Below are 53,792 nucleotides of genomic sequence, written 5' to 3'. Positions count from 1 at the left end.
CACTTGCCGGTTTGCGCCATATCGATCTGCTCGGGCTTGCCGCCCGCCGTGGTGGTCTTGACCTTGAAGTTGCCCGCGTAGGCCGTGGGGCCGCTGAAGGTCATGGTGCCCTCGCCCGAAGTGGGCGGCTGGCCCGACCCGCCCTTGCAGGTGAACGTCATCGCCAGCGTGTTAGGGCCTGTGCGCTTGACTGTCTGGGTGCAGCCCTCCTGCGGGGGGATGTTGTCCAGGTCGGCCTGCTGGGGGCTGATGCACATCTTCACCGTGTTGCCCTGCGGGCCCATGCTCACGCCCTGCTGCGCCATCGCCTGCTCGATCTGCTTGCGCTGCTCGGGCGACATGCTGGCCATGGACTTCTGCATCTGCGCCATGGCGGCTTCCATCTGGCCGCTCTGGCTCTTCATGGCCACGGTGTGCTCCCACAGTCCAGGGCGCATCTTCTGCGGCTGCTGCGCATGGGCCAAGCCCAGTACAACGGGCAAACACAACATGGCAGTGGTGACGGCAAGGGCGGGCAGGGGCATGGTGCGACCTTCCAAAAATTGATGGTGCAGACGGTGTGGGGGAGCGAGAGGACAGCGGACAGTATCCCCAAGCTGCGCCAGCCTGCCAAGCGCCCGGTGGCAAAGCGATGCCTACAAACGGCGGCGCCCGTGCTGCCGAAGCGCCGCGTGGCGCGGTGCGGTGCGGTGCGGTGCGCCCAGGTTGCACTCCGTTTTTTATAGCTGCTCGCGCTTGTTCAACAAGCGCTGGGGGGCATTTTGACTCCACATCTTCCCGGAACCCACTACGATCGCGCCATGGCCACCCACTACGAAACCCTGCACCCTGCCGACACCTACCTGGAGGCCTTCGGCGTCGAGCCGCCCGCCGCGCCGCTGGACCGCCACCTGCGCCCGCGCACGTCGGGTGCCTGCATCGTTGCGGCAACCGAGCCAACCAGCGCCGCCGCCCCGGTCGACGCAGCGCCGCAGCCGCCCGGCCGCGTTCTGCTGCCCGCGCAGTGGGGCCTGGTGCCGCACTGGGTCAAATCGGCATCCGACGCGCAGCTGCGCGCCCCCAAGCTGGCCCACGCCAAGGCCGACCTCGCGTCCACCGGCACCGCGTTTCGCGACGCATGGTTCAACGGCCAGCGCTGCATCGTGCCCATGCAGGCGTTTTTTGAAGACGACTGGCGCAACGGCAAGAACAAGCCCGTACCCACCCGCATCGCCCGCGTGGACGGCAAGCCCATGGGCGTGGCCGGCCTGTGGGCGCGCTGGCAGGGCGCGGACGGCGAGGTGATCGTGAGCTACTGCCTGCTCACGGTGAACGCCAACAACCACGCCTTGCTGCACCGCTACGGCCCACCAGGCGCCGAAAAGAACATGCCCGTTATCCTGAACGAAGGCGCCTATGGCGCGTGGCTGTCCGCCAGGCCCGAAAAGGCCAAGGAATTCATGCGCCAGTACGCGCCGCAAAAGCTCACGGCGAACCCCGTGGAGAACAAGGCAGACAAGGTACCCAAGGGGTGGCTCGACTGAGCCGACGCGCTGCAGTCCGCACACTGCAGCCCCGCAGCGCACCCGCGCAACCTGTTCAAGCGGGCGCACAATCGCAAAGTCTCTCTGGCCGAGTCAACTGCCGACCCGCGCCCCCATCGCTGTAATGCCCCTTGCCCCATGAACCGCAACCTTTGGCTGCTGGCCCTGTGCCAAGGCCTGTTCCTGACGAACAACGTCGTCTTCATTGCCATCAATGGCCTGGTGGGCCTGCAGCTGGCCCCGTTTGGTTGGATGGCCACGCTGCCCGTGATGGGCTATGTGGTGGGAGGTGCGCTGGCCACGCCGCTGGTGGCTCGCACACAGATGCTGTGGGGGCGCAAAGTGTCGTTCCAGATCGGGCTGGTGGTGGCCGTGGCCTCGGCCGCGCTGTGCGCCTGGGCCGCGTTCAGCCGCAACTTCTGGCTGCTGTGCACGGCCACCATGGTGGCGGGCTACTACAGCGCCAACGGCGGGCTGTACCGTTTTGCGGCCGCCGAGCTGACCACGGCCGAGCACCGCGAGAAGGCGGTGTCGCTGGTGCTGGCCGGCGGCCTGATCGGGGCCGTGGCCGGGCCCAACCTTGCCAATGCCACGCGCAACCTGTTTGCCATGCCGTTTGCAGGCGCCTATGTGGCGCTGATGGGCGTGGCCGTGTTGTCCATGCTGTGCATGGCCGCCGTGCGGTTTGAACCCACACCTATGGCGCGCAATGCCGCCGGCCAGCCCCTGCAGGGCCGCCCGCTGGCCGAGCTGCTGCGCCAGCCGCCCATGGTGGTGGCCATCCTGGGTGCGGCGCTGGGCTACGGCGTGATGAACCTCTTGATGGCCGCCACGCCGCTGGCGATGCAGGTGTGCGGGTTTGACTTCAGCGCCTCGGCGCTGGTGCTGGAGTGGCATGTGATCGGCATGTTCGCGCCGGGTTTTGTCACTGGCCACCTCATCAAGCGCTTTGGCGTGCTGCCCGTCATGGGCGTCGGCGTGCTGTTGAACTTTGCCTGCGTGGCTGTTGCGTTGATGGGGGTGGAGCTGCACCACTTCGGGATTGCGCTGTTCCTGCTGGGCGTGGGCTGGAATTTTCTGTTCACCGGCGGCACCACGCTGGCGATGACGGCCTACCGCCCCGAAGAGAAAGACCGCGCCCAGGCAGCCATCAACTTCTGCGTGTACGCCACGCTGGCGCTCAGCGCGTTTTCATCGGGCGTGCTGGTCACCACGCAGGGCTGGACGCTGCTGAACGCCGGCTCGCTGCTGCCCATCACCCTCACCGGTCTGGCGCTGGTGTGGCTTGCACTGCAGCGCCGCCGCGCTGCGGTGGCTTGAGTAGCGGTGGCGCATTCACTTTTGTTGACACTGAAGCGGTCGCGGCTCGATACCATCCCTGACCGATCGCCTGCGCCCTGTGCCGCAACGCTCAGAGGCGCTGCGGCGCTGGGGGTTTCTTCAATTTTCTTCAGGAGAACACACCATGGGTTTGCTCGATTCCGTTTTGGGTGCCGTCATCAACGGCGCGAACAACACCACGCCGAGCGGCGAACAGGCCGCGCCGGGCGGTGGACTGGGCGGGCTGCTGGGCCTGGCGGCGCAGAACCCGCAGCTTGTTCAGGCCGTGATGTCCCTCCTCAGCAATGACGGCCCTGTGGGGGGATTGCCGGGCCTGGTGACCAAATTCCAGCAGGCCGGGCTAGGCCCCGTGATCGCCTCATGGCTGGGCAACGGGCCCAACCAGGCCATCTCTGGCGAGCAGCTGTCGGGCGTTCTGGGCAGCGGCCCGCTGGCGCAGATCGCATCGCAGCTGGGTGTGAAACCCGGCACGGCGGCAGGCCAACTCGCGCAGGTGCTGCCAGGCCTCCTCGACCAGCTCAGCCCCCGCGGCGAGGCACCCCAGGGCGGGTTCGGCAGTGCCAGCGACCTGGCGGGGATGCTCGGCGGATTGCTACGAAAATAAGAGCTTTTAGCGCTTTCCAGACAAGCGTTGCAGGCCATTTTGGTTCAAAACGACTGCCGCAAAGTCGACAGCGGTTACCGTTGCACACAACTCAGAGAACTGCTCACACACGCTCCCTACGTGCCTCGCCTAGCATCGCGGGCCGTCGCCGCCCACGCGCGCTCGCGCCAAGCGCGGCGGCAGCCCCAATGCATAACCACCACTCCGAGGGAATTTTCAGCATGAGCAACGGCAACCCGGCAGCCCACGGCGCCGAGCCTCTGACGGCGGACGCCCACACGACCGCGCCGACCCACCCACCCCACTCCCTCCCGGCGGACCTGCCCGAGATCTGGAAGAAGCGGTTCGCGTTGATGGAGCGTGCCGGCGGCCTGAAGATGACGCGGCTCAAGGACCTGGGCTTCTGGGAGCGGTCTGCCTGCACTTTCAACGTGCTGGCGGGCATCTTTGGCCCGTTCTATTACATCGCCAAAGGCATGTGGAAAAAGGGCCTGGCCTATTGGTGCCTGGGCATTGTCGGCATCGTGGTGCTGGAAGTGCTGGTGTCTCTGGTCGGCTATGGGCACTTGCTGGAGCGCGTGCACTACACAGGCATGTGGGTAGCCCTGTTTGCCCTGATGGCCAACCGCGACTATTACAAGAAGGTTGTGCTGGGCGACAACCGATGGCTGTGACCGCTGCGCCTGCGGGCGTGCGCTGCATCCGCGCCGCCTGGATCGCAGCGCTGCTCACCGGGTCCATGACAGCCGCCGTCACGCTGGGGGCCAGCCTGGGCACCAACGGGATCGACTATGTGCCCTGGATGTGGCTGGACGTGGTGCTGATCGCCGGGCTGGGCTGGGGCTTGTACCGGCGCAGCCGCGTGGCGGCAGCGCTGATGCTGGTGTACTTTGCCGCCGCCAAGGTGCTCGCAGTGCGGCGCGACCTGCAGCAATTGGACGATCCCGCCTGGGCGGACGCTCTGGAGAGTCTGGACACTTGCATCGCAGGGGGCTGGGTGGTCGCCCTGGCATTCACCGCCGTGTATTCCCTGGGGCTCTATGGGACGGTGGTGTACCAGCGGCAGCGCAAGCGGACGGAAACGCGCGGTGAAGCGGAGCAAGCGCTTCAAAAAAATGATAGCTGTCAACGCTTTTCCAGCAAGCGTTATAGGCCATTTTGACCCAACTCACGCTATCGAACGTTGCCGTCGCCGTAGAGGTGACAAGCCAATCGCTTCAGCGCGTCAAGATTGCACGGGGCAGCGCCGCACCAGCCAGCCGTGCAGCATGTCGAACACGGGCTCCTCCAGTTCTGGGCTTTCGTTGAAGAGCTCGTGGTACAGCGGCTCGAAGCAGTGTGACTGCACGACGGACTTGGGCGCAGCGGCGGCGAAGGCGCGGCTGCCTGCGGGGTTCACCAGCTTGTCGCTGCCCGCCCACATCAGCAAGGTGGGCACGCTCCAGTGCGCAGCGCGGGCCACGGTGGCCGAGCCGCCGTCGGCAATGAAGCGGGCCAGGCGGGCGCTGATGCGGTCGTGGCACAGCGGGTCGGCCAGGTAGGCAGCGGGCACGGCCGGGTTGTGCGACAGGTACTGCGCATCCAGGCCATTGCCCACACGCAGGTTGGGCGCCACACGTGGCAACGTGGCCAGCAGCAGCTTTTGCACCGCGTTCAGCCCGGCATCCAGCGCGGGCGACGACAGCACCAGCGCGTCCACGGGCCGCATCTTCAGCGACACGAAACGCGACGCCACCAGTCCGCCCATGCTGTGGCCCAGCAGCACCAGGGGCTGGCCGGCGGGCATGCGCGCGCGGGTGGCGTCCACGATGTCGGCCAGGTCGTCCAGCAGGCGCAGGTCGCTGGTCAGCCCGCCGCGCGGGCCGCTCGATTCGCCGTGGCCGTACTGGTCGTAGCCGCGCACGGCAAAGCCCCAGTCATTGAGTCGGCGCGCCACGTGGTCGTAGCGGCCCACGTGCTCGCCCAGCCCGTGCACCAGCAGCACGGTGCCCCGGCAGGGCTCGCCCTCGGGCAGGGGCCAGTCCTGCACGGCCAGGTTCTCGCCGTCGCTGGCGGTGAAGGTGGTAAGGGTCGAGGGAACGAGTTCGTCGGCGGTCATGGGCAGCGGTGCTGTCAGCGGGGATGGTCCGCAGCATACCCGGCAGGCTGCCAATCACCTACCAACAAACGGCGCCGGGCCGCCAGCGTCCTCAGGAGGCAGTCTCGGCGGTGGTCGCTGCGGCCTGGTGCTGGGCCATGCCGGCAATCACCTGCGCCACGGCGGCGGTGAGCTTCTTGGCATACGGCACGTGCAGGAACTCGTTCGGGCCGTGCGCGTTGCTCTTGGGGCCCAGCACGCCGCAGACCATCATCTGCGCCGTGGGAAAGCCTTCGCTCAGCATGTTCATGAGCGGGATGGTGCCGCCCTGGCCGATATGGCCACAGGGCGCGCCGAAGTGCGCCTGCGATGCGGCATTGAGCGCATCTTCGAACCATGGCGTGGTGCTGGGCGCATTCCAGCCCGTGGCGCCGCTCGTGCCCTGGAAGGTGACCTTGGCCTGGTAGGGCGCGTTGTCTTCGAGCAGGGCTTTAAGCTCCTGCACAGCGGCGGCGGCGTCCACCAGGGGCGGCAGGCGCAGGCTGAGCTTGAAGGCGGTGTAGGGGCGCAGCACGTTACCTGCGTCCTGCAATGCCGGGAAGCCTTCAGCGCCGGTCACGCTGAGCGTGGGCTCCCAGGTGCGCTTGAGCAGGGCCTGCACGGGGTCGGTGGTGGTGGGCAGCGCAAAGGTGGTGGCGCCGCCGCAGTCGTAGTGCGCCCAGGGGAAGCGCTTGTATACCTCGTCGCCCAGGATGGCGGCCGTGGCGCGGGCTTGCGCCAGGCGGTCGGCGGGCACTTCGCAGTGGAAGCTGGCGGGCAGCAGGCGGCCGGTCTTGCTGTCTTCCAGGCGGTCGAGCACCTGGCGCATGATGCGGAACGACGAGGGCACCAGGCCCGATGCGTCGCCGGAGTGGATGCCTTCGGTCAGGATCTCGACCTTGAGCGTGCCCGTGGCCATGCCGCGCAGGCTGGTGGTGAGCCACAGCTGGTCGTAGTTGCCCGCGCCCGAATCCAGGCACACCACCAGCGCCACGTTGCCCATGCGGGGCTTCAGGGCCTCGATGTAGGGCAGCAGGTCGCGCGAGCCGCTTTCTTCGCAGGTTTCGATGAGGCCGACGATGCGCGGGTGGGGCACGTTCTGGCGCTTGAGCTCCTGCACCGCCGCGATGCTGGCGTACACCGCATAGCCGTCGTCGGCGCCGCCCCGGCCGTAGAGCTTGCCGTCCTCGTACTTGGGCGTCCAGGGGCCGAGGTCGTTGCGCCAGCCGCTGAATTCGGGCTGCTTGTCGAGGTGGCCGTACATGAGCACGGTGTCGGTGGCACCCGCCTGGGTGGCATCGATTTCAAAGAACAACACGGGGGTGCGGCCTGCGAGGCGCACCACTTCGAACTTCAGGCCTTCGACCTTTTGTGATTCGACCCACGCGGCGGCGTTGCGCACCACGGTGTCCAGCAGGCCCTGCTCGGCCCAATCGGGCGAGAACATGGGCGACTTGGCGGGGATGGCGATGTAGTCGGTGAGCTGGCGAACAATGTCGTTGTCCCAGGCCTGGCTGACCCGTTCGAGGGCCAGGGCGGGTTGCAGGGCATGGGCGGGGACTCGGGCATTCATGGCAGCTCTCCTGAAACGTAAGGTCGGTCTCGTGGACCAAACCAACATTCCAACACAAGGCCTGCGCCGCCGCCAAGTGTCAATACGAAGACGTAGGCTGCGTCTCGGGATTGGCCTGGGCGGCCAGCTGGGAGCTGGGGCGGCGCAGACCGGTGGCCACCTCCACGCGGTTGCGCCCGTTTTCCTTGGCCTGGTACAGGGCGCGGTCGGCGGCGGCGATCAGCATGTCCCAGCTGTCGCCGGACTCCAGCCGCCCGCCGAACACACCGATGCTCACCGTCACGGCAATGCCTTCGCCGTCCAGACCGTCCACCCGGCAGCGCGACACCTCCACAGCCTTGCAGAGCTCGCGCGCCAGCTGCTCGGCGCCCGCCAGGTGGGTGTCGGGCAGCACCACCATGAACTCTTCGCCGCCGTAGCGGCCCACCAGGTCCTGCGCACGCACACGCTGGCGCAGCACCTGGACCACGCTGCACAGCACCTGATCGCCCGCAGGGTGGCCGTAGTGGTCGTTCACGTCCTTGAAGTGGTCGATGTCCACCATCATGAGCGCCATGGGTTCGCGCATGCGCACAGCACGCGCCACGTCGCGGTCCAGCGCGGCGATGAGGGAGCGGCGGTTGGCCACGCCGGTGAGCGGGTCCAGCGCTGCCATCACGCGGTTGCTCTCGTCGGCCCGGTCGCGCGACATGAAGACGAACCCCACCGAGCTGACCAGCACCACCGAGAAGGTGGCCACAAAGGTGAGCGTCTGCAGCCCGCTGCTGCGCAGGATGCCTTCTTCGGCCCCCTGCACCGTGACGGCCAGCGCCGAGCGGCCCAACAGCACCACGGCCTCCAGCGCGAGGCCGGCCACCAACAGCCACTGCCCGCGCCCCACCGTGGCGTGGCGCCGCTCGAGCGCGGTGGCCAGGGCCCACACCGCCTGCAGCCCGATGACTGCCCCCACAAACCCCACGCGTGCGGGGAAGTTGTCCATGAACACCGTGACGAACGCAGTGACCAGCGCGGGCGGCATGAAGAGCAGCAGCCAGCGGATGGGACGTCCCTGAAACTGGTAGATCGCCGCGATCATTCCGACGAACACGCTGGACAGAAGCAAATTGCCCACCACGATGGAGAGCACATCCGGCACCTGCCCGCGCAGCATGAGCAGCAGGTGCCCGAGCGCGTTGACCAGCAGCGCTGCCGCCCAGTGCCCCAGACCGTCGCGCCGCCGCCCCCAGCCCACCACCGCCATGGACGCGGCCATCATGAGCGAGCTGGCGATGATCATGGCCAGCATGGTGGGAATGTGGGCAACCATGGCAGAAGGGGGCGGAGCGGGGAGATTGGGGAGGCTCAGCCCAGCATAAACCAAGGGCCTATTGCCACAAACCGCTGGATGCGCGCCCGGCCCACAACGCCCCGCCCGCAGTGATTCACTGCAGTTGCGCCGCCGCCGGGGGCGCGGGCAGCGCGGCGCGGTCTGCGGCCCCGCCACCATCGCCCCGCGTGAGCTTGAACACCTGCACCGCACCCGCCAGGCGCGTGGCCTGCTCGCGCAGGCTTTGTGCGGCGGCGGCCGACTGCTCCACGAGCGCGGCGTTCTGCTGGGTCATCTGGTCGAGCTGGTTCACGGCGGTGTTGACCTGGCCAATGCCGTCCGACTGCTCACCCGAGGCGGCCGTGATCTCGCCAATGATGTCGCCCACGCGTTTGACGGAGCCCACGATCTCGTCCATGGTGCTGCCGGCGTTCTGTACCAGGCGCGCGCCCGATTCCACCCGCTCCACCGAGGCGCCGATGAGCGCCTTGATCTCGCGCGCCGCCTCGGCGCTGCGCCCGGCGAGGTTACGCACCTCGCTGGCCACCACGGCAAAGCCCCGGCCCTGTTCGCCCGCGCGGGCCGCTTCCACGGCTGCGTTGAGCGCGAGGATGTTGGTCTGGAACGCAATCGAATCGATCACGCCAATGATGTCGGCGATCTTGCGCGAGCTTTGGTTGATGTCGCCCATGGTGGTGACCACCTCGCCCACCACCTGGCCGCCGCGTGCGGCCACCTCGGCGGCGGTGCTGGCCAGCTGGTTGGCCTGGCGCGCGGCGTCGGCGGACTGGCGCACCGTGGCGGTGAGCTGGTCCATGCTCTGCGCGGTCTGGGCCAGGCTGCTGGCCGTGGCCTCGGTGCGGGCCGACAAATCCTGGTTGCCGCTGGCGATCTCGGCGCTGGCGGTGGTGATGCTGTCGACCGCCGTGCGCACCTGCTGCAGCATCTGGGTGTAGCGCTGGCGCATGCCCTCGACCTCCTGCACCAGCGCGCCGATCTCGTCACGCCGCGTGGTGCGGAAGGCCTCGGTCAGGTCGCCCTGGGCCACGAGCGTGATGGCCTGGGTCAGGTCCTGCAGCGGGCGGCTCACGCCCCGGCGCAGCATCACGAACAGGCCAATGGCCAGCAGCACCACGGCCACGGCCATCAGGCCCCAGACGGCCAGCGTCACGCGGCGCTGGCTGGCCATGGCCTCGCCGTCGGCCACCTCGGCCACCACCCACCAGCCGCCGCCGGTCTTGCGCACCAGTGCCCAGGGGTCCGTGGCGCCCGCGCCCAGCACGGGGGCGGCCTCGCGCACAAAGCCGTCCTGTGACGCGGCCAGGGCTTCAAAGAAGGAGCGGGCCTGCGGGTAGGCCTCCAGCACGCGCTTGCCGCGTGCCGTGGGGTGGTACACAAACACCGCCTTGTCGAGCGAGGTGCCGGGGTTGATCACGTAGGTGCCGCCGTGCTCGAAGAATTTGGTCTGCGTGACCTGCTTTTGCAGCATGGCGTGGAACACGCTGATGTCGTTGCCGATGAACAGTAGCGCAATCACCTTGCCCGAAGCATCCTTGGCGGGCAGGTAGTGGCCCATGTAGGGCTTGCCGCCCGCCACGGTGACGCCGGTGTAGGGTTCGCCCTTGGACACGGTGGCATAGGCCGGGTCGTCCTTGCCCAGCGGTGTGCCCTGCTGGCGCTCGCCCTTGTCGTTCTTCACCGAGGTGGTGATGCGGATGAAGTCGTCGCCCTTCTTGGCGAACACCGTGGCGATACCGCCGGTTTCGTTGGCGAATTTATCGACCGAGCCATAGTCCTCGTTAACCAGCGCGCCGTAGCTGCGCAGCTCGCCCGTGGCCTCGTCAAGCTGCATGGTGGCCTCGAAGTAGCGCTGGAAGCCCTTCATGGTGAGCTGCACCAGCTCGCGGTTGGTGTTGTCGGCCGCGTCCAGCGACTGCGCCACGCTCTGCGCCGTGTCGCCCACGCTGGCCACCACCTGCGCGCGGGTGCTGCGTTCGGTCAGCACGGCAATGGCCAGCCCCACGCACACCAGCACCACCGCCACCAGGCCAATGGCCATCAGCGTGACCTGGCGGGCGACGGATCGGTTGTTGGCGAGGGCTGCGGCCATGGCGGTGTCTCCTGTGAAAAGTGCACAAACGCGGTGCAACGCCGGCTGAGCCGGTCTTTCTTCACTCTAAGCGCGTACGGTTGTTACATTTATTCACGCATTCCCTTACGCAGTTGCGCGAACTGGCAGCCCGCCGCAAAGCGCACTAGGAAGGTGCATGCCCGCCGCGCGCCATCGCCCGGTCCCGCCAGCCCAGGCCTTGCGTGGTGCCGTTGCTCGGCCGGTATTCACAGCCAATCCAGCCCGCATAGCCCAGCGCGTCAATCACATCGAACAGGTAGGGGTAGTTCAGCTCGCCCTGGTCGGGCTCTTGCCGCGCGGGCACACCGGCGATCTGGATATGGGCCACACGCCCGGTCGGCAGGTACTGGCGCAGTTTGGTGGCCACATCGCCCTCGACGATCTGGCAGTGGTACAGGTCCATCTGCACCTTGAGGTGTTCGGACTGCGCTGCGTCCAGCAGTTCATGGGCATGGTCCTGCCGGTTCAGAAAATAGCGCGGCATGTCGCGCAGGTTGATGGGTTCGATGAGGATGTCGCGGCCTGCCTTGCCCACCTGTTCGGCCGCCCAGCGCAGGTTGCTGGCACACAGGGCCTTGAGCGATTCACGCTCCACCCCGGGCGGCACGATGCCCGACAGCACATGGATGCGCGGACAGTCCAGCGCCTCGGCATAGCGCAGGGCTTCAGTGACGCCTGCGCGGAACTCGGACTCGCGCCCCGGCAGCGCCGCCGTGCCGCGCGCGGTCTGGTCCCAGGCGGCGGCCATGGCGGCACGGTCGCTGCCGGCGGGCGGGGCATTGAACAGCACCAGCTGCAGCCCATGGTCGCGCAGCCGCGCCGCGATGTCTTGCGGCTCGAAGGCGTACGGAAACAGGAACTCCACCGCCCGGAACCCGTCGCGCGCAGCAGCGGCAAAGCGGTCCAGAAAGGGGAACTCTGTGTACATCAGGCTCAGGTTGGCGGCAAACTGGGGCATGGCGGGGGCGGGCAGTTGGAAAGGGATCGTCTCAGCGCCGCAGCTTATCGTGTGGCCCGGGTGGCTGCGGCTACTGTGATGCTCCAGCTTCTTGAATATGGGTCAAATCAGCGTCTAGCGCTTTATACACAAGCGCTGACAGCTATCAATTTTGTAGTTTTATTTTTTACAGGATCGCCCATGCGCATTGGAGAACTCGCCCGACGCACCGGCACCACGCCCAAGGCCATCCGCCTGTACGAAGCACGCGGCCTGATGGGCGCCGTGGCGCGCGCCGGCAGCTACCGCCACTATGGCGAGGCCGATGTGGCGCGTGTGCTGCTGATCCGCCAGGCCCAGGCGCTGGGTTTTCGGCTGGCGGAGCTGGACGGCCTGCCCCACATCCACACCACCGCGGGCTGGGAGCGCATGGCCCTTCTGGTGGCCCAGCGCCGCGCCGCCGTGGCGCAGGAGCTGGCCCGCTTGGCCGCGCTGGACGCGCAACTGGCGCTGCTGGAAGCCGAGCTGCACACCTGCGACACGCTGGCCGTGCGCGCCACGCCCCAGGCCTGCGTGGCGCCCGCCGCACTGGCGGCCCCGGCCGCGTCGGCCCGGCCGCACACCTCTTCACTTTCTATTGACCTGACCGCTTGACTCTGCCCCATGGGACAAGGTGAACATGGCGCCATCAACAACTTCTGTGTGATGGAGATTCCGTGGCAAAACAACACATCCTGGTCATCCTGGGCCACCCCACCGCCGACAGCCTGTGCGCGGGCATGGCGCGCGCCTATGCCGACGGCGCGCGACAAGGGGGCGCCGAGGTGCGCTTTCTGGACGTGGCGCATCTCGCGTTCAACCCGCTGTTCCAGGGCTATGGCGCGGCGCAGCCGCTGGAGCCCGACCTGCTGGCCGCGCAGGCCGACATCAGCTGGGCGGACCACCTGGTGTGGGTCTACCCCATCTGGTGGGGCGCCATGCCCGCGCTGCTCAAGGGTTTTATCGACCGCGTGTTTCTGCCGGGCTACGCGTTCAAGTACCGCCAGGGTTCGTCGCTGTGGGACAAGCTGCTGGCCGGGCGCTCGGCCGAACTGCTGGTGACCATGGACTCACCGCCCTGGTACTTCCGCTGGGTCACGCGCATGCCGGGCCACCACCAGATGAAGAAGGCCATCCTGGAGTTCTGCGGCATCCGGCCGGTGCGCGTGCACAGCTTTGGGCCGGTGCGCAGCGCCAGCACCGTGCGGCTGGCGCAGTGGGTGGAAAAGGCGCGGCAACTCGGGCAGCGCCAGGGGGCACGCTCCGCGCCGGGCAAGCCCCGCCCGGCACCCGTCACTTCGTCGCCGTGAATGCTTGCACCGCCGCGCGGCCCACGGCCGGGTCGTCGGTAAAGAAGCCGTCGATGCCTGCACGCAGGTAGGCCGTGATCTCGGCCACGCTGTCGCCGCGCACGGTGCCGTCGGTGGCGGGTGCCTTTTTCAGCCCGGCGGGCAGGAAGGCGTTTTCGGGCCGCAGCGTCCAGATGTGCACGCTCAGGCCTTCGGCGCGGGCGCGTTCGACCAACCCCGTGGGGGTGCCCGGTAAGCCGTCTTTCACCGGCACCACCAGCGTCTTGAACGGGCCGATGGCATTGGCGTACGTCGCCACCTGCTTGAGGCCCTCGGGCGTGATGAGGTCGGCATAGGCGCGCGTGTTGGCCGCGCCCTGCGCCACAAAGTCATACGGCCGGCCCGAGGGCGCCACCAGTTGCACCAGGCGCACGCTGCTGAGCTTGCGGATCGCCTGCAGGTTGCTGACCTCGAACGACTGCACGAACACGGGCGCGTCCTTGTGGTTCCAGCCGTTCTTCTCCAGCACGGCCAGCAGCGGCGCCTCCAGCGGCAGGCCGATGGACTGGAAGTAGGTGGGGTGTTTGGTCTCGGGGTAGATGCCGATGGTGCGGCCCGCCTTCGCGCTCTGGGCCTTGACCAGGTCGATGACCTCCTGCAGCGTGGGCACCTCGAACTGGCCGTTGTAGGCCACGTTGGCCGGGCGCTGCGCGGGGATGCGCTCGCGGGCGCGCAGGGTTTTCAGCTCGGCCAGGGTGAAGTCTTCGGTGAACCAGCCGGTGATGGCCTGGCCGTCGATGGTCTTGGTGGTTTTGCGGCCCGCGAACTCGGGGCGGTCCACCACGTCGGTGGTGGCTTCCTTCACCAAGCCGTCGGCGTTCAGGATGGCGATCGCGTTCTCGTGCCGGGCCACCAGCACGCCATCCTTGGTGATCACCAGGTCGGGCTCGATGATGTCGGCGCCGTCGTCAATTGCCTGCTGGTACGCGGCGAGTGTGTGCTCGGGCCGCAGGGCCGAAGCGCCCCGGTGGGCAATCACGGTGGGGGTGGGCGGCCAGGCCTGGGCCACAGCGCCCAGCGCCCAGGTGGTGAGCAGCGCGGCAGCGATTACGGCGCGCAGCAGAGCAATGCGTTTCATGCGGGTCTCCTACTAACGGAGCCCGCACCTTAGTCGATGCGGTTGACAGCGGTGTGTCGCCAGGGCGTACACCGGTAAGCGCTACGCGTGTTCGAAGTGGAAGACGGCTGTGCCCGCGCGTGCGTTGGGCAGCCAGCGCACTTCTTCGCCATCCTGCAGCCCGAAGGAATCGAGGATGCGCAGGCTGTTCTTGGTCGCCAGCACTTCAAAGTCCTTGTAGGTGCCCACGCGGATGTTGGGCGTGTCGTACCACTGGTAGGGCAGGCGCCGCGTCACGGGCATGCGCCCGCGCAGGATGGACAGGCGGTTGGGCCAGTGCGCAAAGTTGGGGAAAGCCACCACGCCGGTGCGGCCCACGCGGGCTGTCTCACGCAGCATGGTTTCGGCATTGCGCAGGTGCTGCAGCGTGTCGATCTGCAGCACCACGTCAAAGCTGTTGTCGTCGAACATGGCCAGCCCCTCGTCGAGGTTGAGCTGGATCACATCCACGCCGCGCTGCACGCAGGCCAGCACATTGGCGTCGTCAATCTCCACGCCGTAGCCGCTGCAGCCGCGCTCCCGCTGCAGGTAGTCGAGCATGGCGCCGTTGCCACAGCCCAGGTCGAGCACGCGCGATCCGGCAGGCACCAGGCGCGCCAGGGCTTGCATCGCCGCTTTGTCCGTCATGCTTGCAACTCCTTGGCAATGCTATCGAAGTAAGAGCGCATTACGCCCATGTAGCGGGCGTCATCGAGCAAAAAGGCATCGTGCCCGTGGGGCGCGTCGATCTCGGCGTAGCTCACGCGGCGGCGGTTGTCGAGCAGGGCCTTCACGATCTCGCGGCTGCGCTGGGGCGAGAAGCGCCAGTCGGTGGTGAAGCTCACGAGCAGAAACTTCGCCGTGGCGCGGGCCAGGGCGCGCGTGAGATTGCCACCGTGCTTGCGGGCCGGGTCGAAGTAGTCGAGCGCGCGGGTGATCAGCAAATAGGTGTTGGCGTCAAAGTAGTCGCTGAACTTGTCGCCCTGGTAGCGCAGGTAGCTTTCGATCTGGAATTCAATATCCTGGGTGCTGTATTTCAGCTCCAGGCCTTCTCTGAGTTGACGCCCGAACTTCTCGTTCATCACGTCGTCGCTCAGGTACGTGATGTGGCCGATCATGCGCGCGATGCGCAGGCCGCGCTTGGGGATCACGCCGTGGCGGTAAAAGTGGCCGCCGTGGAAGTCCGGGTCAGTCACGATGGCGCGGCGGGCCACTTCGTTGAAGGCGATGTTCTCGGCTGTGAGGTTGGGGGCGCTGGCCACCACCACGGCGTGGCGCATGCGCTCAGGGTATTGCAACGTCCAACTCAATGCCTGCATGCCGCCCAGGCTGCCACCCAGCACGGCGGCCAGCTGCTGGATGCCCAGGCGGTCGAGCAGGCGGGCCTGCGCGTTGACCCAGTCTTCCACCGTGACCACGGGGAAATCCGCGCCATAGACCTCGCCCGTGTCAGGGTGCGTGTGCATGGGGCCGGTGGAGCCAAAGCAGGAGCCCAGGTTGTTCACGCCGATCACGAAAAATCGGTCGGTGTCCACGGGCTTGCCGGGGCCGATCATGTTGTCCCACCAGCCCTCACTCTTGTCCTGCCCGGCGTAGACGCCCGCGACGTGGTGCGAGGCATTGAGGGCGTGGCACACGAGCACGGCGTTGGAGCGGTCGGCATTGAGCGTGCCGTAGGTCTCGTAGGTCAGGTGGTAGTCGCGGATGGACGCGCCGCTTTGCAGCGGGAGCACCTCCGGAAAATGCATGGACTGGGGTGTGGCGATGAACGACATAAAAAAACCCGGCGTCGCTAAAAACGAGGCCGGGTGGATGTGTCGGACGGGTCTTTAGCAGGATTTATAAAGCGCCCGCAAGCTGTGGCAAATCGGCGCGTTCGGCAAATATACCAAAAGCGCCTGCCACTGTGACCATGTCTGTGTCCGTCAGGTGCCCGTGGGCGCGAAGATCGCCAGCAACCCCAGCACCAGGAAGATCACGGCCGACACGATGTGTACCGCGCGAATCGGCACCCGGCGCGTGATGCGCTCGCCCAGCCACACCACGGGCGCGTTGGCGATCATCATGCCGAGCGTGGTGCCCGCCACCACCCACAGGTAGGCGTTGTACTGCGCAGCCAGCATCACGGTGGCGATCTGCGTCTTGTCGCCCATCTCGGCCAGGAAAAATGCCACGACTGTGGTGCCAAACAAGCCCCAGCGCGGCGAGCCATCAGCCTCGCCCTCGTCGAGCTTGTCGGGGATCAGCATCCAGATGGCCATCGCGATGAACGACGCGCCCAGGATCCAGCGCAGCACCTGCGGCCCCACGAAGGTGGTGACCCACGCACCCACAGCCCCGGCCAGGCCGTGGTTGACCAGCGTGGCGACCAGGATGCCGAGCACGATGGGCCAGGGTTTGCGAAAGCGGGCGGCGAGCACCAGCGCCAGAAGCTGCGTCTTGTCGCCCATTTCGGCGAGCGCGACGATGGCGGTGGAGATGAAAAACGGTTCCATGTGGGGGTCCTATCCGGCCGGATGGGTGGAAAACGCATTGACTGCACCCCGACTCCGGCCATTTGGATCGGCATGCAGTCAATGGTCTCGCCCAGCTCAAAAACCGCATACGCCATAGGCCCACCGGGCCCAAGTTTGTTGACGCATGCCCCCGGCGCATTGCACAGCCGGGCGGGCTACTCCCCAAAGACCCGGCGATTTTACCCTATGGTTTGTCCGGAGATTGGCCTCAAAACCACGCAAATCGCCTGTTTTGGGGCATCCGGCCCAGAAATAAACACCCACACTGCCCATAAAGTGATTGATAATGGGTTCGCTTTTCTGCTTGCAGAGGGGCAGCTAACTTAGCGGTGATTGGTCAGTTTCGCGTCTTTGAAGTCGTCACAGGTTTGTTGATTGCGTCGGGCTCCATCGCGTTTTCATGTTTTTTCAGGAGTCCTTCATGGGCAACAAACTCTACGTGGGCAACCTGCCCTATTCCTTCCGCGACCAAGATCTGGAGCAAACCTTCAGCCAGTTCGGCTCTGTGGGTAGCGCCAAGGTCATGATGGAGCGCGACACCGGCCGTTCTAAGGGTTTCGGCTTTGTCGAAATGGGCAGCGATGCCGAAGCACAAGCCGCCATCCAAGGCGTGCATGGTCAAAACTTTGGTGGCCGTGACCTCGTGGTCAACGAAGCCCGTCCCATGGAACCCCGCGCACCTCGCAGCGGTGGCTTCGGTGGTGGCAATGGCGGCGGCTTCGGCGGTGGCCGCAGTGGCGGTGGCGGTTACGGCGGCGGTTACGGCGGTGGCCGTGAAGGCGGCGGTGGCGGCTACGGCGGCGGCCGCGGCGGTTACTAAAAAGTCCTTCTCGGCAGGGGTTCGCTCCTGCTGATGGCAAATAAGGAGCCTTCGGGCTCCTTTTTTTATGGCTGGACCAGCTCTACTGACAGCCCTTCCCCTCACGCCATGGGGCGATTTGCTGCCGCACGCGGCGGCAGCGCTACAGCACGCGGAGGCGCTTGCTTTTTCCGCAAAAGTGTGGCGCATAATGGGTTTGCGGGGCAGCGTCCCGCTTTACAAGTTTGCGGTGATCCGTCAGTTTCGCGCTGAGAGCGTCATTGAGATTAGCTGGCTGCGTTTTCGGGACTCCATCGCTTTATCCATGTGTTTTTGAGGAGTCCCTCGATGGGCAACAAACTGTATGTCGGCAACCTGCCGTACTCGGTCCGCGACAACGATCTGGAACAGGCTTTTGGCCAGTTCGGCGCCGTCACCAGCGCCAAAGTCATGATGGAGCGGGACACGGGCCGCTCCAAGGGCTTCGGCTTTGTGGAGATGGGCAGCGACGCAGAAGCCCAGGCGGCCATCAACGGCATGAATGGGCAGGCCCTGGGTGGCCGCAGCATTGTGGTGAACGAAGCCCGTCCCATGGAGCCCCGCCCACCCCGCAGCGGTGGTTTTGGTGGTGGCGGCGGTGGTGGCTACGGCGGCGGTGGCCGCAGTGGCGGGGGCGGCGGCTACGGCGGTGGCCGTGAAGGCGGCGGTGGTGGCTACGGCGGCGGTGGCCGCGATGGCGGCGGCGGTTACGGAGGAGGTGGCGGCCGGGGCGATGGCGGCTTCCGCAGCCCGTATGGCTCGGGCTCCCGCAATGGCGGTGGCGGCGGCCGCAGTGGCGGTGGCGGCTACGGTGGCGGCGGCAACAGCGGCTACTGAGCCTTCCTGGCCATCAGGCACAAAGCCCCTTCGGGGGCTTTTTTCATGACATCGTCATAGCAATGCTATTCGCCCTCTCGGCGCTTGCGCGGCCGCCCGGCCAGCACTTTGTCGAACAGCGCATTGGGCAGCGCGCGCAGCAGCTTGGCGACCACGCCCATCTGCCAGGGAATGACGCGGTAGCTGACACCCGCTTCGATGGTGCGGAAGGCCTGGTCGGCAAAGTCCGCGGGCTGCATCAAGAACGGCATGCCGTAGCGGTTCTTTTGGGTCAGCGGGGTGTCGATATAGCCAGGCGAGATGGTGACCACCCGCACACCGTGGGGCCGCATCTCGCCGCGCAGACTTTCACAGTAGCTGATGACGGCCGCTTTGCTGGCGCAGTAGGCGCCGTGTCCGGGCAGGCCGCGGATGCCCGCCACGCTGCCGATGCCCACCAGGGTGCCACTGCCTCGCTGCACCATGCCGTCCACAAAGGGCTGGAACGTGGCGGCCATGCCGATGTTGTTGGTGGCGAATGTGCGCGCCATCACGTCCAGGTCGCTGCGCACCGCCGTGTCCATGCCCATACTGATGCCTGCATTGGCAATCACCACATCGGGCACGCCTTGCTGCACCAGGCAGGCTTGGCCTGCTGCGACGATGCTGTCCGTCACAGCCACATCAGCACTATAAATTTGATAGCTACCAGCGCTTATCCCTTGAGCGTCAGCCCATGATTTTACCTCTGCGGTGCGGCGCGCCACCAGCGCAAGCCGGTAACCCGCCCGGTGAAAGCGCAGGGCCAGAGCCTGGCCGATGCCGCTGGATGCGCCGGTGATGAAGGCAAGGGGAGAAGTCATGCAGGCAGGCTCCGGGGGCAGTGGCGACGTCGCTGAGGCTTGGCGCGGGGGGCGGTGGGCCTATTTGGCAGGGCCCGGCATGAGCACGCCGCGCACGCGACCGCGCAGCTGCAGCACCTGGTCCAGGTTGTCGTAGTCCATTGCGTCGGCGGTAAAGCGGTCTTCGCCCCGGGTGAGGACCACGGGCTGGTCGGACCGCACCCGTTCGCTGTCGGTGTAAGCGTGCAGGAACTCGCTGCGGAACTCAAGCCGCGGCTGGGCAGGGGCTCCGGCCTGGGCCGGCACAGGCTCGCGCGTGACGATGGCGTTGCCGAAGAGCTGCACCTCGGTGCCGTCCGCGTTGGTCAGCGCCCGGTTGGCTGTGGCCAGGGTGCGCCGCCCTTCCGGCGTGACGGAGCGCATGCGCACCTGGTCGATCTCCAGCGTGTCGCTGTCAGGATAGTGGCGCGCCATTTCGCCCTGCACCTCGCTTTGCAGGCGGCCCGTGGCGTCGAAGCTCTTCACCGAAAAATTCTTCATGAAGTAGTCCGGCTGGTGCGACGGTGGCCGGTCGATGGCGGGCAGCTGCGGCATGGGGGCATTGCGCACCAGCCACCAGGTGCCCAGCGCCAGCAGGCCCATCAGCAGCACCGGCAGGTACAACGAGGCCTGCTCCCAACCTTGGCGCAGCCGGTTCATCATGCGGTGTAGTCCGCCAGCAGCGCCGCATAGCGGCCGGTGGCCACCAGCAGCAGATCGCACAGTTCACGGGCAGCGCCCTCGCCGCCGCGCGCCTGGGTGACATAGTGAGCCGCATGGCGCACCTCGATCTGCGCGTTGGCGGGCGCGCACGCCAACGCGCTGCGGCGCATCACGGGCAGATCGGGCCAGTCGTCACCCATGGCCGCGGCCTGCGACCAGTCCAGTCCCAGGCTGGCGAGCACCTGCTCCGCCGCCGGGCGCTTGTCTTCGGTGCCGAACACCGCATGCTCCACACCCAGCGCCTTGAGCCGCACACGCAGCGGCGCGGAGTCACGCCCCGTGATGACCGCCGGCGTGATGCCCGCCTTTTGCAGCAGCTTGAGGCCGTGCCCGTCCAGCGTGTTGAAGCGCTTGATCGTCTCGCCCGCTTCGGTGAAGTACAGCCCGCCGTCGGTGAGCACGCCATCCACGTCGAAAAATGCCACACGCACGCCCTGGGCGCGCAGCAGCAGCTCGGGGTCGATCTGCAGGGCGGGGGAGAAAGAGGTCTGCGAAGACTGTGCCATCGTCAGATCACCTTCGCGCGCATCAAGTCGCCGATGTGCACCACGCCCACCAGCACACCTGCTGCGTCCACCACCAGCACGCTGGTGATGGCGTGGGCTTCCATCATTTCGGCGGCGTCAACGGCCAGCGCGTCGGGGGCAATCCGGCGCGGGTTAGCGTGCATGACCTGGGCGGCGGTGGTGGACCGCAGGTCGGCACCGGCCTCGATGCGGCGGCGCAGGTCGCCGTCGGTAAAGATGCCCAGCACCTGGCCGGCCGCATCCACGATGGCCGAGGCGCCCAGGCCCTTGGCACTCATCTCGCGCATGAGGTCGCTGAAGGTGGCGCCGGGGCCCACCCGCGGCACTTCGGTGCCCGAGCGCATGACGTCGCTCACGTGGGTAAGCAGCTTTCGGCCCAGCGCGCCGCCGGGGTGCGAGCGGGCAAAGTCCTCGGGGCGGAAGCCCCGCGCGTCCAGCAAGGCCACGGCCAGCGCGTCGCCCATGGCCAGCTGCGCCGTGGTGCTGGCTGTGGGAGCCAAGTTCAAGGGGCAGGCTTCACGCTCGACGCTGCAGTCCAGCACCAGGTCGGCATGGCGGGCCAGGGTGGACTGCAGGCCGCCCGTCATGGCAATCAAGGGCGCGCCCAGGCGCTTGAGCACCGGCAGGATGGCCGTGAGTTCGCCACTTTCGCCGCTATTGGAAATGGCCAGCACCAGGTCCTCGCCGGTGACCATGCCGAGGTCGCCATGGCTGGCTTCGGCGGGATGCACAAAAAACGCGGGGGTGCCGGTGGAGGCCAACGTGGCCGCAATCTTGCGTCCCACGTGGCCGCTTTTGCCCATGCCCATCACCACCACGCGGCCCCGGGCCTGCAGCACCATCTGCACCGCCTGGGCAAAGACGCCATCCACGCGGGCCGCCAGGCCCGTCAGGGCCGCGGCTTCGATGTCAAGGGTTTCGCGGGCCAGGCGCAGAGCCTGTTCGGGGTCAAAAGGGGGCAGCGCGGAGGGTGCGGGAGTCATCCGCGGATTCTATCGACCGGGCGCGGGCACACGCCTGCTGGAGCGGGATGGCCGCAGCCTGCACCGGGGCAAGCGCCCACACAAAAGTGCGTGTGGGCAATGCGGCGCTCGGATAGCATCGCCGGGATGTCGTCCCTCGCCCTCACACTGCTTTACCTGCTGGCCGCAGTGCTGGGCGTGGTGGTATGCCGCAGCCTCAAGCTGCCGCCCATGCTGGGTTACCTGGCCGCGGGGGTGATGATCGGCCCGCACGCGCTGGCGCTGGCGCAGAACTCCGAAGGCGTGCGTCACCTGGGCGAGTTCGGCGTGGTGTTCCTGATGTTTGCGATCGGGCTGGAATTCAGCCTGCCCAAGCTGCGCGCTATGCGGCGGCAGGTGTTTGGCCTGGGGTTCATGCAGGTGGCGCTGACCATGGCGGTGGTCACCGTCGCGGCGCTGGCGTTGTCTCGCTGGGTGGGTGGCGTGTGGGACATGGGCTGGCAGACGGCGCTCGCCCTGTCTGGCGTGATGGCCATGAGCAGCACCGCCATCGTGGTCAAGCTGATGGCCGAACGCGCCGAGCTGGAGAGCGAGCACGGCCGGCGCGTGATGGGCATCCTGCTGTTCCAGGACCTGGCCGTGGTGCCGCTGCTGGTGCTGATACCGGCGCTCAGCTCGTCGCCCGACCAGTTGTTGACGGCCCTGGCATGGGCGCTGCTCAAGGCCACCGTGCTGGTGGCCTTGCTGCTTACCGGCGGCCAGCGGTTCATGCGGTGGTGGCTGACCCTGGTGGCGCGCCGCAAGAGCGACGAGCTGTTCATGCTGAACCTGCTGCTGATCACGCTGGGCCTGGCCTGGCTGACCGAGCTGGCGGGCCTGAGCCTGGCGCTGGGCGCCTTCATTGCGGGCGTGCTGGTGTCCGAAACCGAATACAAGCACCAGGTGGGCACGGACATCCGCCCGTTCCATGACGTGCTGCTGGGGCTGTTCTTCATCACCATCGGCATGATGCTGGACTGGCACATCCTGGTGGACCGCTGGGCGCTGGTGCTGCTGCTGCTCACGGTGCCCCTGGTGCTCAAGCTCGTGATCATCCTGCTGCTGGCGCGCGGCATGGGTGCGACCACCGGCGTGTCGCTGCGCACCGGGCTGTACCTGGCGCAGGCGGGCGAGTTCGGCTTTGTGCTGCTGTCGCTGACGCAAACCCATGGCTTGGTGCAACCCGCGCTGATGAACCCCATCCTGGCGGCCATGGTGTTGTCCATGCTGGCCACGCCTTTCCTCATCATGTACAGCAACCGCATGGTGATGAAGCTGGTGGCCAGCGACTGGCTGCAGCAGTCACTGCAGATGACGTCGATTGCGCGCAAGTCCATCAACACCAGCAAACACGTGATCATCTGTGGCTACGGCCGCTGCGGCCAGAACTTGGCGCGCATGCTGGAGCACGAGGGCATCCCGTACATGGCGCTGGACCTGGACCCGGACCGCGTGCGCCAGGCCGCCGCCGCCGGTGATTCGGTGGTGTATGGCGACGCCACCCGTCTGCAGGCGCTGATGGCCGCCGGCCTGGTGCGCGCCAGCGCCGTGGCCGTGACCTACATCGACGTGCCCGCCGCGCTGAAGGTGCTGGCCAATGCGCGATCGCACGCGCCGCAGGTGCCGGTGGTGGTGCGCACGCAGGACGACCTGTACCTGGACAAGCTGCAGGAGGCCGGTGCGACCGAGGTGGTGCCCGAGGCCATCGAAGGCTCGCTCATGCTCGCCAGCCACGCGCTGGCCCTGGTGGGCGTGCCCATGCGCCGCGTGCTGCGGCTGGTGCAGGACCAGCGCGATGCGCGCTACAACCTGCTGCGCGGCTACTTCCATGGCGCGGACGATGACACGGTGAACGAGCGCGATCAGGAGCGGCTATCCACCATCAACCTGCCGCCCGGCTCGACGGCCCTGGGCCAGAGCCTGGGCCAGCTGGCCTTGCCCACCATGGGGGTGCGTGTTGTGAACCTGCGCCGCAGCTCGGGCCACATGGACCCCGCTGCCGACGATGCGCAGCTGTCTGCGGGGGACACGCTGGTGCTGTCCGGACACCCGGCGGCGCTGTCGCTGGCGGAGGACAAACTGCTCAGAGGGTGACACCTGAACAGCCACTGCGGCACAGCGCCTGCACCTGGGGTTTGGATGGCCTGGAGATTCCGGGGATCACAATTTCGAATCAAATTGGCCTTTAGCGCTTATCCAGCAAGCGCTAGCAGCTATTAATAACATAGCAATCTAAATTTGCCCTGCAGGCCCTGGCCGTCCAAACAGGTAGCCCTGGAACCGCTGGCAGCCGTTGCGCAGCAGGAAGTCGCGCTGGCCCTCGGTTTCCACGCCCTCTGCCACCACGTCCAGACCCAGGCTGCGGGCCAGGGTGATGATGGTGCAGGCGATGGTGGCATCGTTGGGATCGGTAAGCACGTCGCGCACAAAGCTCTGGTCGATCTTGAGCTGGTCCAGCGGCAGACGCTTGAGGTACGACAGCGACGAATAACCGGTGCCAAAGTCGTCCAGCGAGAAGCCCACGCCGTGCATGCGCAGTGCCTGCATTTTGCGGATGCTGTCTTCCACGTCGTGCAGCAGCAGGCTCTCTGTCAGCTCCAACTTGAGTTGGCGCGGGTCGCAGCCCGATGCGCTGAGCGCGGCCAGCACCTGCTGCACAAAGTCGGGCTGGCGAAACTCCTGGGCGCTCACGTTCACTGCCAGGCTCCAGGCCGCAGTTGCGGGTGTGGCAGCCCAGAGCGCCAGCTGCCGGCAGGCCATGGCCAGCACCAACCGGCCCAGGGGCAGGATGAGGCCGGTCTGCTCGGCCAAGGGGATGAATTCGCCCGGTGCCACCATGCCACGCTGCGGATGGTTCCAGCGCACGAGCGCCTCAGCGCCCAGCACCTCGCCCGTCGCGCTGACCACCGGCTGGTAGTGCAGCACAAACTCCTGGCGCGCCAGGCCCTGGCGGATATCGCCCTCCAGCGCCGAGCGGGCCGACGCTGCGGCCTGCATGGCCGGGTCAAAAAAGCACAGCGTATTGCGCCCCTGGGCCTTGGCCTGATACATGGCCAGGTCTGCCCGCTTGAGCAGTTCCTGCGCCGGCAGCTGCAGGTTGCTAAACAGCGCGATGCCAATGCTGGGCGTGCTGTGCATCTCGCTGCCGTCCACCACGTAGGGCTGGTTCAGGGCCGCCAGCACCTTCTGCGCCACGGCTTCGGTCTCGATGGCGGCGTCGGACGGCTGCGGGTGAAGTCCCTGGATCACCACCACAAACTCGTCGCCGCCCAGGCGGGCCACCGTGTCCGTGGCGCGCACGCTAGCGGCCAGGCGCTGGCCCACCTGCACAAGCAGGCGGTCGCCCCACTCGTGGCCCATGGTGTCGTTGATGCCCTTGAAGTTGTCCAAATCCAGAAACAGCAGCGCTCCGTGGCTGCCGTCGCGCAGGCTGGCCGTGGCTGCGCGCTCCAGCCGGTCCATCAGCAGGCGACGGTTGGGCAGGCCGGTCAGCTCGTCATAGAACGCCAGGCGCTGGATCTCGGCCTCGGCCCTCTTGCGCTCAGTGATGTCGCGGGCCACGCCGCGGTAGCCGGTGAAGCGGCGTTCGGCATCAAAAATCGGCTCGCCGCTGATGGACACCCACACGGTGGAACCGTCCGGCGACTGGCGCTGCATTTCGAAGTCGTGGAACACCTGGTGCGCTTCCAGCGTCTCGCGGTGCGCGCGCCACTGGCCTTCGCTCACAAAGGTGTGGGGCAGCTCCCAGCGGGCCAGGCCGTAGTGCAATTCGTCGGGCACGCCGGTCACGCGGTGCGGGTTGCCGTCCAGCCGCACAAACCGGAACTGCGCGTCCTGCTCCCAGTACCAGTCGGACGAGAGGTGCGTGAGGCTGCGCCAGCGCGCCTCGCTCAGGCGCAGCGCGTCCAACGTGCTCAGGTAGTCGGTGACGTCGGTGAAGGTGCGCACCCGACCGCCCGTGGCCAGAGGGCGGGTGCGCACCTCGATGAAGCGCCCGGCGCGGGTGCGCCGCACATACACGTCGGGCATGTTGGCCGCGCCCCCGTGCGCGGCGTATTCGGCCGCTACGTAGCCGCGCGCCGTGGGCTCGATGAACTCGAACCCGGGCCCGAAGTCGCCTCTCTCGGTTTGGAAGCGCACCACTTCTTCCACCTTGGGCTGGCTGGCCAGCAACGACTCGGGCAGGTCCAGCAGCTCCAGGTATCGCTGGTTGTAGACGCGGATGCGGCCTTCGGCGTCCACCTTGGTGATGCCCTGCGACACGCTTGCGAGCGTGATCTCCAGCGCGCGGCTCTGCTCGGCCAGCAGCGCCGTGGTACGGGCCAGCTCGGCCTCGGCGGTGGTGCGGGCGAGGGCAGCGCGGCGGGCCAGCTCCAGTTGGCCCACGGTGCTCAGCAGCGGCTGCAGGAACTGCACGTCGGCCTGTGTGTACCCACCAGGGCAGTTGGCCAGGCCCACCATCGCCACCAGCTCGCCCGCCGCATGAATGGGCAAGCCCAGGTAGCTGTGCAGCGGCGGATGGCCGCGCGGCACCCCGGCGGCGCGTGGGTCGTGTGCGGCATCGTTGGCCAGCACCGGTTCGCCCGTCTGCAGCGCGGCGCCCACCAGCGAGTGCACGTTATCAAACACCATGCCGTCCTGCGCATGCTGGGCAAACAGCGCCCGGGACGCGTCGTCCCAGCTGATGTCCGTCATGGCGTGCACGCGCAAGAAGGGGTGGCCGTCGTCTGCGCGCTGCACTTGTCCCACCACCCCAAACGCGCTTTGCGTGAGCGACATCAGCTCTTCCAGCAGCAACTCGAACGCAGCGCGGGGTCCGGCACTGGCAATAAAAACAGCCTGGGCGCGAGAGATGGCCTGCAGCAGGCGGTGCTGACGCGCCAGCAGCGCTTCGGCGGCAGACCGTGCCCGTGCGCTGGAGTGGCGCTCCAGCACGGCATCGATCTGCGCGGGCAGGGTGAGCAGGTAGTCCAGCGCCGGGTCCTGCACCGCGAAGTCTTCAAAACCGTGGCGCATGGCCTGGGCGGCATGGGTCTCCGCCCCCGCCCGCACGATGATGATGGCAGGCACGCCGTCCAGCCCCTGCAGCAGGTCGAACGCGGCGCCACCCAGCGTACTCTGTACGGCCAGCACGATGTCGGGCCTGTGCTGCTGCAGGTGGGAACGCGCCTGGGCCAGCGAGGCGCACACGTCCACCCGCCATCCCGACCAGGGGTCTGCCAGCGCGTCCGCAACGGCCTGCGCGTGGGGCTCGTCGCCTTCTATCAACAGGACCGAAATGGGCATGGGCCAGTCACCATGGAAGAGGGAGTGCCGCAGGGGTGTAACAACAGTGAAACATTATGGGGGCTGGGGAGGCAGTGCGGGGGCTGGCAAAGACGCTCGCGAGACCCCGCGAAGATGGCCTGTTTACACTTCTGCACTTTGCGCTGCGTGCGCGGCCGCGTGCCGCAGCCCCCGGACCTTCACGGGCCGTCTCCGTTAGAAAAGCGTTTCCATGCAGCCCCTCAGCGTCAACGAATACCTCCGCCAGCACATCCGCACCGTGCCCGACTGGCCCGCGCCCGGCGTGCAGTTTCGCGACATCACGCCGCTGCTGCAGGACCCCAAGGTGTTCCGCGTGCTGATCGATGCCTTTGTGCACCGCTACATGGACAAGGCCCTGCGCCCCGATGTGGTGGCGGGGCTGGACGCGCGCGGCTTCATCCTGGGCGCGGTGGTAGCCTACGAGCTGAATGTGGGGTTCGTACCCATCCGCAAGAAGGGCAAGCTGCCCTTCACCACGGTGGAGGAAACCTACGAATTGGAGTACGGCAGTGCCACGGTGGAACTGCACACCGATGCCGTCAAGCCCGGTGACCGCGTGCTGCTCATCGACGACCTCATCGCCACTGGCGGCACCATGATGGCGGGCAAGAAGCTGCTGGAAAAGCTGGGCGCCACCGTGACCGAGGGTGCTGCGATCGTGGACCTGCCGGAGTTGGGCGGATCGGACCGCCTGCGCGAGTCCGGCTTGCCGCTGTACACGTTGGTGGACTTCGCAGGGCACTGACGCGCCCGCTTCGTGCCCCGACGGCACTCAGTTCAATTCGCCGTACTGCGTGCTGCTCAGGTCCTGGGCTGGGCCGTCTGCGCCTGGCGTCAAGGTGTCCTCAAACCCTGTCGGTGATGGCGATGGAGGTAGGAGCGGCCCTGATCGCACAGGCACCCCAGGCCGCGCTGCGGCAGCGGCTGTCGCAGCAGCGCCAGCCCCCGCACCGGCGGCGTTGGCAAGTGCGCGCTTGAATGCCGCCACCTCGTCCGCCTCGATCGGCTCAAACCGCTGGGGCGCCCGCTGAGGCGCTGCTGCGGGAGGAAGCGGTGCCGGAGCCGTGGCTGCAGACAGCGGGGGCCGGGCTGCCGTAGCTGCCACCGGAGGCACGGGCCGCGCAGCCGCGACCGTCGCGGGGGGCGACACAGTGGGCACAACCGCAGCGGCCACAGGCGGTCGGCGGACAGCGGATGCGGGGGCTGCGGCTGGATGCAGGCTGGCCCCCAGAGGCGCGACGCCTTTTTGGGGGATCCCAACGGCCACGTGGTCGTTGATGCGCCAGTACACGGCGGTCACCAGGATGTCGTACCGGGTCTTGGCCGTCTGGGCGATCAGTGCCTCGATCTCGGACAGGCGCACGGTTTCACCGCCGTACTCGCGCGCCAGGTCCATCATCACCAGAAACTGGCGGCCGCGCTGGTCGAGCGACAGCACCTTGAACTTGTAGCTGGCCGACAGCACACCGGCGCGCACCATGGCGTCGCGCACCACGGTATAGAGCAGCTCGCGGCGCTCCATGCGCTCGTTCTTGCGGTTGGCCGCGTGTTCGGGCGGCAGGGGTTCGACCAGGGGTTTGCCCTGGCGGCCGGCGGCCAGCGGCACCGTGGCGTCGGCGTTCAGCAAGCCCGAGGGTTCGCCCGCAGGGCGGGGCTTGGCGGGGGCAGGTTTACGGCTGAACCAACTGAACAGGGACATGGCGTGCTTTCGGGGGGGCGGCTCTTCAAACGGCACCTGGGGATTGTCAAATCAAGTGTACCGCGCGCCGCCTCCAGGTTTGCCCCGTTTATGCCCGGGTGGATACGCCGGGCGCCCGCCTGTCAGGTGGCGGCAACGCGACGGCGCCGGTTGCCCAGGCGCTTGGCCAGCACGGACCCGGCGGCCATCGCGAGGCCGAGGGCGATGGCGGGCTGGCGGTTGCACAGCTCGGTGAAGCGGATGGCAGTGAGGCTCCAGAGCTTGCTGGGCGCACTGGCCTGCACCGTGGCGCTGCGCACGCGGTGCGAGAAAAACGCGCCCTCGCCCACCACCGAGCCGGCGCCCACGATGGCCAGGCGTAGGCGCTCTTTTTCGTCCTGGTAGTGCACGCTCAGGCTACCGCTTTCCACCAGGTACAAGGTGCGGTCGTTGGCGCCCTGCGTGAACAGCACCTGGCCCGCAGGCAGCACCACCGGCAGCAGATAAGACGAAAGAACGTCCCATTGGGCGGCGCTGAGCGGGTTGGTCATGCTGTCGTCGGCACTGGCCTGGGCGATGGCATCGATCAGACCGTGCAGGTCGACCTTGGAAGCAGTGGACGTGGAAACATTCATGGTGCGCCGAAAGTACCCTTGTTACAGATTAGACACAAGCGCTGTTTACGTCCGTTTACAACATATGCGGACCAGCGGTCGCTATTTGCCGATGCAGAAGCTGGAGAAGATTACGCCGAGCAGGTCGTCCGACGAAAACTCGCCCGTGATGGCGTTGAGGGCGTTCTGCGCAAGGCGCAGTTCCTCGGCCAGCAGGTCGAGCGCCGGGCCCTGGGCCTGCAGCTGGTCGCTGGCCAGCTCCAGGTGTGCAGACACGGCCTGCAGCGCCTGCACATGGCGGGCCCGCGCAATGTACACGCCTTCAGGCGCAGCCTGCCAGCCGGCCACGGCCAGCAGCACCTGCCGCAAGTCCTCCAGCCCCTCACCCGTGCGGGCGGAGAGGCGCACGGTGGGGTGCGCCGCCGCATCGGTCGGAGCCCCACCGAGGGACACCGCGGACGGGCTTGCCTGCCTCTGCGTGTCCAAGGCGGCCGTTGGAGCCTGCCCCGTCGCGCAGTCGAGCTTGTTCCACACATCGATGACAGGCACTGCCACCGGCAGCTTCTGCACCAGCACGCGCGCAATGTCCGCATCGGCGGCAGCGTAGTCGGGCGCGTCGGCGCGTGACAGGTCGTGCAGAAACAGCACGGCGTCGGCCGCCGCGATTTCATCCCAGGCGCGGGCGATGCCGATGCGCTCCACTTCGTCGGTACTGTCGCGCAGCCCGGCGGTGTCGATCACATGCAGCGGGACACCCTCGATCTGGATGGTCTGCTGCACCTTGTCGCGCGTGGTGCCGGCAATGGGGGTGACGATGGCCAGCTCGGCCCCCGCCAACGCATTGAGCAGCGAGCTCTTGCCCGCATTGGGCTGGCCAGCTATCACCACCTTGATTCCCTCACGCAGCAGTGCACCCTGGCGCGCTCGCTGCATCACCGAGGCCAGTGTTTGCTGCAAATTTAATAGCTGTCCGCGCGCATCTGCCTTGCGCAGGAAGTCAATTTCTTCCTCTGGAAAGTCCAAGGTGGCCTCCACCAGCATGCGCAAGTGGATGAGCGCATCGCGCAGGCCATGGATTTCGGCAGAGAAGGCGCCGGACAGAGAGCGGCTGGCGCTGCGCGCCGCCGCCTCGGTGCTGGCGTCGATCAGGTCGGCAATCGCTTCAGCCTGGGCCAAGTCGATCTTGTCGTTGAGGAAGGCGCGTTCGGTGAACTCGCCGGGTTGGGCCACCCGCAGCCCTGGCAGGCAGAGCTGGCCCGTCGCCGGATCGATGGCGGCGCCCGCTTCCAGGCAACGCGCCAGCAGTAACTGCAGCACCACGGTGCCGCCGTGGGCCTGCAGCTCCAGCACGTCCTCACCCGTGTAGCTGTGCGGGCCGGGAAAATACAGCGCCAGCCCCTGGTCGATGGCTTGGCCCTGTGCGTCTCGAAAAGGCAGGTACGTCGCTTCGCGAGGCTTGAGGCTGCGGCCACACACCGCCTGCACCAAGGGGCCCAGCCCCCTGCCTGACACCCGCACGATGCCGACGGCCCCGCGCCCCGGGGCAGTGGCGATGGCAACGATGGGGTCGTGGTGGCGGGCTAGCATGGTGGCGACTGTACAAGGTGGAGGGACAAGAAAAAGGCCGCTTGCGCGGCCTTTCGGGAGTGAGTTCGTGGATGTCAGCGTTGCCGCTGTGCCATCACTTGAACTTCGGCAAGTTAAATTGCGGGGGCACGCCCATCCGGGTGTTGATGATCCACTGCTGCGCAATCGACAGGATGTTGTTCGTCAGCCAGTACAGCACCAGGCCGGCCGGGAAGAAGAAGAACATCACGCTGAAGATCAGCGGCATGAACCACATCATTTTGGCCTGCAGCGGATCGGGCGGCGCGGGGTTGAGTGCGGTCTGCAGCAGCGACGACAGCGTCATCAGCAGCGGCAGGATGAAGTACGGGTCGGGGGTGGAAAGGTCGTGGATCCAGCCGATCCAGGGCGCGTTGCGCATTTCCACGCTCGACAGCAGCACCCAGTACAGCGCGATGAACACGGGGATCTGGATCATGATGGGGAAGCAGCCCCCCATGGGGTTGACCTTTTCCTCGCGGTAGATGCGCATCATCTCCTGCTGCATCTGCTGCGGCTTGTCCTTCAGGCGCTCGCGCATCTCCATGATCTTGGGGTTGACCGACTTCATTTTGGCCATGCTGGCGTAGGCCTTGGCGTTGAGCCAGTAGAAAGCGATCTTCAGCAGCAGCACCAGCGCCACGATGGACCAGCCCCAGTTGTTCAACAGCTTGTGCAGCTGATCAAGCAGCCAGTAAAGGGGCTTGGACAAGATGGTGAGCCAGCCGTAGTCCTTTACCAGTTCCAGGTTGGGGTACAGCTTTTCCATCATGGTTTCGACCTGCGGGCCAGCGAACAGGCGGGCGTCCAGGGTCTTGCTCGCACCGGGCTCGATGCTGCCCAGCGGCGCCAGCATGCCTACCGAGTACAGGTTGGTGTCCACCTTGCGGGTGAACAACTCACGCTGCACGCCGTCGGCCAGCAGCCAGGCGCTGGCAAAGTAGTGCTGCACCATGGCCACGTAGCCATTGGTGCTGTCGCGCGGGATGTCGACCTTGCCGTTCTCGATGTCCTTGAACTCGATCTTCTGGTACTTCTTGGCGTCGGTGAAGACTGCGGGGCCGGTGAAGGTGGAATAGAACGACGATTCGCCTGGCGGCTTGTTGCCGTCGCGCACCAGTTGCAGGTACAGCTGGGGCGACACGGCGGCGCTGCCGGCGTTCACCACTTCGTGCTTCACGGCGATGTCGTAAGCACCTCGCTTGATGGTCCAGGTCTTGGCCAGCTTCAGGCCGCCCACCTCAGGCGATTCGAAACGGATGCTGATCTCGTCTTCGCCGTCCTTGAGCTCACGTGGGCCGGGCACGACCGTCATCATGGTCTTGTGCGTGGGGAAGGCGCCGCCGATCAGGCCTGTCTGCGCCACATAGACACGCTGAGCGCTTTCGTCCAGCAGCAGAAAGTTGCGGTTCTTGTCGGCCATGTCGGCGTGCTGCAGCAGTTCGGCATGCGTGAGCGAACCGCCTTCGCTGTCGAAGGTCAGGCGGTACAGGTCGGTCTTGACCTCCACACGTTCGCGAGCGGCAGGTGCGGCGGCAGGGGAGGGCTGGCCCGGCACGGAAGACGCGCCTTGTTGCGTAGCCGCAGCCACCGGGACGCTGGAGGCTGGCACGCTGGCAGAACCCGTGGCGGCAGACGCAGCGCCGGCCGGGGCCGGCGCGGTTGCCACCGGCGCGGTGGGGAAGAACGTGGCCTGTTTGCCGTTGTGCAGTTGCCACTTGTCCCACAGCAGAACCATGGAAAAGCCAAAAATCACCCACAGGATGGTGCGGCGAATGTCGTTCATGAAGACTTCTTTGGTGAGGATGGTTGGGTGGTGGAGGATTGTTGCAGCCGCGAAAAAAGCCTCATGCCGCGCGGCAGTTCTTGCGGGACCGGGTCATGGCCCCCATCGCACCAGGGGTGGCAGCGTACCAGCCTGCGCACCGTGAGATAGCTGCCCGCCGCAGCGCCATGGTGTTCCAGCGCCTGCAGGGAATACACCGAGCAGGTGGGCTCGAACCGGCACGCCGAGCCCAGCCAGGGGCTGAGCAGAAGGCGGTAGCCCTTGACCAGGCCGATCAGCAGACGCTGCATCATCATGGCGCCACCGCCGCAGCCGCCGCCAATTGTGGTGCAGCCACCTCGGGCGAAGCCGATCGGCGGGCCACGTGCCCGAACAGCTGGAGCAGCTCTGCACGCACGGCCTGCTTGAGCTGGTCGGACGTGGCGCTGACAAACTGCTTGCGGTCAAACGCGCAGCGCAGGCGCACCACATGGGCAGCCTGCGGAAGCCGGGACTCGAAGGTCGCGCCCACGGTGTAGATCTGCCGCTTGATGGTATTGCGCGTCACGGCGCGTCGCGCCCAGCGCTTGGGCACCATGGCGCCCAGCCAGACATCACGCACGGCAAACAGGGCCTGCGGCCCTTGCGCTGAAAGCAAGGAGCCGGGCCCTGTGGGTTCGACACTGGCGGGAGGGGCAGCGGGGCTGCCCTTGGCGCTCAGCACCAGACGGTGCAACGCAAAATGCGCGGTACGGGAGACGATGCCCCCCGCCATGGCGGCCTGAAACTGCGGACGGGTTTTCAGCCGTTGCATGCAGGCACCCCGTTTGGAACCTGACGGTACAAACCGGGGAGCAGGCCGTCAGTCAACCGAGCTGACCGGCTTTAGACGGCCAGGCGCTTGCGGCCCTTGGCGCGGCGTGCGTTGATGACGGCACGGCCGCCGCGGGTCTTCATGCGGACGAGGAAACCGTGGGTGCGCGCGCGGCGCGTCTTGGAAGGCTGATATGTACGTTTCATGGTGCTATTCCTTGAGGTTCAGTTCCGGACTGCTGCTTTTGAACCCCTGCCCCATCCCACTGGCAGGCCACTGTGGGCTGCATGCGAAAGGGCAGAAATAACGGCGCGCCGGGTCAAATCACCCTGAACACATTCAGGGAAACCCGCAATTATCGCAGGCTTGCACCCCGCTGGCAATGCCCCAACGTACGCGCCTGCCCCGCCGTGCGCAAAAGCCCAGGTCGCTACCCCAGGCTGGAAGAGGCGGCAGCAGTGCGGGGCCGGGCTGTGAGCCCCCGTGGAAACCCGCACAGACGGGCCGTGCGAAATTGTGGATAACTCCTTGACAAGCTACAATCCGCCGCCCAGCCCCGTTCCTCCTATCCACAACAAGAATTCCCCTGAAATGACCGAGGAACCCTCCCACAGCCCCCACCAATCTTCCGGTGCCGACGCCGGCCAGGGCCTGTGGCAAGCCTGCGTTGAGCAACTGGCGCAAGACCTGCCCGAGCAGCAGTTCAACACCTGGATCAAGCCCCTGGTGGCCCAGGTTGCCGAGGATTTTTCGAAGGTGACGCTGCTCGTGGGCAACCGCTTCAAGCTCGACTGGATCCGCGCGCAATACGCAGGGCGCATTGCCGCCCTGCTCGAAGGCCTATATGGCCAGCCGGTGACGCTGGAGTTAGCGCTTGCTCAGCGTGAATCCGTTGCGCGCACTTATGTCAGGCCCAGCGCCCCCGAGCCTTCCAGCCAGGCTGCGTCCACCGAAACAGCGCCCAGCAGCGGCGACGACGCGACCAACGGCGCATTTCGCAATCGCCTGAACGCTGCCCTCACCTTCGAAACCCTCGTGGAGGGCACGGCCAACCGCATGGCACGCTCTGCCGCCATGCATGTGGCGGGCATGCCCGGGCACCTGTACAACCCGCTGTTCATCTACGGCGGCGTGGGCCTGGGCAAGACCCACCTGGTGCACGCTGTGGGCAACCGCCTGCTGCAAGACCGGCCCGACGCCAAAGTTCTCTACATCCACGCCGAGCAGTTCGTGTCGGATGTGGTTAAGGCCTACCAGAGGCGCACCTTTGATGAATTCAAGGAGCGCTACCACTCGCTCGACCTGCTGCTGATCGACGACGTGCAGTTCTTCGCCAACAAGGACCGCACGCAGGAAGAATTTTTCAACGCGTTCGAGGCTCTGCTCGCCAAGAAGTCGCACATCGTGATGACGTCAGACACCTATCCGAAGGGCCTGGCCAACATCCACGAGCGGCTGGTGTCGCGTTTTGACTCGGGCCTGACGGTGGCGATTGAACCGCCCGAGCTGGAAATGCGCGTGGCCATTTTGATCAACAAGGCCCGCGTCGAAGGCACCGAGATGCCCGAGGAAGTCGCCTTCTTCGTCGCCAAGAACGTGCGCTCCAACGTGCGCGAGCTCGAAGGCGCGCTGCGCAAGATCCTGGCGTACTCGCGCTTCAACCAGAAAGAGATTTCGATCCAGCTCGCCCGCGAGGCGTTGCGCGACTTGCTGTCCATCCAGAACCGTCAGATTTCTGTGGAAAACATTCAGAAGACGGTGGCCGACTATTACAAGATCAAGGTTGCCGACATGTACAGCAAGAAGCGCCCAGCCAGCATTGCCCGCCCGCGCCAGATTGCGATGTACCTGGCCAAGGAGCTGACGCAAAAGAGCCTTCCGGAGATCGGAGAATTGTTCGGCGGACGCGACCACACCACCGTGCTGCATGCCGTGCGCAAGATCTCGGGCGAGCGCCAGCAGCTGACCGAGCTCAACCAGCAGCTGCACGTGCTTGAGCAGACCCTGAAAGGCTGAGCGCGTGCATTCGTTTCCCGCAACCGGTGTAAGAACTTGTTCGCTGCCCCCGCGAGGCGGCAAACACGTTCTTACAGGGCAAAATGGCGGGTTAGGCAGCAGGGGGAGGCACAACCCGTGCCGCTGTCCAAGCTCCGTTCCAAAAACCACAAGAGGTTGATGACATGATCGTCCTGAAGGCAACACAAGACAAGGTTCTCGCGGTTCTGCAGTCCGTGGCGGGCATCGTGGAGCGGCGCCACACGCTGCCCATCCTGGCCAATGTGCTGATCCGCAAGACGGGCAATGCGCTGCAGCTGACGACCAGCGACCTCGAAATCCAGATCCGCACCACGGCCGAACTGGGCGGCGACACCGGCGACTTCACCACCACGGTGGGTGCGCGCAAGCTCATCGACATCCTGCGCACCATGCCCGGCGACCAGACCGTGAGCCTGGAGTCGCAGGCATCCAAGCTGGTGCTCAAAGGTGGCAAAAGCCGCTTTACGTTGCAAAGCCTGCCGGCCGAAGACTTCCCGCTGGTGCAGGAATCCGCCGCTTTCGGCCCCGTGTTCGCCGTGCCCCAAAAGACGCTGAAGGACCTGCTGGGTCAGGTGTCGTTTGCGATGGCCGTGCAGGACATCCGCTACTACCTTAACGGCATCTTGTTCGTTGCCGAGGGCAAGACACTGAGCCTGGTGGCCACCGACGGCCACCGCCTGGCCTTTGCCAGCGCCACGCTGGATGTGGAAGTGCCCAAGCAGGAAGTCATCTTGCCGCGCAAGACCGTGATCGAGCTGCAGCGCCTGCTGAGTGACGCGGGCGGCGAGAACCAGCCCCACATCGAGATGCAGTTTGCCAACAACCAGGCCAAGTTCACCTTTGGCGGCATGGAGTTCGTCACCAAACTGGTCGAGGGGAAGTTCCCCGACTACAACCGCGTGATCCCCAAGAACCACAAGAACAGCGTCACCCTGGGCCGCGCGCCGCTGCTGGCCAGCCTGCAGCGCACCGCCATCATGACCAGCGACAAGTTCAAGGGCGTGCGCCTGAACATCGAGCCTGGCACCCTGCGCGTGGCGTCCAACAACGCCGAACAGGAAGAAGCCGTGGACGAACTCGACATCGACTACGGTGGCGACACCATAGAGATCGGCTTCAACGTGACCTACCTCATCGACGCCCTGGCCAACATGGGCCAGGACATGGTGAAGGTGGAGCTTTCGGACGGCAACAGCTCTGCGCTGCTGACCATCCCCGATAACGACAGCTTCAAGTATGTGGTGATGCCCATGCGCATCTGAGGCAGCCCGCCCGCCTGAGTGCCTGTATGCACGCTTGCCTGAAACACCTCAGCACAGCTGCCCGCACCTACTATCGTATTGATAGCTGCTAGCGCTTACTGGATAAGCGCCAAAGCCCAATTTGACTCATATAGACACATTGGAAACCCCAGTTTCCACGGATTCCAAGGCCCACCATGACCGCTGACAACAACCTGCCCGAGCAAGAACCTACTGGCACGGGTGAGCCTGCTCCCACCACCAAGATCGATACCAACCAGGCCGGCGCCAGCGAGAGCTACGGCGAAGGCGCCATCACCATCCTGGAAGGCCTGGAGGCCGTGCGCAAGCGCCCCGGCATGTACATCGGGGATACCAGCGACGGCACCGGCCTGCACCATCTGGTGTTCGAGGTGGTCGACAACTCCATCGACGAAGCACTGGCCGGCCACTGCGACGACATCGTCGTCACCATTCACACCGACAACTCCATCAGCGTCACCGACAACGGCCGTGGCATCCCCACCGGCGTGAAGATGGACGACAAGCACGAGCCCAAGCGCAGTGCCGCCGAAATTGCCCTGACCGAGCTGCACGCGGGCGGCAAGTTCAACCAGAACAGCTACAAGGTGTCCGGCGGCCTGCACGGCGTGGGCGTGAGCTGCGTGAACGCGCTGTCCAAGATGCTGCGCCTGACCGTGCGCCGCGAAGGCAAGGTGCATGCGCTGGAGTTCAGCAAGGGCGTGGTGCAAAACCGCATCGTGCAGACGGTGGACGGCGTCGAGGTCTCTCCCATGCAGGTGCTGGACGACACCGACAAGCGCGGCACCGAAGTGCACTTTTTGCCCGACACCGAAATCTTCAAAGAGAACAACGAGTTTCACTACGAGATTTTGGCCAAGCGCCTGCGTGAGCTGTCCTTCCTGAACAACGGCGTGCGCATCCGCCTCAAAGACGAACGCAGCGGCAAGGAAGATGACTTCTCCGGCGCCGGCGGCGTGCGCGGCTTTGTTGAGTTCATCAACAAGGGCAAGACCGTGCTGCACCCCACCTCGTTCTACGCCGCAGGCGAGCGCCCTGCCGAGAGCTACGGCGGCATCCCCGGCACGCACATCGGCGTGGAAGTGGCCATGCAGTGGAACAGCGCCTACACCGAGCAAGTGCTTTGCTTTACCAACAACATTCCCCAGCGTGACGGCGGCACCCACCTGACCGGCCTGCGCGCCGCGATGACCCGCGTCATCAACAAGTACATCGAAGAGAACGAGCTGGCCAAGAAGGCCAAGGTCGAAGTCACCGGCGACGACATGCGCGAAGGCCTGTGCTGCGTGCTGAGCGTGAAGGTGCCCGAGCCCAAGTTCAGCAGCCAGACCAAGGACAAGCTGGTGTCGAGCGAAGTGCGCGCGCCGGTCGAAGACATCGTGGGCAAGCTGCTGACCGACTACCTGCAAGAAAAACCCAACGACGCCAAGATCATCTGCGGCAAGATCGTGGAAGCCGCCCGCGCCCGCGAAGCCGCCCGCAAGGCCCGCGAAATGACGCGCCGCAAGGGCGTGCTCGACGGCATGGGCCTGCCCGGCAAACTGGCCGACTGCCAGGAAAAAGACCCGTCGCTGTGCGAGATCTACATCGTAGAGGGTGACTCCGCCGGCGGCTCTGCCAAGCAGGGCCGCGACCGCAAATTCCAGGCCATCCTGCCACTGCGCGGCAAGATCCTGAACGTGGAAAAAGCCCGCTACGAAAAGCTGCTGACCAGCAACGAAATCCTGACGCTGATCACGGCCCTGGGTACCGGCATCGGCAAGGCGGGCGGCACCACCGGGGGCGATGACTTCGACGTAGCCAAGCTGCGCTACCACCGCATCATCATCATGACAGACGCCGACGTGGACGGCGCCCACATCCGCACCCTGCTGCTCACCTTCTTCTACCGCCAGATGCCCGAGCTGGTCGAACGCGGCCACATCTACATCGCCCAGCCGCCGCTGTACAAGGTGAAGGCGGGCAAGGAAGAGCTGTACCTGAAGGACGGCCCCGCGCTCGACGGCTTCTTGCTGCGCATTGCGCTCAACCACGCGAGCGTGAGCACCGGTGGCGCCAACCCACAGGTGCTGACCGGCGACACCTTGGCCGAGCTGGCACGCAAGCACCAGGTGGCCGAGAGCGTGATCGACCGCCTCTCCAACTTCATGGACGCCGAAGCCCTGCGCGCTATTGCCGACGGCGTGGGCCTGAAGCTCGACACCGTGGCCGACGCCGAAGCCAGCGCCGTGCAGCTGCAGGCCAAGCTGCGCGAGCTGAACACGAACGGCATCCCTGCCGAAGTGGCCGGCGAATTCGACGTGCGCACCGACAAGCCCATCCTGCGCATCAGCCGCCGCCACCACGGCAACATCAAGAGCAGCGTGCTCACGCAAGACTTTGTGCACGGCGCCGACTACGCCGCCCTGGCCGAAGCGGCCGACACCTTCCGTGGCCTGCTGGGCGAGGGCGCCAAGGCGATGCGCGGCGAAGGCGACAAGCAGAAGGAAGAAAAAGTCAGCGACTTCCGCCAGGCCATGAAGTGGCTCATCAGCGAAGCCGAACGCACCACCAGCCGCCAGCGCTACAAGGGGCTGGGTGAGATGAACCCCGAGCAGCTGTGGGAAACAACGATGGACCCGAATGTGCGGCGTTTGTTGCGCGTGCAGATCGACGATGCGATCGAGGCGGATCGCGTGTTCACGATGCTGATGGGCGATGAGGTGGAGCCACGCCGGGATTTCATTGAAACCAACGCTTTGCGCGCTGGGAATATTGACGTTTGAGGGAATTACTCACCATGAAAATCGAAAACGCCATTTTCGATTTTCATGGTGTTTGATAGCACGAGCAGCATGTTGATTGAACGCCGCCAACTCGTTGACTAGTTCGCTCGGCTGATTTCAGCCTTTCGCGCAGTGTAGTTGGTGGGCCCGAGGCAAGTAGGCAAGACCACACTGGCGCGGCGTGGCCAGCCCCCAGTATTTCGATCTGGAAGACCCCATCTCACGCCAGCGGCTGGCCGATCCTATGACCACGCTGGCGGGCCTGCAAGGACTGGTGGTAGTTGCCGAGGTCCAGCACATGCCCGCCTTGCCCGAGACGCTGCGGGTGCTGATGGACCGCTCCGGTCACATGCGCCAGGACGGCCAATACGCAGCGATGCGCCAAAGCTCACACAGAGCGAGAGCGTGCGCATCGCGCCGGGGGACCTGAACCTCGACGTGCTGTATGTGGTCTACCCTGGCCCGCACCGGTATCCGTTGACACACCAAGTAGAGGCAGTGCCTTTGACCGCGCTACTGGCGTAGGCGCATTGGGCCGACACTCAAAACCCTACTAGCCGGTCTCAACCGGTAGAGCACTGACAGATCCCTGCTGCGCATCGATCGTTACCACTCAGCCAGCATCAATATCACCGATAAGCCGCTACCGGCACCTTCCATAAATACAGAAGCCCCAGGCACATGCCTGAGGCTTTCGTTCTCGACAGCGCGATCACTGGAGAAAGTTACTTGGTCGCGTCTTTGATGTCTTCCTTGGCATTACCGTAGTTCTTCTGAACATTGCCTTCCACCTGCTTGGCAGCGCCCTTCACCTGGTGCTCCGGGCTGTTAAATACCTCGCCGGCTTTTTGTTGAACCTTGCCTGCGGCTTCTTTTGCAGCGCCCTTGACTTGATCGGTGTTCATATGAGGTCCTTTCGGTTGTTTCGCGTGAAGAGCACTATTGCTCTGCATGACTCCTAAGCTAATCACTCTGCGCTGGGGCGAACGCCGGTCGACGGCTAAGACTGGCGTCGGTTGCGGCTGACACACACCTGATGGCAGGTTTCCAACCGAACCGTTTTAAGAACCGGGCGTCACGCGTTCCCGTTTACTCCGCGCGGTCTGCTCCCGCTTGTTCAATGCGGTCCTTGTTTGTGGTACTCCGGGTGCCTTTCAGATGCATCTCGACGTCCGCCGCCTTGTCGCCCACTTGGGCCACAGCGTCTTTGAGTTGCTCTTCAGTGGTGTCGAGCTCGCTCGTCCACCGGGCAAGCGACTCAGAATCCCGAACGTTGATGCGGTCTGTTTGTTGTTGTGCAGATGTAGTCATGAAGACGCCCTTGTTGGTTTGGGTTACGAGAGTCGGCGTCCGGGCAGCTCCCGAGCGTCGAAAACTGATGCTAGCCAACGGTTCTCAGCGCTTGTGTAGGCCGATCATCTGGCGGGGTGTCGTCCGATCGGCGTTGACACCGGCGGAGACAGAGGCTGAGCCGTGAACTCACCAACCTGTGGGCGCGAGGACCTTCCGTGCGGGCCACTCGTCGGCACAGGCACAATCACCTCCCCATGCGCTCCCCCATCGCCATCGTTGACGTAGACCGCCTCGACACCTGGACCCGCTACCGCGCTGGCCTGTGCGACACCTGCGCGGCCAACTGCTGCACCATGCCGCTGGAAGTGCAGCTCTCCGACCTGGTGCGGCTCGAACTGGTGGACCCGTTCGAGGCCGAGCACGAGGAAATCCGCCACATTGCCAAGCGGCTGCAGAAGGCGCGGCTGATTGATCACTTCAACCACAAGAACGCCATCTTCACGATGGCGCGGCGGGCAAGTGGGGACTGCAACTTTCTCGACCCCAAGACGCGGCTGTGCACGGTGTATGACAAGCGGCCCGAGACCTGCCGCCTACACCCGCACAAGAAGAGCCCCAAGCCGGGGTACTGCGCCTATGGGACGCGAGAGCTGCAACGCCGGGGCTGACACATTGACATCGTCCAGGCCGCGCTGTGCGGCGCTGCTTAGCACCAAGCAGTGTGTGGGTCAGCGCCCATCATTCCTGCTTGGTCTGCTTCCAGATGCGGTCTGCGCGCTCCCACGCGGCTTTGGCGGCGGGCTCTGCATCCATCCAATTCAGACGGCTCGCTTGGCGCTCGGTGTCCCAGCGTTGTTGCAAATGGGTGCGGGCATCGTTCCAGTCGGCGCGGCCGTCGATGACGCTCTGGTAGCCGGCGCGGTAGGCGGGGGCGTAGTCGTCAAAGGTGTAGGCGTCGGAGTAGTAGGGCTCTTTGTGATAGGCAGCGCGCCAGTGGGCGTCTTCGGCCGTGGGGTTGACGGCCTCGGCGGCGCCCTTGCCGGCCAAGCCGCCGACTACAGCGCCCACCACGGCGCCCACGGCCGTGCCGATGGGGCCGCCGACCGAGCCCGCTGCAGCGCCGGTAACAGCGCCACCCGCTGCGCCAATGCCGGTACCGATGGGGTGGGCGCCAGGCGCCTGGGTGATAGGGTCGGGGTTGAGGTCGCGGGTGGGCTGCGTCATGGCGTGTCTCCTGAAATAAATGGGTGAATGGGCGAGTAACCAAAGGTCGGCCGGACTTGGCGTTGGGTTTGTCGCCGCAGTGTGACGATGGTTGCTACAACACGGGCCGCGCGGTGTAGGCCAACGGCGGGCACCTGCGACAGTGCGCCGCGTGACGAGTCACCAGTTACAAAGCGCGGGCAGGGTGGACAACACGGTCTGAAAGAGCAACGCAGCGGGGGGCCGGACTTGTTAAAGTGGCTGCCCCGTGGATGCAACACAGAGGCCGCCGTGGAAACAGCCGCAGAACCCCTCAGCAGCAGCGATAGCAACACCCGCAACACCAACCCGCGCATCCGCGTCGGCATCGGCGGCTGGACGTTTGAGCCCTGGCGCGACAACTTCTACCCCGCCGGCCTGGCCCACAGCAAAGAGCTGCACTACGCCAGCCGCCAGCTCACGGCCATCGAGGTCAACGGCACCTACTACAGCACCTTCAAGCCCGCCACCTTTGCCAAGTGGCACAACGAGACGCCCGAGGGCTTCATGTTCTCCCTCAAGGCCAACCGCTTTGCCACGCACCGGCGCGTGCTGGCGGAGGCAGGCGATTCGATCGCGCGGTTTGTCGACAGTGGCATCTCGGAGCTGAAGGACAAGCTCGGGCCCATCGTGTGGCAGTTCATGCCGACCAAGGTGTTTGAGGCCGGTGATTTCGAGGCCTTTTTGGCACTGCTGCCGCGCGAGGTGGGCGGCCTGCGCCTGCGCCATGCGCTGGACGTGCGCCACCCGAGTTTTGTAACGCCGGAGTTTGTGGCGCTGGCTCGCCAGTACGGCTGTGTGCCGGTGTGCACGGACTCCGACAAGTTTCCCGCCATTGCGGATGCCGAGGCGGACTTTGCCTACCTGCGGCTCATGCGCAGCCAGAGCGATGTCGCTACGGGCTACAAGCCCGCGGCGATTGCGCACTGGGCCGAGGGTGTGCGCACCTGGACCGCTGGCGAGCGGGCCCGCGATGTGTTTGTGTACTTCATCAACGGTGCCAAGGAGCGCGCACCTGCAGGTGCGATGGAGCTGCTGAGGCAACTGGGTCTGCGCACCTAGTGTCCCGAGTTAGAGGTTCGTTGAAAAACCGAAGATGTCGAAATCGTTGTCAGGCAAGGCGCAAACCACAGCGATAGCAGTAGCTATCGCGAGGATTTACAACGCAGCATGGCTGCGATTTTCGACATCTTCATGAAACGAACTTCTCACTCGGGACACTAGCCCACTGCGGCAGCGGGGCTGCTATACCGCCTCGCGCTGCGAAAAATCGCGCGGTGCTTCGCCACCATCGGGCACGTTGCCCACCACCACGCGCTCCACACGCGCATGCTCGGGCCCCTGGTGCGCCCAGTCGACGAGCGCTGCCACCGCCGCCTCGGTGCCCCAGGCGCAGGCTTCGACACGGCCGTCGCGCCGGTTGCGCACCCAGCCCGTCACGCCCAGGCGCCCGGCGGCCTGCACCATGGACCACCGGTAGCCCACGCCCTGCACCTGGCCGGTGATGAGGAGGTGGCGGGTAACGAGGGCGGGCGGGGAAGGGGTAGCAGCAGTCATGGCGGCACTGTAGCGTGGAGCGCGCGGGCGCCGCGCACGCCCCGCCTTGTGGCGCCCGCCCCGCCACGGCACACTGCTGCACAACCGCTCCTGCCATGACTGCCCGCACCCCCAAGGCCCTGCCCGCCATCGACCCCCAGCGCTGCACTGGCTGTGGCTGGTGTGTGGCGGTGTGCGCGCCGCATGTGCTGTCGCTGCAGGTGCAGCGCCCCGATGGTGGTGCCGGAGATGCGGGGACATGGGGGCCCAAGCGCTCCACCCTGCACGACGCGCAGGCATGCACCGGCTGCGCGCTGTGTTTGGTGCGCTGCCCGTTCGGCGCCATCTCCATGGTGCGGGTACCGCCACCCAGGGAGCAGGCTGCGCAATAGCGGCTTTGTCCCACAGCGGGTGGCCACGCAACGTGATGAGATGGCGGGCTGTGCGGCGCGCGTTCTGCACGGTCTGCGCGGGCGCCGCCGCTGTGCCCCTCCCCCCTCACCATCCACCCGTACAAGGAGAACCCCCATGTCCGAAAAAACAGCCAGCGTTCACTGGGTTGGCGCCGGCAAAGCCGGCCAAGGCCAGATCAGCACCGAAACCGGCGCGCTGGACAAGTACCCCTATGGCTTTGCCAGCCGCTTTGGTGACGACCGCAAGGGCACCAACCCCGAGGAGATCGTGGGCGCGGCACATGCGGCCTGCTTCACCATGGCGTTTTCGTTTGCGGCAGACAAGGCGGGTATCAAGACGGACACCATCGACACCACGGCCGCCGTGCGCCTGGCCAAAGACGGCGATGGTTTTGTCATCGACCGGATTGCGCTCACCCTGCGGGCCAAGGTGCCGGGCATGGACGATGCCGCTTTTCAAAAGCTGGCGGCCGATGCCAAGGCCAACTGCCCGCTGTCGAAAGCGCTGGCCGCCGTGCCGGAGATCACGCTGACCGCCACGCTGGTGGAGTGACGGAGCGCAAAACTTCACGCCAAAATAGTGCCTAGCGCTTGCTGGCAAAGCGCTGAAAGCTATTAAATCAATAGCTTATGAACCATCGCCGAGGGCGCGCTGCAGCTTACCCCTGCGGCGGTGCGCCCACAGCAACGCGCTGCGCGGCTTGACGGCCCCTCCACCGCCTGCGCTACACTGCGCCCTTCATGTCGTACGCTTCCCTCCCCATCAACAACGCACGCGCCACTGCCGTCCAAGGCATGGGCATGATGATGCGCGCGTTGTTCACGCGGGCGATGGGTGCACGAATGATTACCACCATTACCACCGCGGCCACCTGAGCACGCGCAGGTGGCCGTTTCGGCAGCCACCTGGTAATCGTTCTCTCTTCTCCCCAAGACGAATTGACTGAAACCCAGCTCTGGCAGCTGGGTTTTTTTGTTTGTTCGTTCGTTAGCCGGAGAAGTCCATGTACCGCGATCCCGTCCAGTCCCTTGTTGAGGCCCCGTTGCTGCCGTCGTCCGCCACGGCCATGCGCCCCCTGCGCGTGGGCATGATCGGGATTGGCACCGTGGGCGCAGGCACCTTCCGTGTGCTGGCGCGCAACCAGGCGCTGATTGCCGCCCGTGCGGGCCGGGGCATCAAGCTGGTGGTGGTGTGCGCCCGCAGCCTGGCCCGCGCCATGGGCGTGGTGGGCAAGGACGTGGCGCTGACCAACGACCCGATGCAGGTCGCCACGCACCCCGAGGTGGATGTGCTGGTGGAGGCCGCCGGCGGCACCGGCCCCGCACGCGACTGGGTGCTGGCCGCCATCCGTGCGGGCAAGCATGTGGTCACCGCCAACAAGGCGCTGCTGGCCGAGCATGGCAACGAGATCTTTGCCGCCGCGCGCCAGCACGGCGTGGCCGTGGCGTACGAAGGCGCTGTGGCCGTGAGCATCCCCATCGTGAAGGCGCTGCGCGAGGGCCTCACGGCCAACCGCATCGAGTGGGTGGCGGGCATCATCAACGGCACCACCAACTTCATCCTGAGCAAGATGGAGGGTGAAGGCGTGGGCTTTGCCGAAGCGCTGGCGCAGGCCCAGGCGCTGGGCTATGCCGAGGCCGACCCGGCGTTTGACATCGAGGGCATCGACGCCGCGCACAAGATCACATTGCTGGCGGCCAACGCATTCGGTATGCCGGTGCGCTTTGCCGATGCGCAGGTGGAGGGCATCACCGCGCTGCAGGGCCTGGACGTGGCCTGCGCCGAGCAGCTGGGCTTTCGCATCAAGCTGCTGGGCGTAGCGCGGCGCCGGGAGGGTGAAGGCGTGGAGCTGCGCGTGCAGCCCGCGCTGGTGCCCGCTACGCATTTGCTGGCGCATGTGAACGGGTCGATGAACGCCGTGATGGTTAAAGGCGATGCCTCGGGCGTGACGATGTACTACGGCGCGGGCGCGGGGTCGGAGCAAACTGCGTCGGCCGTGATTGCCGACCTGGTGGACGTGGCGCGGCTCGATGGCACGCACGCGGGCCAGCGCGTGCCGCACCTGGGCTTTCACGCCCATGCGGTCAACGAAGACCTGGCCGTGCTGCCGCGCGCCGCCGTGTTCACGCGGCATTACCTGCGTGTGCCCGTACACAGCGCGCAGCAGATCGAGGCCGTTGGCGCCTGGCTGGCTGCGCAGCAGGTGCCGGTGGCGCGCATGGAGCTGGCCTGCGAAAAGTCGCTGACCGCCCACGCCGGGCCACAGGTGCTGGTGCTGACCGACGCGGTGACGCAGGCCACGGTGGACCTGACGGCGCATGCGCTGGCCGAGCACCCGGCGGTGGCGGGGCCGGTGGTGGCGCTGCGGGTGGAGACGCTGGAGGGGTGATGCGGAAGTCGCTGCACGGGCCTACCAGCCCGTAGGCCGGGTTAGTGCAGCGTAACCCGACACCACCGCCACGTTCCCGCCCAACGTCGGGTTACGCCCTGGCGGGCTAACCCGACCTACATTCCGAGGCCAAAATCGGCTCAATGGCTTATACAGCAAGCGCAAGAAGCTATGCTAAAGATAGCAAACGGCACTTCGCACTACTGCGGCATCCGCACCAGCGCCGCCATGTCCGCAGCCGCCGGTGTGCCCTCCGCCAACAAGCCCTGCACCACGCCGGCGCGATCGGTGTCGGTGCGGTTCTGGCTCACCTTCCAGATGCCCTCCCAGCGCTCCACCGCCAGCTCGATGCCCACGATGGCGCGCAGCAGCTTGTCGATGTAGTCCGGCGGCGCGTCGTCGATGCGCCAGGGGTCGGCGCGGTGAGCCTCGTGCTGCTCGCTCAGGGTGTGCAGGATGCCGCGCAGGCGCACCGGGTCGTCGAACGCGCTTAAAGCACCGTGGGCGTGCACGGTGGCGTAGTTCCAGGTGGGCACCTGCTTGCCGTCGATGGCCTTGGATGGATACCACAAGGGCGACACATAGGCCTGCGGGCCATGGAACACCGCCACCGCCTGCTGGGGCAGCAGTGGCCACAGCGCGTTGGCGCGGGCCACGTGGCCGATGAGCCTGCCCTGCGTGCCGCGCGTTGGGTCCAGGTACAGCGGGATGTGATTGACGTGCAGCGCGCCTTCGTGCGCAATGACCAGCGTGGCCAAAGGCTGGGCACGGACAAGGGCCTGTTGGGCCCCGGCATCGGCCATCTGAAACTGCCGGTTGGGGTTGGCCATGTCAGCCCCCTTCCACTTCCAGCACCGGGGCGCAGTCGATCTGCGTCTTGACCGAGTTGGCCAGAAAACACGCTGCGTGGGCGCGATGGTGCAGCTCGTCCAGCTGGGCAGCGCTGGGCGCGTGCGCCGCGTCAAAGCGCGTGACGGGCCTCAGCTGCACATGGGTGACCACCACTTGGCCCTCTGCGTTCTTGGCCATGGTGCCCACGGCCGGGTCGGCATAGTGGTTGAGCCGATAGCCCGCGCGGCTGGCAAAGTCCATGAACCACAGCATGTGGCAGCTCGACAGCGCGGCGACATAGGCTTCTTCCGGGTCCACCGCCGCCGCGTCGGAGTACGGCAGCGGCACCACGTGGGGCGACGAAGACGCAGCCACGGTGGCGCCGCCGTCAAACCGCCAGGTGTGGGCACGGTGGTAGCGTTTGTCCAGAAAGTCGTCGGTGCCACGGGACCAGGTGACGGTGGCGGTGTGTTCGGCCATGAGGGTCTTTCGTCCGGGGTTTCTAAAATGGTTCTTCAGTTTATGGCTTCATCACCACAACCAAGGGGCCAATTCATGCCAGTTGCCGGAGCCAATTCACACACCACATCGACCCCGGATGGGCGGCTGGGCCAGCTGCGCCAGCAGGTGTACGAGCAGCTGCGCAGCGCCATCGAGCAGGGCCGGCTGCCTGCGGGCACGCGCCTGCCGCCTTCGCGCGAGCACGCGGCCAGCCTGGGCGTGGCGCGCAACACCGTGCTGTGGGCCGTGCAGCGCTTGCAGGCCGAGGGCTATGTGGAGGGGCGGGTGGGCGACGGCACCTATGTCTCGCAGGCCGCAGCCGCGCCACCCGCGCCGGGCCTGGTGGCACCGCCACGCGGCCTGTCGCGGCGCGGGCAGCTCATTGCCGAGACGGCCGCGCGCTGGCGGCCGCCGCATGTGGCGGCGCGGGCGTTTCGCATTGGCGCACCCGAGGTGGACACCTTTCCCTTTGCGCTGTGGGACCGACTGGCGCGCCAGGCCACGGCCGCGCAGCGCAGCGCCCGCGCGCAATACCTGGACCCTGCGGGCGACCCTGACTTGCGCCAGGCCATTGCGCTGTGGCTGTGGGCATCACGCGGCATCCGCTGCGATGCGGCGCAGGTGGTGGTGTGCTCGGGCTCGCAGCAAGGTATCGACCTGATCGCGCGGCTGCTGCTGGACGCGGGCGACGAGGTGCTGGTGGAAGACCCGGGCTACCCCGGCATCCGCACCAGCCTGCTGGGCCACGGTGCGCTGGCGCGGCCGGTGGCGCTGGATGCGCAGGGACTATGCATCGACGAGGGCGCGGCCCAGTGGCCCCGCGCATGCATGGCCGTGGTCACGCCCACGCACCAGTTCCCGACCGGCGTGCGCATGGGCCTGGCGCGGCGGCAGGCCCTGCTGCAGTGGGCGCGCACGAACGACGCCTGGGTGGTGGAAGACGACTACGACGGCGAATTCCAGTACGGCAGCGCATCGCAACGCGTGCCGGCGCTGTGCAGCCTGCCGGGCTCGGAGCGGGTGCTGTATGTGGGCACCTTCAGCAAGACCTTGCACCCCGGCCTGCGCCTGGGCTTTGTGGTGGTGCCGCCCGCGCTGGTCGAGGCCTTTGCCATGGCCCGCGCCATCACCGACCGGCATGCACCGGGCGATACGCAGGCCGTGCTGGCGCGCTTCATTGCCGAAGGCCATTTGCTGCGCCATCTGCGGCAGATGCGCGAGCTGTACCCGGCGCGCCAGCGGGTGCTGATGGACGCGCTGGCAGATGCCAGCGACGGCGCCTGGCAACTGCAGCCTAGCGACCGGGGCATGCACTTGCTGTACGAAGCCGCACCGGGCAGCGATGACGAGACCTTGAGCCGCCGGGCGCTCACGGCCGGGGTGATGCTGGCGCCACTGTCGCGCTACGCAATGCAGTCACAGCGGCGGGGCTGGCTGCTGGGGTATGCGGGCTATGGCGAGGCGGAAATCCGTGCCGCAGCGCGCGTGGTGGGCGGGCTCACGCGCAGATTGCGATGAATCAATAAGCCCCAGGCTCCGCGGCCAGCGCAGCGCTACGGTCCGCCGACTTTGAAGCCACAACCTGCGGTTCCACCTTGCGCCACCAGTGCGCGGACAGCGCAGGCGCGCGGATGTCGAGCCGCTCGCCCATGATGGGCGCCACCAGCGGCACCTGCGCTGCCGCCGCGAGGGCGGTGATGCGCTCGAACGGCTCCACCCACGGGTGCAGCGACAGGTCGAACGTGCCGTTGTGGATGGGGAACAGATGGCGCCCCTGCACGTCCAGATGGGCCTGCAGGCTCTCCTCGGGGTGCATGTGGATGTCGGGCCAGTCGGCGTTGTAGGCGCCCGTTTCGATCAGGGTCAGATCGAACGGGCCGAACCGCTCACCAATGGCCTTGAAGCCGTCGAAGTAGCCCGTATCGCCGCTGAAGAAAATGCGCGTCTGCTCGTCGCCGTGCCCAGCGATCAACACCCATGACGCCCACAGCGTGCTGTTGCCGTCTTGCAAACCCCGGCCCGAGAAATGCTGTGCTGGCGTGGCCACCAGCTGCAGCCCACCGATGGTGGTGGCCTGCCACCAGTCAAACTGCTGCACCTTGGCCGCTGGCACACCCCAGCCGATGAGCCGGTCGCCCACGCCCAACGGCGTGATGAAGTGCTCCACCTTGGGCGCGAGCTTCTGGATGGCGGCGTAGTCCAGGTGGTCGTAGTGGTCGTGCGACAGGATCACGCCGGTGATGGGCGGCAGCTCGTCAATCGTGATGGGCGGCGCGTGAAAGCGCTTGGGGCCCAGGAACTGGAACGGCGAGGCGCGCTCGGAAAACACCGGGTCGGTCAGCCAGAACTTGCCGTTGATCTTGAAGAGCAGGGTGGAATGCCCCAGGCGCCACAGGCTCAGGTCGGGCGCGGCCAGCAGGTCCGACCGCATCACCGCGTACACCGGCACGGGCTGGCGCGGCACCGAGTCGTCGGGCTTGCCGGTGGCAAAGCGCCACATCACCTGCAGCGTCTTGAGGGCGCCCAGCGCGTGGCGGGGTGCCGCGTTGCGAAACTTGCCGCGCACGAACTGGGGCGACTGTTCATATGCCGCCGCCGACGGAGCGGCACGGGAGAAGATGCTGTGGGCCATGGCGATGAGGATCAGGTTGAACACAACCGCACAACGCGGGCGGCGGCGATGCATCTCAGGGTGGCGCACGGGTGGCCTTCTGAAAAGTGCACTGCACAGTGTAGTTCACTTTTCCAAAAAGTAAACTGCCGGGTGTAAAATTTACGGATGCCCCCCGCCCCGCCACCCGCCCGCCTGACCGACCGCAAGCGCGATGCCATCGTGCAGGCCGCCGTCGCCGAGTTCCGCGAACACGGCTTCAACGGCACCAGCATGGACCGCGTTGCAGCGGCTGCTGACGTGTCCAAACGCACGGTGTACAACCACTTCCCAAGCAAGGAAGAGCTGTTCGAAGCCATCCTGGAACAGCTGTGGGATCGCAGCCAGTCCCTGGAAGATCCCGCCTACGACGCCGCGCGCCCGCTGCGCGTGCAGTTGCTGCAGGTGCTGGAGCAGAAGATGCAGCTGCTCAACGATGCAAGCTTCATCGACCTGTCGCGTGTGGCCATGGCCGAGATCATGCGCAGCCCCGAGCGCGCCCAGGCCATGGCCGAGCGGCTGGCCGAAAAGGACGACGGCCTGCCCCGGTGGATGCGCGCCGCGCAGAAAGACGGCCGGCTGCGCCCCAATGCCGACGCACAACGGGCGGCGCACCAGTTGCACGGCTTGGTCAAGGCATTTGCCTTTTGGCCGCAGGTGGCCATGGGCCGCCCGGCGCTGGCTGTGGCCCAGCAGCAGAAAGTGCTGGCGGACGCGGTGGACATGTTCCTTGCCTACTACGCAGTGGAGGCCGTCCCCCCGGCCGCAGAAGCCGCGCGCCCCGCCACCAAGAGAAAGCGCTGAGCCACGCACTGACTCCCCCATCCAGCTACCCAGCATCACTCCATCATGCCCATCGCCCCCTATCTCGACACCCAGCCCACGCTGGGGACCGGCGTCTACCTCCACGCATCCGCCCAGGTCATTGGCGACGTCACCCTGGGGCCAGACAGCTCGGTGTGGTGCAACGCCGTGCTGCGCGGCGATGTGAACCGCATCACCGTAGGTGCCTGCAGCAACGTCCAGGACCTGACGATGGGCCATGTGTCGCACCGCAACGCCAGCAAGCCCGAAGGCTCGCCGCTCGTCATCGGCGACTACGTCACGGTAGGCCACTCGGTCATCCTGCACGGTTGCCGGATCGGCAATGAATGCCTCATTGGCATGGGCTCCATCGTGATGGATGACGCCATCATCGAAGACCGCGTGATGCTGGGCGCGGGCAGTCTGGTCTCGCCCGGCAAGGTGCTGGAAAGCGGCTACCTCTACATCGGCCGCCCCGCGGTGCGCCAGCGCGCACTGACCGAGGCCGAGATTGCTTACCTCAAGTATTCGGCCGAGCACTATGTGCGGGTGAAGAACAACTACCAGGGATGACCTGCATCACTCCCTGCGGTCTGTGATAGCGCGGTCTCAGGCAGTCCGCTGCGTTGCTTTTCTTGCCAATAGCCCGCTATTGGCTGCAAAAAGACGCCTTGCGGCCTGTCCTGATCCGCACTACCACCGACTCGCGAGGGTGATGCAGGACATCCCAAGCGGCACACCCCACGCGGCTGCGGAGCCCCCGGCGCCCCCCGCCCACCAGGGATAAAGCAGGGCCGGGATAATTGGGGGTTCCACGACCCCTGCGGCGGCACCGCATCGCCCCATTGCCTGTGTCCACCATGTCTGCCGTCGCCCCCGCCTCACCCGCCCAGCGCGTCCTCTCCGTCATCCCCCCGATGACGCAGCTGAACACGCCGTATCCCTCCACCGCCTACCTCACGGGCTTTCTGCGCTCGCGCGGCGTGACGGCGTTCCAGGAAGACCTGGCATTGGCGCTGGTGCTGCGCTTGCTCTCGCCCGAAGGTCTGAAAGTTGTGACCGCCAAAGTGGACGCACTGCCCGCCAAAAAGCAGAGCCCCGCCGTTCAAAGTTTTGCGGCGCAAAAGGACCGCTACCTCGCCACCATCGGCCCCGCCATTGCCTTCTTGCAAGGCCGCGACAGCACGCTGGCCCACCGCATCGTGGGCCGCAACTACCTGCCCGAGGGGCCGCGTTTTGCCACGCTGGATGTGTACGTGGATGACGAGGGCGGCGACCCGCTGGGCTGGGCCTTTGGCGCTTTAGGCCTGACCGACAAGGCCAAGCACCTGGCCACGCTGTACCTGAACGACCTGGCCGATGTGCTGCGCGACGCGGTGGACGAGCGCTTTGAGTTTGTGCGTTATGCCGAATCGCTGGCGGGCAGCCAGCCCACGTTTGACCCGCTGGCCAACGCGCTGGCCGCGCCGCACACGCTGGTCGATGAGCTGCTGGAGCAGCTCACGCACGAAGCCATCGCCAAACACCAGCCCACCGTGGTGCTGCTGTCCGTGCCGTTCCCCGGGTCCGTCTACGCGGCGTTCCGCATCGCCCAGGCCATCAAGGCACGCTACCCACACATCGCCACTGTGCTCGGCGGCGGCTTTGTGAACACCGAACTGCGCGAACTGGCCGACCCGCGTGTGTTTGACCACTTCGACTACGTGACGCTGGACGCGGGCGAACGCCCGCTGCTGGCGCTGCTGGAACACCTGCGCGGCGAACGCGGCCGCCAGCGCCTGGTGCGCACGTTCGTGCGCGGTGAGGATGGCTCGGTGCAGTACATCAACATGATGGAAGCCGACATCGCCTTTGCCGAGGTGGGAACACCCACCTGGGACGGCCTGCCGCTGGACCGCTACCTGTCGCTGCTGGACATGCTCAACCCCATGCACCGCCTGTGGAGCGATGGGCGCTGGAACAAGCTCACCGTGGCACACGGCTGCTACTGGAAGAAGTGCAGCTTCTGCGACGTGAGCCTGGACTACATCAGCCGCTACGAGGGCGCCAGCGCCGCCGTGCTGGCCGACCGCATCGAAGCCATCGTGCGTGAGACGGGGCAGACGGGTTTTCACTTTGTGGACGAAGCGGCACCGCCCAAGGCTCTCAAGGCCCTGGCCACCGAGCTGATTGCGCGCAACGCAGGCATCAGCTGGTGGGGCAACGTGCGGTTTGAAAAAACCTTTACCCCCGACCTTGCCGAGCTGCTGGCCGACAGCGGCTGCATCGCCATCTCCGGCGGGCTGGAGGTCGCTTCCGACCGGCTGCTCAGCCTGATGAAAAAGGGCGTGTCCGTAGACCAAGTGGCCCGCGTGACCAAGGCCTTCACCGACGCAGGCATCCTGGTGCATGCATACCTGATGTACGGCTTTCCCACCCAGACGGTGCAGGACACGGTGGACGCGCTCGAATACGTGCGCCAGCTGTTTGCCAACGGCTGCATCCAGAGCGGCTTCTTCCACCGCTTTGCCTGCACCGTGCATTCACCCGTGGGCAAGAACCCCGAGGAATACGGCGTGACCCTGGCGCCGCTGCCGCCGGGCGACTTCGCCAAGAACGACGTGGCCTTCATCGACCCCACGGGCGTGGACCACGACGCGCTGGGCGCGGGCCTGAAGAAGGCCATCTACAACTACATGCACGGCATCGGGCTGGAAGAGGACGTGCGCATGTGGTTCCCGTTCAAGGTACCCAAGACGACGGTTCGGCGTGACCGGATCGAGCGGGCGCTGCGGGAGCGAAGCTAGCGCAACGATGCTTTCAAAACGTCACACGGTTTTCGCTCTTCTAAGGACCCTCTTCACGAATCCCCTGCGTCATGTGCCGACGAATGCTTGAAGCCGAGACAATAGGCACATGAAGCAAAGCAGCCTGGGCCTGAGCAACACCACCAAGCGCACGCGCAAGC

General features: G+C 66.3%; 54 protein-coding genes and 1 riboswitch (1 of these 55 running past the window's edge). Of the genes, 24 read left to right on the top strand and 30 right to left on the bottom strand.

Features of this window, described 5'->3' with window-relative positions; translation table 11 throughout:
* A protein-coding gene (locus tag ACK4HJ_RS02705) for a DUF3617 domain-containing protein (RefSeq protein WP_409827495.1) crosses the window boundary here: on the bottom strand, positions 1 to 524 show its 5' portion. 40 nt of this gene lie to the left of the window's left edge; 524 of the gene's 564 nt are visible here — the first part of the coding sequence; the start codon lies at positions 522 to 524; the stop codon falls past the left edge of the window.
* A gap of 276 nt (positions 525 to 800) precedes the next feature.
* Between ACK4HJ_RS02705 and ACK4HJ_RS02700 the strand changes: the two genes are divergently transcribed.
* The 5 genes from ACK4HJ_RS02700 to ACK4HJ_RS02680 all read left to right on the top strand — a co-directional run bounded on the left by ACK4HJ_RS02700 (position 801) and on the right by ACK4HJ_RS02680 (position 4,630).
* Entirely contained in the window at positions 801 to 1,523 is a 723-nt protein-coding gene (locus ACK4HJ_RS02700; protein ID WP_409827493.1) for an SOS response-associated peptidase, read from the top strand.
* A 138-nt stretch (positions 1,524 to 1,661) separates the two neighbouring features.
* Positions 1,662 to 2,843, top strand: coding sequence for an MFS transporter (locus ACK4HJ_RS02695; protein ID WP_409827491.1), 1,182 nt, complete (start codon positions 1,662 to 1,664; stop codon positions 2,841 to 2,843).
* A gap of 145 nt (positions 2,844 to 2,988) precedes the next feature.
* Positions 2,989 to 3,468 carry a YidB family protein gene (locus ACK4HJ_RS02690; RefSeq protein ID WP_409827489.1) on the top strand — a complete coding sequence of 160 codons (480 nt, stop codon included), beginning with the start codon at positions 2,989 to 2,991 and terminating at the stop codon, positions 3,466 to 3,468.
* Between the two features lie 221 nt (positions 3,469 to 3,689).
* Positions 3,690 to 4,142 carry a DUF2628 domain-containing protein gene (locus ACK4HJ_RS02685; protein ID WP_409827487.1) on the top strand — a complete coding sequence of 151 codons (453 nt, stop codon included), beginning with the start codon at positions 3,690 to 3,692 and terminating at the stop codon, positions 4,140 to 4,142.
* Complete coding sequence (locus ACK4HJ_RS02680; RefSeq protein WP_409827485.1) at positions 4,133 to 4,630, top strand: hypothetical protein; 498 nt, start codon at positions 4,133 to 4,135, stop codon at positions 4,628 to 4,630. The genes ACK4HJ_RS02685 and ACK4HJ_RS02680 overlap by 10 nt, the downstream gene beginning before the upstream one ends.
* A 63-nt stretch (positions 4,631 to 4,693) precedes the next feature.
* On the opposite strand, the gene ACK4HJ_RS02675 is transcribed toward ACK4HJ_RS02680, so the two are convergent.
* From ACK4HJ_RS02675 to otnI, 5 genes are all read right to left on the bottom strand, one after another.
* Positions 4,694 to 5,566 (bottom strand): lysophospholipase, encoded by an 873-nt coding sequence (locus ACK4HJ_RS02675; protein ID WP_409827483.1) that lies wholly within the window; start codon positions 5,564 to 5,566, stop codon positions 4,694 to 4,696.
* A gap of 91 nt (positions 5,567 to 5,657) precedes the next feature.
* Complete coding sequence (locus tag ACK4HJ_RS02670; protein WP_409827481.1) at positions 5,658 to 7,157, bottom strand: M20 family metallopeptidase; 1,500 nt, start codon at positions 7,155 to 7,157, stop codon at positions 5,658 to 5,660.
* Between the two features lie 79 nt (positions 7,158 to 7,236).
* Entirely contained in the window at positions 7,237 to 8,463 is a 1,227-nt protein-coding gene (locus ACK4HJ_RS02665; protein ID WP_409827480.1) for a GGDEF domain-containing protein, read from the bottom strand.
* 115 nt (positions 8,464 to 8,578) lie between these two features.
* On the bottom strand, positions 8,579 to 10,573 hold the full coding sequence (locus ACK4HJ_RS02660) for a methyl-accepting chemotaxis protein (protein ID WP_409827478.1): 1,995 nt from the start codon (positions 10,571 to 10,573) through the stop codon (positions 8,579 to 8,581).
* A gap of 145 nt (positions 10,574 to 10,718) precedes the next feature.
* On the bottom strand, positions 10,719 to 11,552 hold the full coding sequence (gene otnI, locus ACK4HJ_RS02655) for a 2-oxo-tetronate isomerase (RefSeq protein WP_409827477.1): 834 nt from the start codon (positions 11,550 to 11,552) through the stop codon (positions 10,719 to 10,721).
* Between the two features lie 180 nt (positions 11,553 to 11,732).
* Between otnI and ACK4HJ_RS02650 the strand changes: the two genes are divergently transcribed.
* Complete coding sequence (locus ACK4HJ_RS02650; protein ID WP_409827475.1) at positions 11,733 to 12,185, top strand: MerR family transcriptional regulator; 453 nt, start codon at positions 11,733 to 11,735, stop codon at positions 12,183 to 12,185.
* Positions 12,186 to 12,247: 62 nt separating this feature from the next.
* Entirely contained in the window at positions 12,248 to 12,880 is a 633-nt protein-coding gene (locus ACK4HJ_RS02645; RefSeq protein ID WP_409827473.1) for an NAD(P)H-dependent oxidoreductase, read from the top strand.
* Here the strand turns inward: ACK4HJ_RS02645 and ACK4HJ_RS02640 are convergent.
* The 4 genes from ACK4HJ_RS02640 to ACK4HJ_RS02625 form a co-directional block, all read right to left on the bottom strand.
* On the bottom strand, positions 12,864 to 13,997 hold the full coding sequence (locus ACK4HJ_RS02640; RefSeq protein ID WP_409827471.1) for a glycerophosphodiester phosphodiesterase: 1,134 nt from the start codon (positions 13,995 to 13,997) through the stop codon (positions 12,864 to 12,866). The genes ACK4HJ_RS02645 and ACK4HJ_RS02640 overlap by 17 nt on opposite strands.
* A gap of 81 nt (positions 13,998 to 14,078) precedes the next feature.
* Positions 14,079 to 14,663: a methionine biosynthesis protein MetW gene (gene metW / locus ACK4HJ_RS02635; protein ID WP_409827469.1), complete on the bottom strand. Its 585-nt coding sequence runs from the start codon at positions 14,661 to 14,663 to the stop codon at positions 14,079 to 14,081.
* The gene (locus ACK4HJ_RS02630) at positions 14,660 to 15,790 is read right to left on the bottom strand and encodes a homoserine O-acetyltransferase (protein ID WP_409827468.1); all 1,131 of its coding nucleotides are present in this window, start codon (positions 15,788 to 15,790) and stop codon (positions 14,660 to 14,662) included. The genes metW and ACK4HJ_RS02630 overlap by 4 nt, the downstream gene beginning before the upstream one ends.
* 150 nt (positions 15,791 to 15,940) lie before the next feature.
* Positions 15,941 to 16,510, bottom strand: coding sequence for a TMEM165/GDT1 family protein (locus ACK4HJ_RS02625; protein ID WP_409827466.1), 570 nt, complete (start codon positions 16,508 to 16,510; stop codon positions 15,941 to 15,943).
* A 5-nt stretch (positions 16,511 to 16,515) separates the two neighbouring features.
* Positions 16,516 to 16,707, bottom strand: a riboswitch (yybP-ykoY riboswitch).
* A 245-nt stretch (positions 16,708 to 16,952) separates the two neighbouring features.
* Here ACK4HJ_RS02625 and ACK4HJ_RS02620 point away from each other — a divergent pair.
* Entirely contained in the window at positions 16,953 to 17,351 is a 399-nt protein-coding gene (locus ACK4HJ_RS02620; RefSeq protein WP_409827464.1) for an RNA recognition motif domain-containing protein, read from the top strand.
* Between the two features lie 327 nt (positions 17,352 to 17,678).
* The gene (locus tag ACK4HJ_RS02615; RefSeq protein WP_409827463.1) at positions 17,679 to 18,206 is read left to right on the top strand and encodes an RNA recognition motif domain-containing protein; all 528 of its coding nucleotides are present in this window, start codon (positions 17,679 to 17,681) and stop codon (positions 18,204 to 18,206) included.
* A 65-nt stretch (positions 18,207 to 18,271) separates the two neighbouring features.
* On the opposite strand, the gene ACK4HJ_RS02610 is transcribed toward ACK4HJ_RS02615, so the two are convergent.
* From ACK4HJ_RS02610 to ACK4HJ_RS02595, 4 genes are read right to left on the bottom strand one after another with little or no spacing between them, the layout of a single operon-like run.
* On the bottom strand, positions 18,272 to 19,048 hold the full coding sequence (locus tag ACK4HJ_RS02610; RefSeq protein WP_409827460.1) for an SDR family oxidoreductase: 777 nt from the start codon (positions 19,046 to 19,048) through the stop codon (positions 18,272 to 18,274).
* Positions 19,049 to 19,108: 60 nt separating this feature from the next.
* A complete protein-coding gene (lptC, locus tag ACK4HJ_RS02605; RefSeq protein WP_409827458.1) occupies positions 19,109 to 19,729 on the bottom strand; it encodes an LPS export ABC transporter periplasmic protein LptC in 621 nt (206 codons plus the stop codon).
* Complete coding sequence (locus ACK4HJ_RS02600) at positions 19,726 to 20,295, bottom strand: KdsC family phosphatase (RefSeq protein WP_409827456.1); 570 nt, start codon at positions 20,293 to 20,295, stop codon at positions 19,726 to 19,728. Before ACK4HJ_RS02600 ends, lptC begins: the two co-directional genes overlap by 4 nt.
* 2 nt (positions 20,296 to 20,297) lie before the next feature.
* The gene (locus ACK4HJ_RS02595) at positions 20,298 to 21,299 is read right to left on the bottom strand and encodes an SIS domain-containing protein (RefSeq protein WP_409827454.1); all 1,002 of its coding nucleotides are present in this window, start codon (positions 21,297 to 21,299) and stop codon (positions 20,298 to 20,300) included.
* Positions 21,300 to 21,425: 126 nt separating this feature from the next.
* On the opposite strand from ACK4HJ_RS02595, the gene ACK4HJ_RS02590 reads away from it, so the two are divergent.
* The gene (locus tag ACK4HJ_RS02590) at positions 21,426 to 23,411 is read left to right on the top strand and encodes a monovalent cation:proton antiporter-2 (CPA2) family protein (RefSeq protein ID WP_409827452.1); all 1,986 of its coding nucleotides are present in this window, start codon (positions 21,426 to 21,428) and stop codon (positions 23,409 to 23,411) included.
* A gap of 138 nt (positions 23,412 to 23,549) precedes the next feature.
* On the opposite strand, the gene ACK4HJ_RS02585 is transcribed toward ACK4HJ_RS02590, so the two are convergent.
* Positions 23,550 to 26,603 carry an EAL domain-containing protein gene (locus ACK4HJ_RS02585; protein WP_409827450.1) on the bottom strand — a complete coding sequence of 1,018 codons (3,054 nt, stop codon included), beginning with the start codon at positions 26,601 to 26,603 and terminating at the stop codon, positions 23,550 to 23,552.
* 211 nt (positions 26,604 to 26,814) lie between these two features.
* Between ACK4HJ_RS02585 and ACK4HJ_RS02580 the strand changes: the two genes are divergently transcribed.
* A complete protein-coding gene (locus tag ACK4HJ_RS02580) occupies positions 26,815 to 27,369 on the top strand; it encodes an adenine phosphoribosyltransferase (RefSeq protein WP_409827449.1) in 555 nt (184 codons plus the stop codon).
* A gap of 27 nt (positions 27,370 to 27,396) precedes the next feature.
* On the opposite strand, the gene ACK4HJ_RS02575 is transcribed toward ACK4HJ_RS02580, so the two are convergent.
* The 7 genes from ACK4HJ_RS02575 to rpmH form a co-directional block, all read right to left on the bottom strand.
* The gene (locus ACK4HJ_RS02575) at positions 27,397 to 28,323 is read right to left on the bottom strand and encodes a hypothetical protein (protein WP_409827448.1); all 927 of its coding nucleotides are present in this window, start codon (positions 28,321 to 28,323) and stop codon (positions 27,397 to 27,399) included.
* Between the two features lie 122 nt (positions 28,324 to 28,445).
* Positions 28,446 to 28,937 (bottom strand): Crp/Fnr family transcriptional regulator, encoded by a 492-nt coding sequence (locus ACK4HJ_RS02570; protein WP_409827446.1) that lies wholly within the window; start codon positions 28,935 to 28,937, stop codon positions 28,446 to 28,448.
* Positions 28,938 to 29,018: 81 nt separating this feature from the next.
* Complete coding sequence (gene mnmE / locus ACK4HJ_RS02565; RefSeq protein WP_409827444.1) at positions 29,019 to 30,503, bottom strand: tRNA uridine-5-carboxymethylaminomethyl(34) synthesis GTPase MnmE; 1,485 nt, start codon at positions 30,501 to 30,503, stop codon at positions 29,019 to 29,021.
* 94 nt (positions 30,504 to 30,597) lie between these two features.
* Positions 30,598 to 32,307, bottom strand: coding sequence for a membrane protein insertase YidC (yidC, locus tag ACK4HJ_RS02560; protein ID WP_409827442.1), 1,710 nt, complete (start codon positions 32,305 to 32,307; stop codon positions 30,598 to 30,600).
* Positions 32,304 to 32,600, bottom strand: coding sequence for a membrane protein insertion efficiency factor YidD (gene yidD / locus ACK4HJ_RS02555; protein ID WP_409828077.1), 297 nt, complete (start codon positions 32,598 to 32,600; stop codon positions 32,304 to 32,306). The genes yidC and yidD overlap by 4 nt, the downstream gene beginning before the upstream one ends.
* Positions 32,600 to 33,100, bottom strand: coding sequence for a ribonuclease P protein component (locus tag ACK4HJ_RS02550; RefSeq protein WP_409827440.1), 501 nt, complete (start codon positions 33,098 to 33,100; stop codon positions 32,600 to 32,602). The genes yidD and ACK4HJ_RS02550 overlap by 1 nt, the downstream gene beginning before the upstream one ends.
* 71 nt (positions 33,101 to 33,171) lie before the next feature.
* Positions 33,172 to 33,306, bottom strand: coding sequence for a 50S ribosomal protein L34 (rpmH, locus tag ACK4HJ_RS02545; RefSeq protein ID WP_005798102.1), 135 nt, complete (start codon positions 33,304 to 33,306; stop codon positions 33,172 to 33,174).
* A 385-nt stretch (positions 33,307 to 33,691) separates the two neighbouring features.
* Here rpmH and dnaA point away from each other — a divergent pair, with 385 nt between their 5' ends.
* The 4 genes from dnaA to ACK4HJ_RS02525 all read left to right on the top strand — a co-directional run bounded on the left by dnaA (position 33,692) and on the right by ACK4HJ_RS02525 (position 39,615).
* Positions 33,692 to 35,116 carry a chromosomal replication initiator protein DnaA gene (dnaA, locus tag ACK4HJ_RS02540; protein ID WP_409827438.1) on the top strand — a complete coding sequence of 475 codons (1,425 nt, stop codon included), beginning with the start codon at positions 33,692 to 33,694 and terminating at the stop codon, positions 35,114 to 35,116.
* 164 nt (positions 35,117 to 35,280) lie between these two features.
* Positions 35,281 to 36,399, top strand: coding sequence for a DNA polymerase III subunit beta (gene dnaN / locus ACK4HJ_RS02535; protein WP_409827436.1), 1,119 nt, complete (start codon positions 35,281 to 35,283; stop codon positions 36,397 to 36,399).
* Positions 36,400 to 36,575: 176 nt separating this feature from the next.
* Positions 36,576 to 39,185, top strand: coding sequence for a DNA topoisomerase (ATP-hydrolyzing) subunit B (gene gyrB, locus ACK4HJ_RS02530; protein ID WP_409827434.1), 2,610 nt, complete (start codon positions 36,576 to 36,578; stop codon positions 39,183 to 39,185).
* 181 nt (positions 39,186 to 39,366) lie between these two features.
* On the top strand, positions 39,367 to 39,615 hold the full coding sequence (locus ACK4HJ_RS02525) for a hypothetical protein (RefSeq protein WP_409827432.1): 249 nt from the start codon (positions 39,367 to 39,369) through the stop codon (positions 39,613 to 39,615).
* 295 nt (positions 39,616 to 39,910) lie between these two features.
* Here ACK4HJ_RS02525 and ACK4HJ_RS02520 read toward each other — a convergent pair whose 3' ends face one another.
* Both ACK4HJ_RS02520 and ACK4HJ_RS02515 read right to left on the bottom strand, forming a co-directional pair.
* Positions 39,911 to 40,090 (bottom strand): CsbD family protein, encoded by a 180-nt coding sequence (locus ACK4HJ_RS02520; RefSeq protein WP_409827430.1) that lies wholly within the window; start codon positions 40,088 to 40,090, stop codon positions 39,911 to 39,913.
* A gap of 184 nt (positions 40,091 to 40,274) precedes the next feature.
* Positions 40,275 to 40,496, bottom strand: coding sequence for a DUF3606 domain-containing protein (locus tag ACK4HJ_RS02515; RefSeq protein ID WP_409827428.1), 222 nt, complete (start codon positions 40,494 to 40,496; stop codon positions 40,275 to 40,277).
* 236 nt (positions 40,497 to 40,732) lie between these two features.
* Here ACK4HJ_RS02515 and ACK4HJ_RS02510 point away from each other — a divergent pair, with 236 nt between their 5' ends.
* Entirely contained in the window at positions 40,733 to 41,146 is a 414-nt protein-coding gene (locus tag ACK4HJ_RS02510; RefSeq protein WP_409827426.1) for a YkgJ family cysteine cluster protein, read from the top strand.
* Between the two features lie 70 nt (positions 41,147 to 41,216).
* On the opposite strand, the gene ACK4HJ_RS02505 is transcribed toward ACK4HJ_RS02510, so the two are convergent.
* A complete protein-coding gene (locus ACK4HJ_RS02505) occupies positions 41,217 to 41,702 on the bottom strand; it encodes a hypothetical protein (RefSeq protein WP_409827424.1) in 486 nt (161 codons plus the stop codon).
* A gap of 270 nt (positions 41,703 to 41,972) precedes the next feature.
* Between ACK4HJ_RS02505 and ACK4HJ_RS02500 the strand changes: the two genes are divergently transcribed.
* Entirely contained in the window at positions 41,973 to 42,782 is an 810-nt protein-coding gene (locus tag ACK4HJ_RS02500) for a DUF72 domain-containing protein (RefSeq protein ID WP_409827422.1), read from the top strand.
* Between the two features lie 183 nt (positions 42,783 to 42,965).
* On the opposite strand, the gene ACK4HJ_RS02495 is transcribed toward ACK4HJ_RS02500, so the two are convergent.
* Positions 42,966 to 43,277, bottom strand: a complete 312-nt coding sequence (locus ACK4HJ_RS02495) for an acylphosphatase (RefSeq protein ID WP_409827420.1) — start codon at positions 43,275 to 43,277, stop codon at positions 42,966 to 42,968.
* A gap of 95 nt (positions 43,278 to 43,372) precedes the next feature.
* On the opposite strand from ACK4HJ_RS02495, the gene ACK4HJ_RS02490 reads away from it, so the two are divergent.
* The gene (locus ACK4HJ_RS02490; protein WP_409827418.1) at positions 43,373 to 43,648 is read left to right on the top strand and encodes an ATP-binding protein; all 276 of its coding nucleotides are present in this window, start codon (positions 43,373 to 43,375) and stop codon (positions 43,646 to 43,648) included.
* 136 nt (positions 43,649 to 43,784) lie between these two features.
* Entirely contained in the window at positions 43,785 to 44,222 is a 438-nt protein-coding gene (locus ACK4HJ_RS02485; RefSeq protein WP_409827416.1) for an OsmC family protein, read from the top strand.
* A gap of 172 nt (positions 44,223 to 44,394) precedes the next feature.
* On the opposite strand, the gene ACK4HJ_RS02480 is transcribed toward ACK4HJ_RS02485, so the two are convergent.
* The gene (locus tag ACK4HJ_RS02480) at positions 44,395 to 44,526 is read right to left on the bottom strand and encodes a hypothetical protein (RefSeq protein WP_409827414.1); all 132 of its coding nucleotides are present in this window, start codon (positions 44,524 to 44,526) and stop codon (positions 44,395 to 44,397) included.
* Between the two features lie 147 nt (positions 44,527 to 44,673).
* Between ACK4HJ_RS02480 and ACK4HJ_RS02475 the strand changes: the two genes are divergently transcribed.
* Positions 44,674 to 46,059 (top strand): homoserine dehydrogenase, encoded by a 1,386-nt coding sequence (locus ACK4HJ_RS02475; RefSeq protein ID WP_409827412.1) that lies wholly within the window; start codon positions 44,674 to 44,676, stop codon positions 46,057 to 46,059.
* A gap of 200 nt (positions 46,060 to 46,259) precedes the next feature.
* On the opposite strand, the gene ACK4HJ_RS02470 is transcribed toward ACK4HJ_RS02475, so the two are convergent.
* On the bottom strand, positions 46,260 to 46,889 hold the full coding sequence (locus tag ACK4HJ_RS02470; protein ID WP_409827410.1) for an FMN-binding negative transcriptional regulator: 630 nt from the start codon (positions 46,887 to 46,889) through the stop codon (positions 46,260 to 46,262).
* 1 nt (position 46,890) lies between these two features.
* Positions 46,891 to 47,370, bottom strand: coding sequence for an OsmC family protein (locus ACK4HJ_RS02465; protein ID WP_409827408.1), 480 nt, complete (start codon positions 47,368 to 47,370; stop codon positions 46,891 to 46,893).
* Between the two features lie 75 nt (positions 47,371 to 47,445).
* Here ACK4HJ_RS02465 and ACK4HJ_RS02460 point away from each other — a divergent pair, with 75 nt between their 5' ends.
* The gene (locus ACK4HJ_RS02460; RefSeq protein ID WP_409827406.1) at positions 47,446 to 48,909 is read left to right on the top strand and encodes a PLP-dependent aminotransferase family protein; all 1,464 of its coding nucleotides are present in this window, start codon (positions 47,446 to 47,448) and stop codon (positions 48,907 to 48,909) included.
* A gap of 1 nt (position 48,910) precedes the next feature.
* Here ACK4HJ_RS02460 and ACK4HJ_RS02455 read toward each other — a convergent pair whose 3' ends face one another.
* Positions 48,911 to 50,023: an MBL fold metallo-hydrolase gene (locus ACK4HJ_RS02455; protein ID WP_409827404.1), complete on the bottom strand. Its 1,113-nt coding sequence runs from the start codon at positions 50,021 to 50,023 to the stop codon at positions 48,911 to 48,913.
* 147 nt (positions 50,024 to 50,170) lie between these two features.
* Here ACK4HJ_RS02455 and ACK4HJ_RS02450 point away from each other — a divergent pair, with 147 nt between their 5' ends.
* The 3 genes from ACK4HJ_RS02450 to ACK4HJ_RS02440 all read left to right on the top strand — a co-directional run bounded on the left by ACK4HJ_RS02450 (position 50,171) and on the right by ACK4HJ_RS02440 (position 53,631).
* A complete protein-coding gene (locus tag ACK4HJ_RS02450; protein ID WP_409827402.1) occupies positions 50,171 to 50,845 on the top strand; it encodes a TetR/AcrR family transcriptional regulator in 675 nt (224 codons plus the stop codon).
* A gap of 45 nt (positions 50,846 to 50,890) precedes the next feature.
* Complete coding sequence (locus tag ACK4HJ_RS02445) at positions 50,891 to 51,418, top strand: gamma carbonic anhydrase family protein (protein WP_409827400.1); 528 nt, start codon at positions 50,891 to 50,893, stop codon at positions 51,416 to 51,418.
* A gap of 344 nt (positions 51,419 to 51,762) precedes the next feature.
* A complete protein-coding gene (locus tag ACK4HJ_RS02440; RefSeq protein ID WP_409828075.1) occupies positions 51,763 to 53,631 on the top strand; it encodes a B12-binding domain-containing radical SAM protein in 1,869 nt (622 codons plus the stop codon).
* The last annotated feature ends 161 nt before the right edge of the window (positions 53,632 to 53,792 follow it).

Source organism: Acidovorax sp., assembly GCF_046294525.1.
In the GTDB taxonomy this organism is placed as follows: Bacteria; Pseudomonadota; Gammaproteobacteria; order Burkholderiales; family Burkholderiaceae_C; genus Acidovorax.
The sequence above is the reverse complement of the archived record's forward strand: the minus strand, read 5'-3'. Positions and strand labels throughout refer to the sequence as shown.

Bases quoted from the DNA above. Each gene is read 5' to 3' on its own strand.
- ACK4HJ_RS02465 (WP_409827408.1), bottom strand. From the start codon at position 47,370: ATGGCCGAACACACCGCCACCGTCACCTGGTCCCGTGGCACCGACGAC.
- ACK4HJ_RS02660 (WP_409827478.1), bottom strand. From the start codon at position 10,573: ATGGCCGCAGCCCTCGCCAACAACCGATCCGTCGCCCGCCAGGTCACG.
- ACK4HJ_RS02505 (WP_409827424.1), bottom strand. From the start codon at position 41,702: ATGACGCAGCCCACCCGCGACCTCAACCCCGACCCTATCACCCAGGCG.
- ACK4HJ_RS02480 (WP_409827414.1), bottom strand. From the start codon at position 44,526: ATGGTGGTAATCATTCGTGCACCCATCGCCCGCGTGAACAACGCGCGC.
- ACK4HJ_RS02650 (WP_409827475.1), top strand. From the start codon at position 11,733: ATGCGCATTGGAGAACTCGCCCGACGCACCGGCACCACGCCCAAGGCC.
- ACK4HJ_RS02600 (WP_409827456.1), bottom strand. From the start codon at position 20,295: ATGGCACAGTCTTCGCAGACCTCTTTCTCCCCCGCCCTGCAGATCGAC.
- ACK4HJ_RS02510 (WP_409827426.1), top strand. From the start codon at position 40,733: ATGCGCTCCCCCATCGCCATCGTTGACGTAGACCGCCTCGACACCTGG.
- ACK4HJ_RS02570 (WP_409827446.1), bottom strand. From the start codon at position 28,937: ATGAATGTTTCCACGTCCACTGCTTCCAAGGTCGACCTGCACGGTCTG.
- ACK4HJ_RS02665 (WP_409827480.1), bottom strand. From the start codon at position 8,463: ATGGTTGCCCACATTCCCACCATGCTGGCCATGATCATCGCCAGCTCG.
- ACK4HJ_RS02620 (WP_409827464.1), top strand. From the start codon at position 16,953: ATGGGCAACAAACTCTACGTGGGCAACCTGCCCTATTCCTTCCGCGAC.
- ACK4HJ_RS02610 (WP_409827460.1), bottom strand. From the start codon at position 19,048: ATGACTTCTCCCCTTGCCTTCATCACCGGCGCATCCAGCGGCATCGGC.
- lptC (WP_409827458.1), bottom strand. From the start codon at position 19,729: ATGATGAACCGGCTGCGCCAAGGTTGGGAGCAGGCCTCGTTGTACCTG.
- ACK4HJ_RS02520 (WP_409827430.1), bottom strand. From the start codon at position 40,090: ATGAACACCGATCAAGTCAAGGGCGCTGCAAAAGAAGCCGCAGGCAAG.
- ACK4HJ_RS02680 (WP_409827485.1), top strand. From the start codon at position 4,133: ATGGCTGTGACCGCTGCGCCTGCGGGCGTGCGCTGCATCCGCGCCGCC.
- ACK4HJ_RS02490 (WP_409827418.1), top strand. From the start codon at position 43,373: ATGACTGCCCGCACCCCCAAGGCCCTGCCCGCCATCGACCCCCAGCGC.
- yidC (WP_409827442.1), bottom strand. From the start codon at position 32,307: ATGAACGACATTCGCCGCACCATCCTGTGGGTGATTTTTGGCTTTTCC.
- rpmH (WP_005798102.1), bottom strand. From the start codon at position 33,306: ATGAAACGTACATATCAGCCTTCCAAGACGCGCCGCGCGCGCACCCAC.
- ACK4HJ_RS02615 (WP_409827463.1), top strand. From the start codon at position 17,679: ATGGGCAACAAACTGTATGTCGGCAACCTGCCGTACTCGGTCCGCGAC.
- ACK4HJ_RS02460 (WP_409827406.1), top strand. From the start codon at position 47,446: ATGCCAGTTGCCGGAGCCAATTCACACACCACATCGACCCCGGATGGG.
- ACK4HJ_RS02695 (WP_409827491.1), top strand. From the start codon at position 1,662: ATGAACCGCAACCTTTGGCTGCTGGCCCTGTGCCAAGGCCTGTTCCTG.
- ACK4HJ_RS02495 (WP_409827420.1), bottom strand. From the start codon at position 43,277: ATGACTGCTGCTACCCCTTCCCCGCCCGCCCTCGTTACCCGCCACCTC.
- ACK4HJ_RS02470 (WP_409827410.1), bottom strand. From the start codon at position 46,889: ATGGCCAACCCCAACCGGCAGTTTCAGATGGCCGATGCCGGGGCCCAA.
- ACK4HJ_RS02580 (WP_409827449.1), top strand. From the start codon at position 26,815: ATGCAGCCCCTCAGCGTCAACGAATACCTCCGCCAGCACATCCGCACC.
- dnaN (WP_409827436.1), top strand. From the start codon at position 35,281: ATGATCGTCCTGAAGGCAACACAAGACAAGGTTCTCGCGGTTCTGCAG.
- ACK4HJ_RS02630 (WP_409827468.1), bottom strand. From the start codon at position 15,790: ATGTCGTTCATCGCCACACCCCAGTCCATGCATTTTCCGGAGGTGCTC.
- ACK4HJ_RS02595 (WP_409827454.1), bottom strand. From the start codon at position 21,299: ATGACTCCCGCACCCTCCGCGCTGCCCCCTTTTGACCCCGAACAGGCT.
- ACK4HJ_RS02640 (WP_409827471.1), bottom strand. From the start codon at position 13,997: ATGAAACGCATTGCTCTGCTGCGCGCCGTAATCGCTGCCGCGCTGCTC.
- ACK4HJ_RS02515 (WP_409827428.1), bottom strand. From the start codon at position 40,496: ATGACTACATCTGCACAACAACAAACAGACCGCATCAACGTTCGGGAT.
- ACK4HJ_RS02685 (WP_409827487.1), top strand. From the start codon at position 3,690: ATGAGCAACGGCAACCCGGCAGCCCACGGCGCCGAGCCTCTGACGGCG.
- ACK4HJ_RS02585 (WP_409827450.1), bottom strand. From the start codon at position 26,603: ATGCCCATTTCGGTCCTGTTGATAGAAGGCGACGAGCCCCACGCGCAG.
- ACK4HJ_RS02475 (WP_409827412.1), top strand. From the start codon at position 44,674: ATGTACCGCGATCCCGTCCAGTCCCTTGTTGAGGCCCCGTTGCTGCCG.
- ACK4HJ_RS02450 (WP_409827402.1), top strand. From the start codon at position 50,171: ATGCCCCCCGCCCCGCCACCCGCCCGCCTGACCGACCGCAAGCGCGAT.
- dnaA (WP_409827438.1), top strand. From the start codon at position 33,692: ATGACCGAGGAACCCTCCCACAGCCCCCACCAATCTTCCGGTGCCGAC.
- ACK4HJ_RS02690 (WP_409827489.1), top strand. From the start codon at position 2,989: ATGGGTTTGCTCGATTCCGTTTTGGGTGCCGTCATCAACGGCGCGAAC.
- otnI (WP_409827477.1), bottom strand. From the start codon at position 11,552: ATGCCCCAGTTTGCCGCCAACCTGAGCCTGATGTACACAGAGTTCCCC.
- ACK4HJ_RS02625 (WP_409827466.1), bottom strand. From the start codon at position 16,510: ATGGAACCGTTTTTCATCTCCACCGCCATCGTCGCGCTCGCCGAAATG.
- yidD (WP_409828077.1), bottom strand. From the start codon at position 32,600: ATGATGCAGCGTCTGCTGATCGGCCTGGTCAAGGGCTACCGCCTTCTG.
- ACK4HJ_RS02455 (WP_409827404.1), bottom strand. From the start codon at position 50,023: ATGGCCCACAGCATCTTCTCCCGTGCCGCTCCGTCGGCGGCGGCATAT.
- ACK4HJ_RS02485 (WP_409827416.1), top strand. From the start codon at position 43,785: ATGTCCGAAAAAACAGCCAGCGTTCACTGGGTTGGCGCCGGCAAAGCC.
- ACK4HJ_RS02700 (WP_409827493.1), top strand. From the start codon at position 801: ATGGCCACCCACTACGAAACCCTGCACCCTGCCGACACCTACCTGGAG.
- ACK4HJ_RS02445 (WP_409827400.1), top strand. From the start codon at position 50,891: ATGCCCATCGCCCCCTATCTCGACACCCAGCCCACGCTGGGGACCGGC.
- ACK4HJ_RS02550 (WP_409827440.1), bottom strand. From the start codon at position 33,100: ATGCAACGGCTGAAAACCCGTCCGCAGTTTCAGGCCGCCATGGCGGGG.
- metW (WP_409827469.1), bottom strand. From the start codon at position 14,663: ATGACGGACAAAGCGGCGATGCAAGCCCTGGCGCGCCTGGTGCCTGCC.
- mnmE (WP_409827444.1), bottom strand. From the start codon at position 30,503: ATGCTAGCCCGCCACCACGACCCCATCGTTGCCATCGCCACTGCCCCG.
- ACK4HJ_RS02575 (WP_409827448.1), bottom strand. From the start codon at position 28,323: ATGTCCCTGTTCAGTTGGTTCAGCCGTAAACCTGCCCCCGCCAAGCCC.
- gyrB (WP_409827434.1), top strand. From the start codon at position 36,576: ATGACCGCTGACAACAACCTGCCCGAGCAAGAACCTACTGGCACGGGT.
- ACK4HJ_RS02590 (WP_409827452.1), top strand. From the start codon at position 21,426: ATGTCGTCCCTCGCCCTCACACTGCTTTACCTGCTGGCCGCAGTGCTG.
- ACK4HJ_RS02670 (WP_409827481.1), bottom strand. From the start codon at position 7,157: ATGAATGCCCGAGTCCCCGCCCATGCCCTGCAACCCGCCCTGGCCCTC.
- ACK4HJ_RS02675 (WP_409827483.1), bottom strand. From the start codon at position 5,566: ATGACCGCCGACGAACTCGTTCCCTCGACCCTTACCACCTTCACCGCC.
- ACK4HJ_RS02440 (WP_409828075.1), top strand. From the start codon at position 51,763: ATGACGCAGCTGAACACGCCGTATCCCTCCACCGCCTACCTCACGGGC.